Annotated in this window: 49 protein-coding genes and 2 pseudogenes; 26 read left to right on the plus strand and 25 right to left on the minus strand. The window is 63.0% G+C overall.

All coding sequences use genetic code 11. The annotated features are described in order from the left end of the window. Positions 1-383 precede the first annotated feature (383 nt). A complete protein-coding gene (locus GHK62_RS12345; protein ID WP_153439477.1) occupies positions 384-1,154 on the plus strand; it encodes a Stf0 family sulfotransferase in 771 nt (256 codons plus the stop codon). A 171-nt stretch (positions 1,155-1,325) separates the two neighbouring features. Beyond that, positions 1,326-2,303 carry a glycosyltransferase family 2 protein gene (locus GHK62_RS12350; RefSeq protein ID WP_184108565.1) on the plus strand — a complete coding sequence of 326 codons (978 nt, stop codon included), beginning with the start codon at positions 1,326-1,328 and terminating at the stop codon, positions 2,301-2,303. Between the two features lie 528 nt (positions 2,304-2,831). Here GHK62_RS12350 and GHK62_RS35205 read toward each other — a convergent pair. Continuing rightward, the gene (locus tag GHK62_RS35205) at positions 2,832-3,371 is read right to left on the minus strand and encodes a putative metallopeptidase (RefSeq protein WP_380784561.1); all 540 of its coding nucleotides are present in this window, start codon (positions 3,369-3,371) and stop codon (positions 2,832-2,834) included. A gap of 25 nt (positions 3,372-3,396) precedes the next feature. Between GHK62_RS35205 and GHK62_RS12355 the strand changes: the two genes are divergently transcribed. Next, a complete protein-coding gene (locus GHK62_RS12355) occupies positions 3,397-3,702 on the plus strand; it encodes a hypothetical protein (RefSeq protein WP_153439479.1) in 306 nt (101 codons plus the stop codon). Between the two features lie 1,062 nt (positions 3,703-4,764). Here GHK62_RS12355 and GHK62_RS12360 read toward each other — a convergent pair. Beyond that, complete coding sequence (locus GHK62_RS12360; protein ID WP_167528223.1) at positions 4,765-5,577, minus strand: polysaccharide pyruvyl transferase family protein; 813 nt, start codon at positions 5,575-5,577, stop codon at positions 4,765-4,767. A 626-nt stretch (positions 5,578-6,203) separates the two neighbouring features. Between GHK62_RS12360 and GHK62_RS12365 the strand changes: the two genes are divergently transcribed. From GHK62_RS12365 to GHK62_RS12375, 3 genes are all read left to right on the plus strand, one after another. Further along, on the plus strand, positions 6,204-7,235 hold the full coding sequence (locus GHK62_RS12365) for a Tim44 domain-containing protein (protein WP_153439541.1): 1,032 nt from the start codon (positions 6,204-6,206) through the stop codon (positions 7,233-7,235). Positions 7,236-7,736: 501 nt separating this feature from the next. Continuing rightward, positions 7,737-8,402, plus strand: a complete 666-nt coding sequence (locus GHK62_RS12370; protein ID WP_153439542.1) for a pentapeptide repeat-containing protein — start codon at positions 7,737-7,739, stop codon at positions 8,400-8,402. Between the two features lie 445 nt (positions 8,403-8,847). Then, positions 8,848-9,639 (plus strand): DUF1194 domain-containing protein, encoded by a 792-nt coding sequence (locus tag GHK62_RS12375; protein WP_234886867.1) that lies wholly within the window; start codon positions 8,848-8,850, stop codon positions 9,637-9,639. A 98-nt stretch (positions 9,640-9,737) separates the two neighbouring features. On the opposite strand, the gene GHK62_RS12380 is transcribed toward GHK62_RS12375, so the two are convergent. The 3 genes from GHK62_RS12380 to GHK62_RS12390 all read right to left on the minus strand — a co-directional run bounded on the left by GHK62_RS12380 (position 9,738) and on the right by GHK62_RS12390 (position 11,557). After that, complete coding sequence (locus tag GHK62_RS12380; RefSeq protein ID WP_153439482.1) at positions 9,738-9,971, minus strand: hypothetical protein; 234 nt, start codon at positions 9,969-9,971, stop codon at positions 9,738-9,740. Positions 9,972-10,126: 155 nt separating this feature from the next. Continuing rightward, a complete protein-coding gene (locus GHK62_RS12385) occupies positions 10,127-10,618 on the minus strand; it encodes a hypothetical protein (RefSeq protein ID WP_153439484.1) in 492 nt (163 codons plus the stop codon). A 204-nt stretch (positions 10,619-10,822) separates the two neighbouring features. Then, positions 10,823-11,557, minus strand: a complete 735-nt coding sequence (locus GHK62_RS12390) for a glycosyltransferase family 2 protein (RefSeq protein ID WP_234886868.1) — start codon at positions 11,555-11,557, stop codon at positions 10,823-10,825. Between the two features lie 127 nt (positions 11,558-11,684). Here GHK62_RS12390 and GHK62_RS12395 point away from each other — a divergent pair, with 127 nt between their 5' ends. The 4 genes from GHK62_RS12395 (at position 11,685) to GHK62_RS12410 (ending at position 14,941) form a co-directional block, all read left to right on the plus strand. Next, entirely contained in the window at positions 11,685-12,542 is an 858-nt protein-coding gene (locus GHK62_RS12395; RefSeq protein ID WP_153439486.1) for a glycosyltransferase family 2 protein, read from the plus strand. Positions 12,543-12,712: 170 nt separating this feature from the next. Further along, entirely contained in the window at positions 12,713-13,345 is a 633-nt protein-coding gene (locus GHK62_RS12400; RefSeq protein ID WP_153439490.1) for a TerC family protein, read from the plus strand. A 477-nt stretch (positions 13,346-13,822) separates the two neighbouring features. Beyond that, positions 13,823-14,473, plus strand: coding sequence for a glutathione S-transferase family protein (locus tag GHK62_RS12405; protein WP_153439492.1), 651 nt, complete (start codon positions 13,823-13,825; stop codon positions 14,471-14,473). 321 nt (positions 14,474-14,794) lie between these two features. Continuing rightward, complete coding sequence (locus tag GHK62_RS12410; protein ID WP_153439494.1) at positions 14,795-14,941, plus strand: hypothetical protein; 147 nt, start codon at positions 14,795-14,797, stop codon at positions 14,939-14,941. A gap of 138 nt (positions 14,942-15,079) precedes the next feature. On the opposite strand, the gene GHK62_RS12415 is transcribed toward GHK62_RS12410, so the two are convergent. The 3 genes from GHK62_RS12415 to GHK62_RS12430 are packed head-to-tail and all read right to left on the minus strand — an operon-like array spanning position 15,080 to position 17,829. After that, entirely contained in the window at positions 15,080-15,787 is a 708-nt protein-coding gene (locus GHK62_RS12415; RefSeq protein WP_153439496.1) for an SOS response-associated peptidase, read from the minus strand. A 49-nt stretch (positions 15,788-15,836) separates the two neighbouring features. Then, complete coding sequence (locus GHK62_RS34230; protein ID WP_234886869.1) at positions 15,837-16,934, minus strand: FMN-binding negative transcriptional regulator; 1,098 nt, start codon at positions 16,932-16,934, stop codon at positions 15,837-15,839. Positions 16,935-16,965: 31 nt separating this feature from the next. After that, positions 16,966-17,829 (minus strand): DMT family transporter, encoded by an 864-nt coding sequence (locus GHK62_RS12430; protein WP_153439498.1) that lies wholly within the window; start codon positions 17,827-17,829, stop codon positions 16,966-16,968. Positions 17,830-17,964: 135 nt separating this feature from the next. On the opposite strand from GHK62_RS12430, the gene GHK62_RS12435 reads away from it, so the two are divergent. Next, positions 17,965-19,395 carry an aminotransferase-like domain-containing protein gene (locus GHK62_RS12435; protein WP_153439500.1) on the plus strand — a complete coding sequence of 477 codons (1,431 nt, stop codon included), beginning with the start codon at positions 17,965-17,967 and terminating at the stop codon, positions 19,393-19,395. Between the two features lie 382 nt (positions 19,396-19,777). Here GHK62_RS12435 and GHK62_RS12440 read toward each other — a convergent pair whose 3' ends face one another. Continuing rightward, a complete protein-coding gene (locus tag GHK62_RS12440) occupies positions 19,778-21,229 on the minus strand; it encodes an MFS transporter (RefSeq protein WP_153439502.1) in 1,452 nt (483 codons plus the stop codon). 132 nt (positions 21,230-21,361) lie between these two features. Between GHK62_RS12440 and GHK62_RS12445 the strand changes: the two genes are divergently transcribed. From GHK62_RS12445 to GHK62_RS12475, 7 genes are all read left to right on the plus strand, one after another. Further along, positions 21,362-22,264 carry a LysR family transcriptional regulator gene (locus GHK62_RS12445; RefSeq protein WP_153439504.1) on the plus strand — a complete coding sequence of 301 codons (903 nt, stop codon included), beginning with the start codon at positions 21,362-21,364 and terminating at the stop codon, positions 22,262-22,264. A 272-nt stretch (positions 22,265-22,536) separates the two neighbouring features. Further along, positions 22,537-22,977 carry an RrF2 family transcriptional regulator gene (locus GHK62_RS12450; RefSeq protein WP_153439506.1) on the plus strand — a complete coding sequence of 147 codons (441 nt, stop codon included), beginning with the start codon at positions 22,537-22,539 and terminating at the stop codon, positions 22,975-22,977. 105 nt (positions 22,978-23,082) lie between these two features. Next, positions 23,083-23,964: an NAD(P)/FAD-dependent oxidoreductase gene (locus GHK62_RS12455; RefSeq protein WP_153439508.1), complete on the plus strand. Its 882-nt coding sequence runs from the start codon at positions 23,083-23,085 to the stop codon at positions 23,962-23,964. A gap of 310 nt (positions 23,965-24,274) precedes the next feature. Beyond that, entirely contained in the window at positions 24,275-24,823 is a 549-nt protein-coding gene (locus GHK62_RS12460; protein WP_153439510.1) for a Spy/CpxP family protein refolding chaperone, read from the plus strand. A gap of 143 nt (positions 24,824-24,966) precedes the next feature. Continuing rightward, positions 24,967-25,665: a response regulator gene (locus tag GHK62_RS12465; protein ID WP_153439512.1), complete on the plus strand. Its 699-nt coding sequence runs from the start codon at positions 24,967-24,969 to the stop codon at positions 25,663-25,665. 126 nt (positions 25,666-25,791) lie between these two features. Further along, positions 25,792-27,039: a sensor histidine kinase gene (locus GHK62_RS12470; protein WP_153439514.1), complete on the plus strand. Its 1,248-nt coding sequence runs from the start codon at positions 25,792-25,794 to the stop codon at positions 27,037-27,039. Positions 27,040-27,427: 388 nt separating this feature from the next. Next, on the plus strand, positions 27,428-28,105 hold the full coding sequence (locus GHK62_RS12475) for a glutathione S-transferase family protein (RefSeq protein WP_153439516.1): 678 nt from the start codon (positions 27,428-27,430) through the stop codon (positions 28,103-28,105). 1 nt (position 28,106) lies between these two features. Here GHK62_RS12475 and GHK62_RS12480 read toward each other — a convergent pair. From GHK62_RS12480 to GHK62_RS12505, 6 genes and pseudogenes are all read right to left on the minus strand, one after another. Beyond that, positions 28,107-28,896, minus strand: a pseudogene (locus GHK62_RS12480) (phosphotransferase). Positions 28,897-28,946: 50 nt separating this feature from the next. After that, positions 28,947-29,153, minus strand: coding sequence for a hypothetical protein (locus GHK62_RS12485; protein WP_153439518.1), 207 nt, complete (start codon positions 29,151-29,153; stop codon positions 28,947-28,949). A gap of 133 nt (positions 29,154-29,286) precedes the next feature. Further along, on the minus strand, positions 29,287-30,822 hold the full coding sequence (locus GHK62_RS12490; RefSeq protein WP_153439520.1) for a winged helix-turn-helix domain-containing protein: 1,536 nt from the start codon (positions 30,820-30,822) through the stop codon (positions 29,287-29,289). Between the two features lie 49 nt (positions 30,823-30,871). Then, on the minus strand, positions 30,872-31,684 hold the full coding sequence (locus GHK62_RS12495; RefSeq protein ID WP_167528225.1) for a class I SAM-dependent methyltransferase: 813 nt from the start codon (positions 31,682-31,684) through the stop codon (positions 30,872-30,874). Between the two features lie 225 nt (positions 31,685-31,909). Then, a complete protein-coding gene (locus GHK62_RS12500) occupies positions 31,910-32,323 on the minus strand; it encodes a cupin domain-containing protein (RefSeq protein ID WP_153439524.1) in 414 nt (137 codons plus the stop codon). A 98-nt stretch (positions 32,324-32,421) separates the two neighbouring features. Continuing rightward, entirely contained in the window at positions 32,422-33,174 is a 753-nt protein-coding gene (locus GHK62_RS12505; protein ID WP_153439525.1) for an SDR family oxidoreductase, read from the minus strand. A gap of 171 nt (positions 33,175-33,345) precedes the next feature. On the opposite strand from GHK62_RS12505, the gene GHK62_RS12510 reads away from it, so the two are divergent. Continuing rightward, a complete protein-coding gene (locus GHK62_RS12510; RefSeq protein WP_184108559.1) occupies positions 33,346-34,944 on the plus strand; it encodes a winged helix-turn-helix domain-containing tetratricopeptide repeat protein in 1,599 nt (532 codons plus the stop codon). 411 nt (positions 34,945-35,355) lie between these two features. Beyond that, positions 35,356-35,742 (plus strand): YkvA family protein, encoded by a 387-nt coding sequence (locus GHK62_RS12515; RefSeq protein ID WP_153439527.1) that lies wholly within the window; start codon positions 35,356-35,358, stop codon positions 35,740-35,742. Between the two features lie 58 nt (positions 35,743-35,800). Here the strand turns inward: GHK62_RS12515 and GHK62_RS12520 are convergent, their stop codons facing one another. From GHK62_RS12520 to GHK62_RS12555, 8 genes are all read right to left on the minus strand, one after another. Next, positions 35,801-37,030 (minus strand): bifunctional alpha/beta hydrolase/OsmC family protein, encoded by a 1,230-nt coding sequence (locus GHK62_RS12520; protein WP_153439528.1) that lies wholly within the window; start codon positions 37,028-37,030, stop codon positions 35,801-35,803. Between the two features lie 248 nt (positions 37,031-37,278). Further along, positions 37,279-37,785 carry a peptide-methionine (S)-S-oxide reductase MsrA gene (gene msrA / locus GHK62_RS12525; RefSeq protein WP_153439529.1) on the minus strand — a complete coding sequence of 169 codons (507 nt, stop codon included), beginning with the start codon at positions 37,783-37,785 and terminating at the stop codon, positions 37,279-37,281. Continuing rightward, a complete protein-coding gene (msrB, locus tag GHK62_RS12530; protein ID WP_153439530.1) occupies positions 37,786-38,229 on the minus strand; it encodes a peptide-methionine (R)-S-oxide reductase MsrB in 444 nt (147 codons plus the stop codon). A gap of 45 nt (positions 38,230-38,274) precedes the next feature. Next, entirely contained in the window at positions 38,275-39,738 is a 1,464-nt protein-coding gene (locus tag GHK62_RS12535) for an amidase family protein (RefSeq protein WP_153439531.1), read from the minus strand. 100 nt (positions 39,739-39,838) lie between these two features. Beyond that, positions 39,839-40,303 carry a DUF6130 family protein gene (locus tag GHK62_RS12540; protein WP_151613259.1) on the minus strand — a complete coding sequence of 155 codons (465 nt, stop codon included), beginning with the start codon at positions 40,301-40,303 and terminating at the stop codon, positions 39,839-39,841. Between the two features lie 287 nt (positions 40,304-40,590). Then, positions 40,591-41,502 carry an NAD-dependent epimerase/dehydratase family protein gene (locus tag GHK62_RS12545; RefSeq protein WP_153439532.1) on the minus strand — a complete coding sequence of 304 codons (912 nt, stop codon included), beginning with the start codon at positions 41,500-41,502 and terminating at the stop codon, positions 40,591-40,593. Positions 41,503-41,590: 88 nt separating this feature from the next. Beyond that, positions 41,591-42,046 (minus strand): carboxymuconolactone decarboxylase family protein, encoded by a 456-nt coding sequence (locus GHK62_RS12550; protein WP_153439533.1) that lies wholly within the window; start codon positions 42,044-42,046, stop codon positions 41,591-41,593. Between the two features lie 38 nt (positions 42,047-42,084). Further along, positions 42,085-42,501: a cupin domain-containing protein gene (locus GHK62_RS12555; RefSeq protein ID WP_153439534.1), complete on the minus strand. Its 417-nt coding sequence runs from the start codon at positions 42,499-42,501 to the stop codon at positions 42,085-42,087. A 120-nt stretch (positions 42,502-42,621) separates the two neighbouring features. On the opposite strand from GHK62_RS12555, the gene pdxR reads away from it, so the two are divergent. From pdxR to GHK62_RS12575, 4 genes are all read left to right on the plus strand, one after another. Beyond that, on the plus strand, positions 42,622-44,028 hold the full coding sequence (pdxR, locus tag GHK62_RS12560; protein ID WP_153439535.1) for a MocR-like pyridoxine biosynthesis transcription factor PdxR: 1,407 nt from the start codon (positions 42,622-42,624) through the stop codon (positions 44,026-44,028). A 292-nt stretch (positions 44,029-44,320) separates the two neighbouring features. Further along, positions 44,321-44,758 (plus strand): VOC family protein, encoded by a 438-nt coding sequence (locus GHK62_RS12565; protein WP_153439536.1) that lies wholly within the window; start codon positions 44,321-44,323, stop codon positions 44,756-44,758. Positions 44,759-44,892: 134 nt separating this feature from the next. Next, complete coding sequence (locus GHK62_RS12570; RefSeq protein ID WP_153439537.1) at positions 44,893-45,846, plus strand: DMT family transporter; 954 nt, start codon at positions 44,893-44,895, stop codon at positions 45,844-45,846. Between the two features lie 157 nt (positions 45,847-46,003). Then, the gene (locus tag GHK62_RS12575; RefSeq protein ID WP_153439538.1) at positions 46,004-46,321 is read left to right on the plus strand and encodes a low affinity iron permease family protein; all 318 of its coding nucleotides are present in this window, start codon (positions 46,004-46,006) and stop codon (positions 46,319-46,321) included. Between the two features lie 223 nt (positions 46,322-46,544). Here GHK62_RS12575 and GHK62_RS12580 read toward each other — a convergent pair whose 3' ends face one another. Both GHK62_RS12580 and GHK62_RS12585 read right to left on the minus strand, forming a co-directional pair. Beyond that, positions 46,545-47,126: a dienelactone hydrolase family protein gene (locus GHK62_RS12580; protein ID WP_153439539.1), complete on the minus strand. Its 582-nt coding sequence runs from the start codon at positions 47,124-47,126 to the stop codon at positions 46,545-46,547. A gap of 180 nt (positions 47,127-47,306) precedes the next feature. Beyond that, the gene (locus GHK62_RS12585; RefSeq protein WP_184108561.1) at positions 47,307-48,377 is read right to left on the minus strand and encodes a D-alanine--D-alanine ligase family protein; all 1,071 of its coding nucleotides are present in this window, start codon (positions 48,375-48,377) and stop codon (positions 47,307-47,309) included. Positions 48,378-48,655: 278 nt separating this feature from the next. Here GHK62_RS12585 and GHK62_RS12590 point away from each other — a divergent pair, with 278 nt between their 5' ends. Then, the gene (locus GHK62_RS12590; RefSeq protein ID WP_153437046.1) at positions 48,656-49,543 is read left to right on the plus strand and encodes a tyrosine-type recombinase/integrase; all 888 of its coding nucleotides are present in this window, start codon (positions 48,656-48,658) and stop codon (positions 49,541-49,543) included. Between the two features lie 13 nt (positions 49,544-49,556). Next, positions 49,557-50,743, plus strand: a pseudogene (locus GHK62_RS12595) (IS91 family transposase). The last annotated feature ends 339 nt before the right edge of the window (positions 50,744-51,082 follow it).

The following is a 51,082-nucleotide window of genomic DNA, read 5'->3' on the forward strand; positions in this document are numbered from 1 at the left end:
AAGAGTTACAGCGTCCTTTGTGCGTCCTAAAGGACGCACGGCGCTGTAGCTATCGCCACAAACGCGAAAGCGCGCTTGTTTGGGCCAAGCGCGCTCGAGGCGAACGATCTACCGAAGGGGTGCCGGCACCCTCGATCGAACGGCCAAATATAGCACCGAAACGTGAGACGAACAACGCGTCGGGCCGCCTGAAGGGATGCGCGGGCCTCTGAAGCGCGGTGCTTATTTTGAGTTACATAGCCCGCGCGCTGTTGCATATTTGCGTCGATGACGAATTACGCACCCGTTTTCTCAGGAAGATCGGGCCTGGGCGGCAGAAAATTGTCCATATTGGCGACTAGCCGCGCGTTTCAGATTTAGTGAAACGTAATATAGGCAACCTGATGCGCGGATACCTGATCCTCTCCGAAGCAAGAAGCGGCTCCAGTTGGCTGAGTACTCTCCTCGGCAATTCCGGCGAAATGGGATTGCCGGCCGAGTGGCTCGCTCCAAAGGCCCATCAGTTGGACGCGAAGACCCTGCCTTTCGAGGCGTTCTTCGCGGAAATCATCAGGAAATGCTCCACCGCAAACGGGGCGTTCGGCATGAAGATCTTTCCGAACCAGCTGTTCGTGACCCAGGAGCGCTACGGCCGGGACTTCATCCGCCATTGCCTCGCCGAGCATGAGACAGCGCTGGTCTTCCTGAGGCGCAGGGATACGCTGAGACAGGCGATTTCCTTTGCGCGGGCGCGTCAGACGCGCGCCTTTGCCGCCCACCACGGAGCAAAGGCGGAGCCGCGCTATGACTTCGAACAGATCGCCCGCTGCTTCTTCTATATCCGGGAAAGCTACAACTTCTGGCAGACCTACCTGGACCTCTTGGCTGTGCCCTTTACCGAATTTGCCTACGAGGATCTTGCCGGCGACCCGCACCCTTTCATCGCGCATGTCGCGGAACATCTTGGGGTTGGCATCCCGGCAAGGATCGAAACCAGGATGGCCGTTCAGCGTGATGGCATGACGGAGGAATGGATCGCGCGCTTCAACGACGATTGCCGGTCGGGAGACCTGCTCAGGGCCTACGACCGTCGCGAACACATTCCGGGCAAGATGCGCAACTTCGCGAAACTGGCGACCGGCAAGCTCGAACCGCGCTATCCTTTCGCGTTTTAGCTGCTGGTGCGCGGTGAGGAAGTCACCGGCTGCCGAGTTGAATTCCGGTGATGATCCCGATAAACGCAGCTATCGTAGCGGCACCTGGAGCGGATCTTGAAGGACCTTCACTACCCCTTTCGTCTTTTCGACCATGAAAACGGGCGGGGTCAACGAAGCCTTCTCGACCGGATCGTGACGAGGTACGAAACCTTCAAGCTGGCGGCGCGCGAGCGCAAGCGGGAGCGCACCATCGACATGACATGTCTGAACGAGGGCGGTGCGCGGCCGCTCGGTCGAGACGACATTCCGGTCGTCTTCAACACCCACAACGATCAGAAGCTCATGCCGTCTTTTCTCGCGCACTACAGAAGGCTCGGCGTCTCGCGCTTCATCTGCGTCGACGACGTTTCCTCGGACGGCACGCGCGAATATCTCAGCTCGCAGCCGGATGTGGATGTCTGGACGTCTCCGCTGCGCTACCGGGACGCCCGGCGCGGGCGCGAATGGCGCCAGACGCTGTTCGAGCGCTACGGCAAGGACCGTTGGTATCTCAACGTCGACTCGGACGAATTCCTGATCTACGACGATTGCGAACGCCAGCCGCTTCGCAATCTCATCCGGGCGCTCGAAGCGCGCGGCGAAAAGCGCCTCGCGGCCCCCATGCTCGACATGTACCCGATCGGCCCGCTTGGTTCGGCAACGCTCGACGGAACGGATGCGCGGATGCCCTGGGAGATCGCCGATCACTTCGACGGCGCAGGGTACGAGATCACCTACACCAAGCGTGCGATCAGCATTACCGGCGGACCTCGCAAGCGGAAGTTCGCGCATGTGCTGGAACTCATGAAATATCCGCTGATCTTCTGGGACAGGGACTGCAACCTGGGTGTCAGCATTCACCAGCCGCTTCCGTGCGAGCGGAATTTTCCGGCGATCTCCGGCGTGCTGCTGCACTTCAAGTTCTTCTCCGACTACAAGGAGAAGATCGAGCACGCGGTGACGGACGGACAATATTTCGCCGGCGCCGCCGCCTATCGTAAGATGCTGGACGATTTGCAGCGCTCCGGCGAATTCGACTTCCAGAGCCCGGACTCCGTGCGGTTTTCCGGCTCGAAGCAGTTACGTGAACTGGGCTTCATTGCGCCTGTCGCGTTCACGCCGGACTGAAACAGGTGTGCAACGCTGCGCGAAGAGCAGCCGAACCCGGGCGCATCTCCATCTGCGCCGACGATAAAGTTTGAGCCTTCTCGCGCCGCAGACGCGGCGCGGCAGGATTCCTGTGACAGGCACAGGAATGAGGTGCGCATACGTCAGCGCCGGCGGCCCGAACCGCCGCGAGCGCTTTTGCCCTGCCGTGTGGTTGCGATCGTATCGCCATACCGACATCGAACTCGGCCTTGACTGCCTTCGATGACCGCCGGACTGTCGAAACAAGCGAGCGCCTGCGCGACGTAGGTTTTGACCTCATCTGAATATTTCGGATTGGCCATCTCTCTATAAAGGCTCCATCAAGGTATGCTCTTTGCGGTCGCGTGCAACGATGATGGAGGCACAAGTGGACGACCGTGAAATAGAGCGCCGTGCAAAGAAGCTCTGGGAGCTAGAGAACCCAGGGCGGCCGTGGCAGCCTATCGCGCACCGGATTGAGACGGGGCAAGACCTCTCCACGGGAGCAAACGAAGAGGACCGAGAGCGTTACCGGCAGCGCGTTCGCGATGGTGAATGATCGGGACTAGGCGACCCCAAGTTGGCAGGTGCCGCACGCATGTGCGATCTGCGCTTTGGCGATCTCTGGTGGCCGGTTTGCAGCGTCGACGATTGCACGGACGCCTGCGGCATCTGCCCCGTAGCAACAACGACGCCCACGAACTCTTCGACATCCTGACCGCGGATGACGAACACCGGGCGGCCTGTCGATCGGCTGAACTTGGGAGCGCCGGATGCATCCGTCTCTTGTGCAGCGTGGTAGAGCTCGTGCTCGACCAGCGCCATGAACTCGGCGTTTACGCAGAGAACGCTTTTTACGATTCGAACCTGCTTAGGGGGCGCAGCCCACTTGCACGCTTTTAACGCTGCCGGCCACACCCGTAAGGGCCGATCCAGGCGCTGGTTGCAGGCCGGGAATGAGCCACGCGGCTTACTGTCTCCAATGAAGATCGTCTCTGATATGATCTGATAACCTTTAGCGCGCCTTGCCTTTGCCCAGCGGCTGGGCGAACTTCCCATCTCGGGCATTCTTCAGGACTGGCATTCGATACCTATGAGCAAAACCGTTTTAGACAATTTGACCGGCATGTACTTCACCCTCGACGCTCCCGATGGAACCTATGGGACAGGCCAGGTAATTCGCCTTGCTGCCGAGGGCGTCTATTTCGTCCGCTTCGACGGCAACGAGGTGACCTTACCGCTGGAGCTCGTGACCGTTGGCGAGATGCTGGAAACGACTGAGGAGGAGTACAAGCTCTGGCGGTTCTTCGACACGATCGAAGAAAGGGATAAGTGGATCGAGTGGCTAGATGCGCCGTCTAAGCCACGGGTCGTGTCGCTTGTGAAACCAACTAAGTAACACCTTCGAACCTGTGACCTCCAGCTTATGAGTCTGGACAGCTACCGGGCTGCTCTACGCCGACGAAAGGTGCCTTGCCCAAGGGCTGCTCAAATCCACCCATGGCGACGCCGACCGTCGGCACAAAACGTCGGTCATTCAGTGGCATCTGCCCAGAGCGAGGCGGGCTCGTGAAACTGAAGGCGACCACCCTACCGCATAGACGGCGGTCATCGGGTGGTCACCTGCGCTCTCGCGTCTTACTTAGCTCGGTCAACGCGAAATACGCGAGAGATGCGACAAAGCCAATTGCTCCCGCAAAAAGCGCAACGACACCACCGAACCACGCTGCGATCACTATTGCGAATCCGTAGACCGCGGTGGTGGTGGTGATAATTTTGAATGCGAGTTTCGAGTCACCAGTTGGCAGCATGCCAACAACTTAGCAACCATTGCGCTCGTTGCTAGCTCCCGGCTGAGCCACGCAGCGTACGAACCTGAGGATGCGTCGGCTTTCCGGCAGGCGATCGTCGGCGGCCGCCATGCGGTGATAGCCGCGGGCGGCGCGGATTCCGTACAAACGTGATCTCTTTATGCTTTTCCCCACTTCGTAATGCGATGGCCTGCAAGTGCCCTGGATTGGTGGTGTTGGCAGTATTTCCCGGCAGCCTTGGCAGCACAGAAAAGGTAAGGGCCGCCGTTGTTGAGGGGCCACTTGCATTCGCCAGGGAGCAAATCCTCTAGATGCTTGGCATATGGCAAACGCTTCACATCGTAATCGGAGACCGGGATTGGTTCTCCCTCGTGCGGCGTGTACAGCTTGCGCGTTTCGACCTTCCTCGGAGCCGGTAGGGGCCTTTTGGGCCTGGTACTCCTAGATCGTTGTTTCTCCGGGAAAAACGCGCGATTTCGAAATGCGATCCCAACGATCACGTTTCGGCTGACACCCAAACGCGAACCGTGAGCGTGAACACTCCCGGCGATTTCTTGTCTCCGCTATGACAACACGCTCCGTCATCCCTGCGGCAGCCGCAACCGCAAGCGCGGGGTCATCCTTCGCGGCTCTGACTCAACCGCATGGCATCAACGGAACGGAAAGGACCGCAACAGGCGATCAATCGTCTCCGCGGATGGAACGGCGGGCGCGTTGCCGGCCACCGTGCCAGCCGCCAGCAGGCTATCGAAATCGACCGGACCGGGGAGGGGCGCGCCGCGGAAGCTGAAGTAATCGGCAAACTTGAATCCGTCGCCCTTTATCTTGCCGTGGGGCTCCATCCAGATCGAGGGCACGCCATAGGCGTCGGCGACGATGAGGCCGTGGAGACTGCTGGATATCACCAGTTCACTGGCGGAAATCGCCTCGCAAATTTTCCGCGGGTCTCCGAGAAGATTGAGAACCCTCCAGTGCCTGGGCAGGGAGGTTCCGTAGCGCTCCAGAAAGGTCTGGTAGGTGACGAAGTGCGGGATGACCACAACTTCCGACGTGGCGACAACCTTCTTGGGCCAGATCAGCGGCAGCAGGATCGCCGGATCCCCGAGCGCAATGTCGCGGTCGGGCGCGACTCTTGCCTTCGACAATTCGCCGCGAACCGCGTCAAAGACGAGGCGCTGTGGCCAGAGCGCCGGCGTTCCGCTGTTCATGAAGCCGGAACCCCAAACGTGCAGTGTCCGCCAGGGGCGCTTGCGCCAGAACACGTATTTCTTGCGGCTGTAGCGATAGTAGGCGTCGATGATGCTGCCGACACCGATGAGTTCCGCCCGGGCGGGTTCGACATAGGTCGGCTCGACGGAAAACACGTCCTGGAGGATATCAGCCATCAGATTGTCGCCGAAGTTTTCGGTGGTCTTGCCGAAGCTCTCGCCGACGGTGGCGGAGAAGACTTTCACTTTGCGCACGCGCGGACTCCTGTGAAGCCTGCTCATCAGGCCTGCTGGGAAGCATCATTGACGATCGCTTGCGAACGCCGCATCCATCGCGTCATTCGCAGCATCGTGGTCATCTACCGGACCTGAGGCGTCGCGCGTGTTTTCAGGTACGCAAGGTCGCCGCAGCACTGCGCACTGCTGTATGATTTTGTCCTTAAATTGGCCTACTGCATGTTTGCTTAGATCGTACTCGATTTAAGGGTAAAAACATGCAGCACTTCACAGTGCCACAGCGTCCTTTGCGCGTCTTACAGGACGCGCGGCGCTGTAGAGATCACGCAGTGATTCATTTGAAAGTCCTAATCAAGTCGTGAAATACCCGAATCCTGATCCGAGAGGAAGGCGGCGGTCGACGGCTTGTGTCAGGGCGCACGATACTGCCGAAAGCTCACAACGGCGGCAAGGCAGGGAAATCGGCCCGCAGCCCTTAAACTTGGTCCGGGCAATCGCTATATGGCTTACTGCGGCCCGTGCGTCTGAAGACGCACAAAGGTCGCTGCAGCACTTTAAACTGGTGCATGGCTCTCTTTCAAACCGGATTGAAGAACCATGCACGGGCCGGGATCCGGCCGGAGGAAACAACGGGAATGGATGGCATGCAGCGTTTTGGACGAGTTCTGGCGATGGTCGCGGTTGGCCTAACAGTCATGCTGACGGTGGTCGACGTGGCCGAGGCACGGCGCGCCGGCGGCGGTTTCGGCTCGCGCGGCAGCCGCACCTTTTCCACCGCGCCGATCACGCGCACGGCGCCGACCAATGCCGCGCCGATCGAGCGGTCGATGACGCCGCGGCCGAATTCGGCGACCAATCCCGCGACCAACCCCGCGGCGCAGAACGGAATGGCCGGCCGGCGGCCTGGCTTCTTCAACGGCTTCGGCGGCTCGATGCTCGGCGGTCTGATGATGGGCGGCCTGATCGGCATGCTGCTCGGCCACGGCCTTGGCGGTGGCGTCGGCTTCCTCGGCCTCCTGCTGCAGGTGGGCCTGATCATCGGCGCGATCATGCTGGCGATGCGGTTCTTCCGCGGTAGCCAGCAGCCAGCCTATTCGGGTGCGGGCGCTTCGGCCCGTTCGTCGGCTGCCGCCTCGTCAGGAGGGCCGTCCTTCCGCATTCCAAACATCGGCGAGGGAATGGGCAGGGGGGCGACCTACGGGCAGGCTGCGACTGCGCCTTCCGTTTCCGCGACTTCTTCCGCCGCAGCCGCAGGCGAAACCGACGAAATCGGCGTCACCCAGCGCGACCTCGACCGCTTCGAGGCAATGCTGAAGGAGGTGCAGGCGGCTTACGGTGCCGAGGACTATGCGGCCCTGCGGCGGCTGACCACGCCGGAAGCTATGTCCTATCTCGCGGAGGAACTCAGCGAGAACGCGACGAGCGGGCTCAAGAACGAGGTTCGCGACGTCAATCTCGTGCAGGGCGATGTCGCCGAGGCCTGGCGCGAGAACGGCATGGACTATGCGACCGTCGCGATGCGCTACGAGAGCATCGATGTGATGCGCGACCGCTCGACCGGCCGCGTCGTCAGCGGCGACGCCGACAAGCTCACCGAGGCGGTCGAGCTCTGGACCTTCCTGCGCAAACCCGGCGCGGAATGGCAGGTCTCCGCCATCCAGGGCGTTCAGGCGTGAGGCCCGGCTTCTATTTGGAGTGATGCCCGATCTACGTCGCAGCCTCTCCGAGCGCCCCAGGATCTGCCCCCCTCTGCCCTGCCGGGCTGCCCGGCAGGGCAGAGGGGGTATTTCGCCATTGCTACCTGATCGGTAGCCGCGTGGCGCCATCATTCCCGATTTCGTGACCGCATATTCGCTTAAGCACGGCGCGGTTTGAGCGTAGAATTACGTGGGCGCTCGACGTGGCCTAACCGCTCAAGGTGTGCGCGCGGGCGCGCACGGTCTTGACGAAGACGATCATTGCGTGTCTGTTCTGACGGGCAATGATCGGTGTAACGCCTTGAATTGCTGGAAAATTCTTTTCGTTGCGGGCGTTGGAGCAAGGGGATGGACATCGCTGGTAAGAGGCTGAAAGGTTCGGCCGATCTGGTTTCGCGGACAGAAGGGGGACCGGACCATCCGACAGCCGCGGGGCGCACATCGTCGCTCTTGCTCGGTGTGGCGGCGCTCGTTCTCGCAATGGCGGCCTCACCGTTTACCGGCTATGCCCAAGGGGCAGCGGACTGCAAGAGTTCCGCCGGTCCGGAAACAAATTGGCAGGACTGCAACAAGCGGCTGCTCATGCTCGGCGGCAGCGACCTGGAGGGGAGCAATCTCACCAATACCGATTTCACGCTGACCGATCTCAGGGGGGTCACGCTTCGCTCCGCCAATCTCGAAAAGGCGACGCTGATGCGCGCCTCGCTCGCCGGCGCCATCGCGGACAAGGCGAATTTCAGCCGGGTAGAGGCCTATCGCGGCAATTTTTCCGACATTTCCGCCGAGGGCGCTTCCTTCGTGGGCTCCGAACTGCAGCGCACGGATTTCAGCCGCGCGCGCCTGACAGGCGCCGATTTCGAGAAGGCCGAACTGGGGCGCGCAAACTTCAATAAAGCGGTGCTGACGGGCGTCCGCTTTTCGATGGCCAATCTCTCGCGCGCCAATCTAAGCGGCGCGGTCTTCGAGGGTCCGATCGAGTTCGACCGCGCGTTCCTGTTCCTGACGAGGATAGAAGGCCTCGACCTTTCGGCCGCGACCGGGCTCGAACAGGAGCAGGTCGACCTTGCCTGCGGCGACGCGGCGACGAAGCTGCCCGCCGGCCTTGTCGTCCCGTCCAAATGGCCGTGTCCGACCGACGACGACTGACGCACGGTTCGCCTGCGTTGGACGCGGTAGATGGGAATTATCCGCTGCGCGGAACGCTGCGCCGGTGGAGGCTGTCGGTTTGGACGGTTGTCCGGCCGCTGTTTGGCGCCGGGCTTTCCTCTTGTTCCGTCATCCCCGGGCTTGGCCCCGGGGTCAAGCCCGGGGATGACGGCGCGGTAGGCGGATTACGGAGAGTGACGGCGCGATGCCGTGAATCGCGATAGTGGAGCGGATCTGCCGGGATCCCTACGTGCTTCCTGAGATTTAAGCGTAAGATTCCGCCGTAAACCAACGTGGATTTCCATCGCGCGCCTATCGCGCCGCGCGCCTGCAGCGCGGCGCGTCGTCTCAAGACGCGCAAGGGATGCTGTCGCACTTTGAATTGCTGCATGTTTTTGTCGTTGAATAGGCTACGATCTAAGGAAACAGGCAGTAGGTAACCGCCATGATGAAACGCCGATGGCCGCTTGCTGTTGCTCTCTGCCTTCTCGGCAGGCCCGGGCTTGCGGAACCCGTTGCCGTCGATCTCGAACTCGTCATTGCGGTTGACGTCTCCTATTCGATGGAACCGGAGGAGTTGGGCGTGCAGCGGGCCGGCTATGTGGAGGCCTTCCGCAGTCCGGAGGTCATCACGGCGTTGCGTGGTGGACCACTTGGAAAGATTGCCGTGACCTATGTCGAATGGGGCGGCAAGGCGGTTCAGGTGATGCCGTGGACGCTGCTCTACGACGCCCGGACTGCGCGGGAATTCGCCGAGGCCTTGGAGCGCCAACCGATGCGACGCATCGGCTTCACCTCGATCTCGAACACGCTTGCGGTCGGTCGCACGCTTTTCCAGACAAGCCCGTTTCGCTCGAGCCGTCGCGTCATCGATATATCGGGCGACGGCCCCAACAATGCTGGGGCGCCGGCGCCGCTCGCGCGCAACAACACCGTTGCCCAGGGGATCACCATCGATGGCCTTCCCATCATGCTGCGGAGCGCGCCGGACACGGCGTCGATCCCGGATCTCGACGTCTATTACCGTGAGTGCGTCATCGGCGGCCCAGGTTCCTTTCTCCTGAAGGTGAAACACATCGACGAGTTTGCGGCAGCGATCCTCGCGAAGCTCGTCATCGAGATTTCCGGGTTGGAAGTGAGCCAGCAGGCAGAAACGAGGGTGAGCCCCATCCAGTATGGGCAACCCTACAATTGTTTCATCGGTGAAGAACTGCAGGAGCGCGCGATCGGCCGGTAGATTGCTCCAATGTTCACCTGAAGAAATGGAGCCAACCCTTTGAAGTTTCCTGTTCGGGCTGAAAGCCGCTTCACACTTTCCTCAAGCCGTGGCCCGCTTTATCCTCGCCTTGCCAGTTCGCCCCTGCGCTCCACGCAAGGCGACCAGCCGCGCGTGAAACCCATACCCATCGCGATCTGGGCCAGTGCCAACTGCTCGCGAAGATGCTTGCAGTCGGCGAGCAGGGTGCGGATCGTCGCCTCGGCGTCGCCGTCGTGCCAGGCGAGCGCGGCTGCGACCTCGTCCAGCCACTCGTCGAATTCCTCGATATCGGAATGCTCCGCGGCGGACATGAATTCTCCTTCTCCGTGGATGGTCGGAGTTCTCGCTTCGTTGGATTTCAGATTGGCGGTCGCATCGCCGATGGATGTTCTTATTATGTTCTAATTTGGGCAGGAGTCAATCGCGTTTTGCAACGGAAAACCTCCCACATTTTTCCTGGAGTTGCTCAGTTTAGCCGCTCGCCGAAGAACGCTTGCGGAAACAATGAGAACATCGGCTTCTTGCTGAGTTCGATCGCGGACCGGTTTTTCGAGCTGAGCCATCGCCGTACGGACTGTTGCGGCGGCTCGCCGGAGGCAACGGTGATCGACCGGCCCATGAGGTCGAGGCGGCGGCCGCGATAGCCGAGATCGGCCGGGTGCCGGCCGAAACGGGATGGGCCGAAGTCCACGCACCAGCGCTTCCGATGCGGAAAAGGCTTGGCAAGACCCGCCGCGAAAAAGGCCCAGACGTCGATGTCCTTGAGGCCGTTCACGCCGTCGAGATAATGCAGCGCACTGCCTTGGGCCAGCGCAATGAGGAGCAGGCGATCACGGTAAAGACAGGCGACCGGTGCGCGATCGAAGATGGCAGCGAGCGTGCGAAGCGCGACGGCGGCGATTTCTTCGAGGTCCGCGGGCGTGAGTCGTTCATAGGATCTTTCGCTGACCTTCTCCATCGTGAGTGCCCGCTCTCGTCGTACCACATTCAGGTGTCGCTGGACGACGATAGCCGCAAGGCCGGTGTTCTGCAAAATTGGTGGGGAGCGAGGCAGAGGCCGGATGCGAATCGCAGCCCCCCGGAAGCAGTTCGACCGGTCTCGCGAATTCTTTCCGGTGCGGACGCGCGGCACCAGGCGCCGCGGTTCCGCAAACGGAGTGCGCTACTCCGCTTCCCAGACCGAATTGGCGTCGCGGATGACTTTCTTGATCTTCTTTTCCTTTTGCCAGTCGCGGCCGATGTCTTTAATGACCGGGCGTTTCTCGGGCGAGAAGATATAGCTCTTCCTGTTGCGGACGTATTCTTCCAGCGCCGGGTTCACGCCGTAATAGAATTGTTTTTCGGGATCTCTCGCAGGATCCATGAGGCTCGCGCAGTCCCGCACGAATTGACCTCTGAGAAGCGACGGCGAGGTGGTGAAGATCGGGAAGGCGGTGAACTTCGGGATCTTGATGCCGAACAGCCGCACATATTCATTGCGCTTATGAAAATGGCCCTTCTTCGCGATGTCCCATTTCTGCTCGGCGGTGTGGAGCGACACTTGCGCGATGGCGGGATCCTCAAAGGCGGCGAAGACGTCCGGACCGATATCGGTGAGGGCGATCCAATCGTCCTCCAGGTGCAGCACGAAGTCTGCCCCGGTCGCCGACCAGAGCCGCCGGACGGCGCCGACGAAGCTCGGAATTTCCGGCTCGAAGACGATCGCCGCCGGAAACCGGCTGCGGATCAGCGCGAGGCAGGCGGCGTGGGCCGCCTCATCTCCGAAGATCGGATCGAGGTTCATGTAGACATTTTCGATCTCGAAGTGATCGAGCATCCGCGTCGACAGGCTTTCGAGCGTCGCGGCGAGCAGATCGGGGCGCCGGGCGGCGACGATGCAAACGTCAATTTTCGGCATAAATGCAGCCTTGCGTTGAGGCGGGCGGAGGCGTACACGGCTTCGCCGGCGGCGTGCGGTTGAGCAGGGGGCTGATCAAGCGCCGCTTATATAATCAGGTCAGCAAGGGCCTGCAACGGGGGAAAACATGGCTCGCGTAAGTATCGCAGTTCCTATCTACAACGGTGCCGAGACGATTTCCGAAAGCCTGAATTGCATTCGAAGCCAGAGCTTCGAAGATTTCGAAGTTGTCATCTGCGACAACGCCTCCACCGACGGCACCAGCGAGATCTGCGCCGAATTTGCGCGACAGGACAAGCGCTTTCGCCACGTTCGCAGCAATATCAACGTGCCGGTAATGGAAAATTTCAGGAAGGCGCTTAATCTCGGCGAAGCCGAATATTTCATGTGGCGAGCCGATGACGACCTGACGGACGAGAACCATCTCGAGGCGACGGTAAACGCGCTCGACCGGGAGAGCGACGCCCGGCTGGCAGTGACCCCGGTCCACCGGGTCAACACGTCGACGGGGCGGGAGGCCGATTATCCACTGCCGGTGAGTGAGGGCGCCGATCGCCTGTCACGGGCGAAGGCGACCTTGCTCGGTTGTCACCCGAGCTGGTTCTACGGCCTCTGGCGGCGCCAGGCCGTCGTCGAGGATATGGCGGTGCTCGGAGACTACCCCTATGCCTGGGCGGCGGATCACCTCACCACGATGCGGGCCATGATCAACGCAAAGGTGGCGTTCGCGCCTGAGGCGACTTTCACGCAAAGGATCATGCGTGAGGGAAACTATCATCTGCTGCCGGCGGAGCGTCTGGCGGCGCGGCGGAAATACGTCGAGATCGCGCGCCGCCTCATCGCCGAAACGGACTATACGGCCACGGAGAAGACCATCTTGAGAAAGGCGCTCGAGCAGCACGCGAACAAGCGCGTGGCGCCGTGGTTCCGGATGTACAAGCGGGCGCTCCGGCAGCGGATCAAGGCAATCTTCAGCGCGGCGTGATGTTTCGGCGGGGCGACGGCGTCGCACATGTCGGATAGCGGCGACGGTTGTCGCGGCGTGTCGATGGCGCACGCCAGTTTTTTTGATTGAGACCGGCATCGCCACTTGATCGATCGATGATTTATCCGTAGCGATGCCCTGCCGCTTTGCTCAGTGGGGATCAACACATCATGGAAATTTTTACGTCTGCCGGCTTGCTGGCGCTTCTGCAGGTTATTGTCATCGACCTGGTGCTTGCTGGGGATAACGCCGTCGTCATCGGCCTTGCCGCCGCCGGGCTTCCGATCGAGCAGCGCAAGAAGGCGATCCTTGTCGGCATTCTCGCCGCGACCGTTCTTCGCATCGCGCTTGCCAGCGTGACCGTCCAGCTGCTCGAGATCATCGGCCTTGTGCTCGCGGGTGGCATCCTGCTGCTCTGGGTCTGCTGGAAGATGTGGCGCGAACTGCGTGAAGCCCAAGGCAATGACGGAGCGGGCGAGGGAAACGGAGAGACGCAGAAGAAGACTTTCATGCAGGCGGCGATCCAGATCGTCGTCGCCGACGTATCCATGTCGCTCGACAACGTGCTTGCGGTTGCGGGCGCCGCCCGCGAGCACCCGACGGTGCTGGTGTTCGGCCTCATACTGTCGATCGCAATGATGGGCGTTGCCGCGGGCCTCATAGCCAAGCTGCTCAACCGCTACCACTGGATCGCCTATATCGGTCTGGCGATCATCCTCTATGTCGCGCTCGACATGATCTATCGCGGATCCCTCGAGGTCTGGCCGCACGTCGTGCCGGTCGTCGCGGCGATCGCGGGCTGATCTCGTTTCCGCTGACCTTCGCTTCCGGTGCTGGGCCGTTTCGCAGCCCAGCACTTCCGAAGAATAGTGCCGTAGGCCACGGCCTCCGGCGGGTGACGTCCGACGATGCGTCCAGCTATTCCTGCGCCCGCCTATCTCTAAACGGCGCCGTTGTGCGATCGACTGACCGCAGGGGCTTGTAGTCGCCCGCTCGTCCGATGACCGGTTCGGACCATGAAATTCCTCAGCCAAGAAAACGGGATCGGTGTCGGGAGACGCGCCGGTCGTTCGTCCTCTGCTTGCATGATTCCTCAATCGGGATTCGATTTGAGGATAAGATCATACGGTGTTCAAACTGCCACAGCGACCTTTGCGCGTCTCAAATCACGCGCGACGCTGTCGAGGAGAAACGCACAACGGGAGAGAGACCATGAGGACGATTATCGCCATTTCTCAAGTCATGCTGGACGGCGTCAAGCAATCACCCGGAGACTTCCAATGATCCCGACCATTACCGCCTTTGAACGGTCGCCCGATCGTGGCAAGGGGCTGGCGCGTGATATGCGTGTTCGCTGGGCGCTCGAAGAGGTGGGCCAGCCTTACGACGTTCGTCTTCTTTCGTTCAAGGCAATGAAGGAACCCGCGCATCTTGCGCTTCAACCTTTCGGGCAGATTCCGACCTACGAAGAAGGCGATCTCGCCCTGTTCGAGTCGGGGTCGATCGTGCTCCATATCGCGGAGCGCCATGCGGGCCTGCTGCCAGAGAATGCGAACGCCCGGGCGCGCGCGATCACATGGATGTTTGCCGCGCTCAACACGGTGGAGCCGCCGATCTTCGACCGCGCTCTCTGCACGATCCTCGAGCGCGACAAGCCTTGGTACGAGCAGCGCCTGCGGTACTTCGAGGACAGCATCCGCAACCGGCTGGGCAAGCTTTCCGATCGCCTTGGCGATGCCGAGTGGCTCGACGGCGGGTTCAGCGCCGGTGACCTGCTGATGGTGACGGTGCTGCTTAGGTTGAAGGGGTCGAGCATACTCGACGAGTATCCGAATCTCTCCGCCTATGTCGCCCGCGGCGAAGCGCGACCCGCATACAAGCGTGCTTTCGATGCTCAGTTGGCGGTTTTCACCGCCGCATCGACCGGCTGATAAAGGTGGAATCTTCCTGAGACGTGCGGCGCTGATATGAAAGGTCCCAGGGCGGTGCAAAGGGGGCGGGGCGCATCGCTCTGGGACCTCTCACGCCTACGGCGGCGGGGGGCTAGCCGTTGATTCCGCAGGCGTTTCTGTCCCGCACTATGCATCCGGAGAAATGCTCGGCAATGGGCATCAGACCTTTGTCACGCCGCATCGGACTTAGGTCTGATACATCGCGGTGGATGAATGCCCTAACCTTCTTGCAATGGAGTGAGGACTTCCGACCCAACCACTGCGCATCTTATTGCACCAAACCGTTCCGGGATGTCGGCAATGAAGAGATTCGCGTTTCTGGCAGCGCTCGCCGCGCCGGCCGTTGCTCTTGCCCTCGCCATAGCTGTTGTCAGTTGGCTGGAGCCGACGGCGGGCGTATCAAATGAGATCACGGCATCAACCGATCGGCAGATGCGCGTGCCGTGATCTCGACGACAAATCTTCTCGCGAGGCAGCCGCCGGGAGATACCGGAGACAGCCGGGGCCGTCGCGTCCCGATGGATTGGCGTCAGCCCGTTCATACCCGCGTGGAAAAGCTGCCGCTCGACATGCTCACAGACCTCTTCAAAGCTCGACCGGATCCAGGATATCCGCGGTGTCGTTTTTCGGCGACCCGACTTTCCTGTCGATCGCCCACATCACCATCAGCTCGGCCGGGAATGGTCTCATCAGGTCGTAAGGGTCCGGTTCGGGCGACAGCCAGCGTTCGTAATCCTCTGGGTGCAGGATCACCGGCATCCGGTCGTGGATCGCTGCCATCATGTCGTTTGGCGGGCAGGTGATCACGCAGAAGGTGCGGATATCCTCGTCCGTCTCGGGATTGCGCCAGGTCTCCCAGATACCGGCAAGCGCGAAGGGCTCGCCGGAACTCATGGCAATTGCGTAGGGCTGCTTGTCCTTGCCGGTGCTGTAGATGTCCTTCCATTCGAAAAAACCGTCGATCGGAATGAGGCAGCGGCGGTCCGCATAGGCACGCTTGAACATGCCGTTGGTTGCGATGCCTTCGCACCGCGCGTTGATCGGCGGACGGCCGGGTCTCTGTTGCTTCATCCAGCCGGCAACGAGGCCCCAGCGCGCGCTCACGAAGGTTGGCCCGAACACGTCCGGCTCGCGGATCACGTCGCGTATGATGATCGGGTAGTAGAGCGTTGGCGCGCCGTTATAACGGGGAAACTGGTTCGCCAGCGCTTCGGCGCCGCGCTCGCGCTGCGCAAAGGAAAAGGCGCGAAACAGCCCCTCCAGCGTGCTCTTGATATAGACGCGTCCACACATCCTCGATCCTCCGCTCGCCCGCCAAAGGGTAGTGCGGTAGTCCGGGCCGTCAACCGTCGCTTCTTCCGCGCGAGGTGCGCGACGGCGGACGCCGTCGTGCAGTTTGCTTTGTCGCCGTGGAAGCTGGGACGAGGGGGCGCTGGTTAATGATCCGCTCCCGTACGCCCGGTTCGCCGAGGTCCCAGTAGATTCCCGCCATCAGCGCCAGCCCCCCGCGGGCGATCAAGAGCGGAAGATGTTCGTTCGGTGCGTGCTGGGAGCATCCCGGATAGGAATGCGGGACCCATACGGTCGGGAGTTCAAGGATATCGGAGAAAATGTCGTTCGGCAGGATGGCGGGCTTCTTTCCGGTGGTGCGAACAATCGAGTCCCCCGTCCACCTGACCCATGGATGCCGGGGATCCAGCCGTGTCGCGCGAAAAACCGCGTCGCTCGACTGGGTGATCCGCACATGGGAAAAGCCATGGCGGTCGAAGTGCCGTCGGAATGCGTGCCCCAGCGCAGGCTTGCTCCCTATTCGCTGCCTCTCGGGATCAACCCCGCCACGATCCGGTCGGAAGTCCGCCCGCTGTCTGCCAGCCCTTTGGCGACGCCGGCCCTGTCCGCCGCGGGGCGGTTCTGGCTCATCTTTCTTTTGCCCTCGATCCGGGTGATCGGCATTCTGAGCCCGATGATGCCCTTGAGTTGTGTGTGGACGAATGCTTCGGGCGCATCCGTCACCGCCCCATCGCTCCGGTCGCTCCTGTTCGTGGAGATTGGTGAGCCGCGTGACCACCCCGAGCAGGCGCTCGCTGTCGTCGTAGAACTCTACCGGTCCATAGGCGTGCACCGCCGCATAGTTCCATGTCGGGACGACCCTGCCGTGCTCGCGTTTCGATGCGTACCAGGAGGGGGTGATGTAGGCATCCGGCCCCATGAAGATCGCCATGGCGTCGCCGATCGGCGGGGTCCTCCATTGCGGATTGGCTTTGGCGAGATGGCCGTGGAGCGTCCCATGCTCGCCTTCGTCCGGATCGAGGAACAACGGCAAAGGCGTCGCCATCAGGCCATCGGCGGTGGCCGTCACGAAGTGGCAAAGCCGTGCCTCGCGCATCATCGCGTGGAGTGTGGCGCGATCGCCCTCTCTGAAGGCTGGTGGTGTGTACATCGAGCGTTGCTCCCTGTGTCCTCAGGCATGGTCATTTCGCGAACTTCCGTGCACCGGCGACGCAGAGGATGACCCCGACCGTCACTGCGAGCATCAGCAGGCTTACCTCTTCATGGAGCAATGTGGCGGCCAAGGCCAGTCCGAAAAACGGCTGCAGCAGCTGCAATTGCCCCACGGCCGCGATGCCGCCCTGGGCCAGTCCCCGGTACCAGAAGATAAAGCCGATCAGCATGCTGAACAGGGAAACATAGGCGAGACCGAGCCAGCCTGGCATGCCCACCTCCGCGAATGACGACGGCATCAGGGCGAGCGCGATCGCGAGCATGACGGGCAGCGACAGGACGAGCGCCCAGGAGATCACCTGCCAGCCGCCAAGGATGCGCGACAGTTTCGCGCCCTCGGCATAGCCGAGTCCGCAAGCGACGATGGCCGCCAGCATCAGGGCGTCGCCGACGGGCGAGGCCGTGAGGTCCTGCATAAGGGCAAAGCCGACGACGAGCAGGCTTCCCGCGACGGAAAACATCCAGAAAGCGGGACGAGGGCGCTCGCCGCCCCGAAGCACGCCGAAAGCCGCGGTTGCAAGCGGCAGCATGCCGACGAAGACGATCGAGTGCGCCGAGGTAACGTGCTGGAGCGCAAGCGCTGTCAGCAGCGGGAAGCCTACCACGACGCCGAGTGAGACGATTGCAAGGGAGAAGAGCTGGTCGGTGGTCGGCCGCTTCTCCCTGAAGGCAAGGAGCAGGCACAGGGCAAGCAGGCCAGCAATGCCGGCCCGGGCAACGGTCAGGAACACCGGATCGAAATCGAGCACGGCGGCACGTGTCGCGGGCAGCGAGCCGCTGAAGATCAGCACGCCGAGAAAGCCGTTGATCCATCCGCTGGTCGTCTTGTCCATAGCTTGGTCCTTTTTCTCGCCGGTACTCGGCCGAAGACTTTTTCGCGCGCTTATTTGAACGCGCAACGCTCTGGTGCCGCCAGAGACAATACAGTACAGTTGCACAAAACTGTTATGCATCATGGAGCAGTACAGATGGGCGTTGCAGCGACGACTGAGGGTGGTGGCACACGTGTGGCGGCAGTGATGAGCGCCATCCGGCAGCGCATCGCCAACCGCAGCCTGACGCCGGGGAGCAAGCTGCCATCGGTCCGCGCCTTTGCGGCGACCATGCAGGTCTCGACTTCGACCGTCGTGGACGCCTACGAACGGTTGGTCGCCGAAGGGGTGATTGCGTCGAGACCGGGCTCCGGCTTCTACGTTTCCGGGCAGGTCGTGCCTCTGGCATTGGCCGAGGTCGGACCCCGGCTTGACCGCGCCGTCGATCCGCTATGGGTTTCCCGGCAGTCTCTCGAAAGCAGCGATACGACGCTCAAGCCCGGCTGCGGCTGGCTCCCGCCGTCCTGGATGCCAGGGGCGGCATTGCGCAAAGGGCTGCGCGGCCTCTCGCGGGCGGAGGACGCGGCTCTTACCGATTATGGTACACCGCTTGGTTTTCCGCCGCTCCGTCAGTTGCTTGCGCGGCGCATGATGGAGCGCGGCATCGAAGCCTCGCCCGACTGCATCATGCTGGCGGAGTCGGGAACTCAGGCGATCGACCTTCTCTGCCGCTTCTTCCTCGAAACGGGCGACACGGTTCTTGTCGACGATCCGTGCTATTTCAATTTTCATGCGCTGCTGCGCGCTCACCGCGCCAAGATCGTCAGCGTGCCCTACACTCCGATGGGCCCGGACATCGAGGCTTTCGCCAGGGTGGTCACGGAGCACCGGCCGCGCCTCTACATCACCAATTCCGCCATCCACAATCCGACCGGTGCGGTGCTCTCTCCCGTTGTCGCCCATCGGGTGCTGAAGCTGGCGGACCAATTCGACCTCACCATCGTCGAGGACGACATCTTTGCCGATTTCGAGCTTACCCCCGCGCCAAGACTGGCAGCTTTCGATGGTCTCAGCCGCGTCATCCACATCGGCAGCTTTTCGAAAACCCTGTCGGCCTCGGCGCGCTGCGGCTTCATCGCCGCACGCCGGGAATGGATCGAGGGGTTGGTGGACCTCCGGATCGCCACCTCCTTCGGCGGCGGACGCCTTTCGGCCGAGCTCATCTATAACGTCTTGAGGGACGGCGGCTATCGCAAGCACATGGAGACGCTCCGCGCGCGACTGGCCCGCGCAATGGCCGAAACCGGTTCCAGGCTGAAACAGCTCGGCATCGAGCCTTGGCTGGAGCCGCAGTCGGGCATGTTTCTCTGGTGCCGCTTGCCCGCGGGCCTCGACGCCGCCGACATTGCCCGGGAGGCGCTGGCAGACGACGTGGTGCTGGCGCCAGGCAATGCCTTCAGCCTTTCACAGTCGGCTCAAGAGTTCATGCGGTTTAACGTTTCGCAGTGTCTGGACGATCGGGTGTTTGAGACGCTCGGGAAAGCGATCGACAGGCGGAGATCGCCGGGCGTTTCGGTGCGGGGATGAGCACACGCTCGTGAAGTCAGTTGTGTGGGTGGGGTGCGGCCACCTACCCACCGCATTAGGTCAGTTGGACCACCGGCCGTCCCACCCACCTCATTCCTGCGCTTGTCACAGGAATGAGCAGCGCCGCGTCTGCGGCGCGGGAGACCCCTCGATATCGGCGGCGCGAATGATCGCGGGTTACCGCGCAGAACGCCGGACCCACATCTCGTCCGTCTCGACTACTGGAGGCCTCGTCAGCCACGGCGCGGACGCGCCGTGGCTGGATTCCTGTGACGAGCACAGGAATGAGGTGGAGGGTGGGGATGCGCTACTGCCCAACTGACTTGATGAGAGCCCGTTGCGCTTCGCGCCACCAAGGAGCGGAAGAGCGCCCGACCCGACCTCATGTTACGTCACCAGCGACCGAAGCGCGACCTATGAAAGCGCGGCTGGTGACCGCGATGACGAGTGCGGCGACGATCAGGACTGCGGCGACGGCGAAGGTGATGCGCATGCCGGCGGCGACGGCCTCGGGGGCTGCCGTGGTGATCTCGCTGGTGCCGGACGCGAGCGCGAAGACCGCCCCCATGAAGGATGCGCCGGTGACGAGGCCGAGATTGCGCGAGAGATTGAGCATGCCGGAAACGATGCCCCGCTCGCCGGCCCCCACATCCTTTATCACGGCGGTGTTGTTGGCCGCCTGGAACAGGGCGTAACCGGCCGTGACCATGACGATCGGGGCGACATAGCCGGCGACACCGAACCCTGCCGGGAGCAGCGAGAGGAGGAAGGCGCCGGTAGCGATCGCTGTGAGCCCCGCGACGGTCATCGGCTGCGCACCGAGCCGGTCAACGAGGCGGCCGGCGGGGACGCCTGCGAGCGCCGCGACGAGGGGGCCGGCGGACATGACGAGGCCGACGATGGCGGCGTCCAGCCCGAGCCCGTGGGAGAGATAGAACGGCCCCACCACCAGTGTCGCCATCATCACCGTCGAGACGAGTGCGCTCATCGTGAGGCCGGCGGAAAGCACCGGATCGCGGAACATCGCGAGGCGGAGCAGGGGCGAGGCGGTTCTCGCCTCGGCAAACAGGAAGAGGCCACCGGCGAAGATCGCTGCCAGCAACAGGCTCATGTTGAGCGGACCGAAACTGCCCCGGCCGATCGTCATGGCGAGCGCGTAAGCGGCGAGCGTCAGCGCCAGCAGCAATGTGCCGATCGTGTCGAAGCCCGCCCGATCCTTGGGGCGCTCGCGGTCAGCGGGCAGGGTGCGGAACGCGAGGGAGAATGCCGCGACGCCGAGCGGCACGCCGGCTAGGAAAATCGCCCGCCAGCCGAGGCCGGCGATCAGCAGGCCGCCGAGCGAGGGACCGAGAGCAGTACCGATCGCCGATGTCGCCCCAAGGAGCCCCATGGCGCTGCCGGTCCGTGCCTTCGGCACCGTCTCGCCGACGAGCGCCATCGCAAGCGCCATCATGATCGCCGCGCCGAGACCCTGCGCCGCCCGCGCCGCGATCAGCATCGAGAGCGTCGGCGCGACGCCGCAGAGAACCGAAGCAACGGTGAAGAGGGCGATGCCGGAGACGAGTAGACGGCGCCGGCCGACCATGTCGCCGAGCCGCCCGACGCTGACGATGAGGGTGGTGATGGCGAGAAGATAGGCAAGCACCACCCATTGCACCTGCTGGAAGGAGGCGTCGAAGGCCTCAGTCAGCGCCGGCAGGCCGACATTGGCGATGCTGGTGCCGAGCGAAGAGAGCAGCATGGAGAGGGAAAGGGCGGCGAGCGCCCAGCGAAAGGAGGGCGCGCGTTCGCCCTCTTCGGCGATCCCCTCTATTGGTCGCGTCGTGGTCGTCATCGGGGTGAGCTCCTTTTCCGGCTTTGTACGGGCTTGCGGAAAGGTAGCTCTTTGCCGGACATGGCGGAACACGCATCATTTGCACTTCGTTCGTGCGTTTGACGCCGTGTCACGTTCGGCTATAGTCGCGCCATGTCGAAGCCCGACCTCAACCTGCTTGCCACCCTCGACGTGCTGCTTTCGGAAGGCAGCGTTGCCCGCGCGGCCAAGCGGCTGCGGCTCAGCCCGTCGGCGATGAGCCGGGCGCTGGCGCGGCTGCGCGAGGCGACGGGCGATCCGCTGCTCGTGCGGGCCGGGCGCGGCCTGGTGCCGACACCGCGCGCACTCGAACTCAGCGCGCGCGTCGGCCGGCTGGTCGAGGAGGCCGAAGCGGTCCTGAGGCCTCAGGAAAGGCTCGATCTCAAACGGCTCGTGCGGACCTTCGTTCTCAGGACGAGCGATGGCTTCGTGGAGAATTTCGGACCGGACCTCATTTCCCGCGTCGGCGAGGAAGCACCCGGCGTGCGGCTCTGCTTCGTGCCGAAGCCGGACCGCGGCAGCGGGCCGCTGCGCGAGGCCGCCATCGACCTCGAAACCGGCGTCGTCGGCGAGGCGACCAGTCCGGAGGTGCGCACGCAGGCGCTCTTCCGGGACAGGTTCGTCGGTGTCGTGCGCATGGGGCACCCGCTTTGTGAGGGCGAGGTAACGGCCGACCGTTACGCCGCCGGCTGGCACGTCCTCGTTTCACGGCGCGGGCTCGACAAGGGGCCGCTCGATGAGGCGCTGGAGGCGCTCGGGCTCGAACGCGAGATCGTTACGATCGTCGGCGGCTTTGCCGCGGCCCTGGCGCTCGCCCGCGCCTCCGACCTGATCGCCAGCGTTCCCGAGCGACACACCGGGGCGCTGAGGGCCGGAATGCACAGCTTTCCGCTCCCGGTCGTCCCGCGGGAAATTACGGTGTCGATGCTTTGGCACCCGCGCTTCGACGCCGACCCGGGCCACCGCTGGCTGCGCGGATGCGTGCGCGAGGTTTGTGGCAGGCCGCGCGCGGATTGATCGGCGGGTGGTGGTGACGCCTGTCCCCCATCAGGTTAGTTAAGCCAGTTGTTGCCGCGGCCAGCAACCACCGTCATTCCTGTGCTCGTCACCGGAATCCAGCCACGGCGCGTCGGCGGTGCGAGAGACTCCACCTGATCGAAAAAACGAGTGGCTTCGGGTATTTCCTCCGCGACGTCTCAAATGCTGAAGGCACTTCAACCACGGCGCGGTCGTCTGCGACCGCGAGGAACCACTTGCCATCCGCAATGTTTCGTAATAATTGAAGTTGCATGAAACGTGATAGTCGACTCTCCTCAGTTCTCCATGCGCTCCTCCACATGGCCGAGCACAACGGCTCCATGACTTCGGAAGCGCTTGCGCAGTGCATGAACACCAATCCGGTCGTCGTGCGCCGGACGATGGGGCTCCTGCGAGAGGCAGGACTCGTGGCCTCCGCGCGCGGGCATGCCGGGGGGTGGACCATCACCGCCGATCTCAGCACCGTCACGCTGCGTCAGTTGCACGAAGTGCTGGGGGAACCTGCGATCTTCGCCATCGGCAACCGGAACGAAACGCCGGATTGTCTCGTCGAGCAATCGGTGAATGCCGCGCTCGACGCCGCCTTCGCAGACGCCGAGGCGCTTCTGCTGGAACGGTTTGCCCATGTCACCCTGGCCGACCTTGCCGCCGACTTTGCCCGTCGGCATGCGGAGCGGCGCACCAACGCATGATCCCTTAAATCGAAATCCGATCCAAGGAATCATGCGGCAATTCAAAGCGTTACAGCGAAATTTTCGCGTCCGATCGGACGCGCGGCACTGCGAGAGGAACAAGTGATGCAGAATGATGTGATCGTCGTCGGGGGCAGCTACGCCGGAATGGCCGCCGCCCTCCAGCTTATCCGTGCCCGTCGCACCGTCCTGGTGATCGACGCAGGGCTCAGGCGTAACCGCTTTGCCAGCCATTCCCACGGATTTCTCGGCCAGGATGGCATGGACCCCGCCGAAATTGCCGCAAGCGCGCGGGCGCAGCTGATGGCCTATCCAACGCTGACATGGGTCGACGGCCGCGCGGAAGCCGCCGGAGGGGTCAAGGACGCCTTTGCCGTCACGACTGCGGATGGTGCCCAGCATGAGGGGCGGCGGCTGCTTTTTGCCGTCGGCGTGACCGATCAGCTGCCTGAGATCGAGGGCATGGCGGAACGCTGGGGGAGGAGCATTTTCCATTGCCCCTATTGCCACGGTTACGAACTGGAACGGGGGCGGATCGGGGTAATCGCCACGGGGCCGATGTCGGTGCACCAAGCCCAGCTCATTCCCGAATGGGGCGAGGTGACCTTTTTCACCAATGGCGCGCTGGCGCTCGACGATGCTGCCCGCGCCGACCTGAAGTCGCGCGCCGTGACGATAGAGGAAACGCCGGTGAGAAGGATCGAGGGCCATGCCGATGTCCTTCTTGCTGACGGGCGGACCCTCTCATTTGCCGGGCTTTTTACCGCTTCGCGCAACGCCCCTGCGACGCCGATCGCCGGGACGCTCGGCTGCGAGATCGACGAGACGCCATTCGGCACACAGATCCGCACCGACGCCACGAAGGAAACGACGGTTCCCGGCGCTTTCGCCTGCGGCGACGTAGCGCGCACACCCCATTCGGTCTCGCTCGCCGTGGCCGACGGGGCATGGGCGGGCGCGCAGTTGCATCGGTCTCTGGTCTTCTGACGCATATGGCCGTGCGCCCCCATTCCTTCGCACGGAGGACGAAGGATCACGGCTCAGATCGGCGGATCGGGGCAGCGCTCCGCGGCATTGGTAGGGGCGCTAATGCATGTCGCCCAAAAGTGTGCATCGGTTTTGGGACAACGACATGCATAAAGGCAATGACCTAAAGCGCGCGACGCGCTTCAGGTCCCGCCGCGACGGCGCCGCTGCGGCTTTACATTTCTTCACATTCTCCGAGAACGCTCGAAACGTTGCACTGTTAGCTTTCCCTCCATTGCAGCCGTTGCTGCGGAGTGACAGGAGACCAACTATGGAAAACGAGGACAAGAACCTGGCGAGCCCGGCCGCCAGCCAACCCACTTCGACGGGATGGAGCCGGCGCGCCGCGATCGGCGGTCTCGCGGCCGTCGCGGTTGTCGGCGGGATCGGTTTTGCAGCCGCGCGCAGCGACGATTTCGACTTCGGCATGGGCCGTTTCGGCATGGGCGGCCACATGATGCACGCGCATATGGGAGGTGGCTTCATGGAACACCGGATCGGCTCCGTGCTCGACGAGCTCGACGCGACACCCGAGCAGGAAGACAAGCTTTGGGACATCATCGACAAAGCGCGCTCCGAGATCAGGCCGACATTCCGGGACTTCCGCGAGACGCGTGAGGAGGTTATCGAACTCCTCGGCGCTTCGACCATCGACCGCGCGGCCGCCGAGAAGCTGCGCAGTGAGCGCATCGCGGCCATCGACGAGGCCTCGCGCAAGATGACGACCGCGCTCCTCGACGCCGCGGAAGTGCTGACGCCGCAGCAGCGCGCCAAGCTCGTCGAGCATTTGAAGGAGCGCAGGGCCCACGGCCGGTGGTAAGGCTTACTTGGCTGGGCTACCGCATGTTTCCTTAAATTTTATGCGGTTTAGGGATAAGAACATGCAGCAACTCAAAGTATTACAGCGAGCTTTGCGGGTCTGATGATGCGCGGCGCTGCAGGCGAGTGAACGGAGCGCAAGAAATGGCGGAACGGGTCTTGATCGTTGACGACGACACGCGCCTCTCCGCCATGCTTGCCGACTACCTCTCCGGGAACGGCTACACCGTCCACACCGCGGCGACGGCCACGGCGGGCCTTGCCGACCTCGGCCGTCATGGGCCGGACGCCGTGATTCTCGACATCATGCTTCCCGACTTCGACGGCTTCGAGACCTGCCGGCGCATGCGCGCCGTCTCAGACGTGCCGATCCTGATGCTCACGGCCAAGGGCGAAGAGACAGACCGCATCGTCGGGCTGGAACTCGGGGCCGACGACTATCTGCCGAAGCCCTTCAATCCGCGCGAACTGCTGGCGCGGCTGAAGGCGATCCTGCGCCGCCGCAACGGCAGCGCGGCGGTTGCGCGGACCTTTCGCTTCGGGCGGCTGGAGATCGATCCGGGATCCCGCGCGGTCAGGGTCGACGGCCGCGAATGTGTGCTGACCAGCCACCAGTTCGACCTGCTTGTGGCGCTTGCCGAAAATGCCGGCCGCACGCTTTCGCGCGAGCAGTTGATGGACACGGTCAAGGGGGAGGAGTTGGAAGCCTTCGACCGCTCCATAGACGTGCATATCTCGCGCATCCGGGCGGCCATCGAGAGCGACCCGAAGCATCCGAAGCGCATTATCACCGTGCGCGGCACCGGCTATGTTTTCGCCCGCCTCCAGGACGACGAGAGATAAGCATGTCGCCCAAAAGTGCGCAGCGGTTTTGGGATAACGACATGCGCAAACCCAAAGATGCATGTCGCCCAAAAGTGCGGAGTGGTTTTGGGATAACGACATGCATCTAAACAGAGACCTAGAGCGATGCGCAGCCGGCTGTTCCTGAAAATCTACCTGACACTGCTGGCGAGCCTTGCCGCGGTCGCTGTCGCCAGCGCGGCCTTCGTATGGCTGGGGCAGGGCGAGGAGGAGTTGAGTTGGGAGAGCCAGCGCGCGCGGTTTGTCACCGCGCTCATTCCGCCCGATATGGATCGGTCGTCGGTCGAGGCGACGTTGGAGCGGTTTTCACGGGCCTTCGACGCCGACATAGCGGTCTACGACCCGCGCGGCAAGCTGATCGCGAGCGCCGGTCGCCCGCTCCCGCCCTACATTATCGAGCGGCCCTGGCACCACGGCAGAGGCAACTTTCACACCATGGTGACCGAGTTGCCCGACGGTCGCGCAGTCGCCGCGCGCATGGAGCGGCCCTTCCGCCCGGCCGGCCGCAATCCGCTCGCCTATCTGGCGTTGATCGCCGGCGTCATCGGGCTCGCCGCCTATCCCGTGGTGCGTCACCTCACCCGTCGGCTGGAGCGGCTGCGCGGGGGCGTGGATGCCTGGGGCAGGGGTGAATTCGTAGCGCGCGTGCCGGAGGACGGCAGCGACGAGGTCGCGGCGGTGGCGAAGAGCTTCAACAAGGCCGCCGATCATGTCGAGCGGTTGATCACGTCACACCGCGCTCTGCTCGCCAATGCCAGCCACGAATTGCGCTCGCCGCTGGCGCGCCTGCGCATGGCGATCGACCTTTACGAGCAGGCGCCGGACGAGAGTCGCAAGGAGGAGATCGTCCGCAACCTCGCCGAGCTGGACACGCTGGTCGAGGAGATCCTGCTCGCGAGCAGGCTCGACCATGTGGAACAACTCGATGCGCCCGAGTCCGTCGACCTGCTGGCCTTGGTCTCGGAAGAGGGGGCGCGCAACGGCGTCGAGGTCTCCGGCACGCCGGCGACTGTCACAGGCGATGCGCGCCTCATTGGCCGGCTCGTGCGCAATCTCATGCAGAACGCGCTGCGCCACGGCGGTCCACCTGTCACAGCCACTGTCGCGCGGGAAAGCAGTATGGTGGAACTCAGGGTCCGCGACCACGGCCCGGGCATACCGGACAGCGAGAGCGCCCGCGTTTTCGAGCCGTTCTACCGGCCCTCGGGGCGCAGCGAGGCCACAGGTGGCTGGGGCTTGGGGCTGGCGCTGGTGCGCCAGATCACCGAGCGCCATGGCGGTGCGGTGCGTTATGAAGCTCCGTCTGGCGGCGGCGCCTGCTTCGTGGTGACGCTTCCGGTGCATACTGCGTGATTTCCGCAAATCGGAGTCGATTTGAGGACAAAATCATGCATGGTGGCAGCAGGTTGTGCGGCAAAAGCCGCTAAGGCCCTCCCGCTACAGGTTACGCGGAAGTAGTGACGAATGGATGTAATGCTCTCGAAAGCGGCCGTTCAATCCAATCGTGTGGTTACCGTGACAGCCGAAATCGAGTGGCTCCACCTTGGTCAAAGAATGCACGGCGTTGCAGGCAGCCTTCCTCCACGCTTGGGAAGCGAGCGAAGGACTCGTGACGTTTAGGTTACGTCTGCATGTCCTTAAACCGTAGCGATTTAGGGATAAAACGTGCTGTCATTCAAAGTGTCACAGCCGCTTTTTGCGCGCCCGACAAGACGCGCGGCGCTGTTGGGGGGAGAGGCCGATGTACATTCTCTATGGGGGTGACTTCACCCGCGCACCGCTCGTCCAATGGGTGCTCGAGGAAGGTAAAATCGAGTACGAACTCAGAAAAATAGACATTTTGAATGGCGAGCACCGTACAGCGGAATTCCTTGCTATAAACCCGGCCGGCCTTGTGCCCGTGCTGATTACGCCTGACGGCGACGCGCTCTATGAGGTGGCCGCACTGATGTTATATCTGGCTGACCGGCACCAGCTTACGGATCTCGCTCCTTCGCCGACAGATCCGGACCGGGGACCTTTTCTCTCGGCGGTTTTCCATGTCGCGGGGGACATACAATCCGAGATGAAGCGCTTTCATTTTCCGCACCGGTTCTCGCTGAGATTGGCGGATAGCGCCGGGGTTCAGGATCTCGCAAAAACGCTCATCCTCAGCCGCCTGGACATCATGAATATGAGGCTGGAAAAAAGGGGACCATATGTCCTTGGAAGCCGCTTCTCCCTTGCAGATTTCTACCTGTGCTTCTGGGTCGCGTACCTCGATCGCGAAGGCGTGTGCCTGCAGTTTCCGTCGATTGCCCGACTGTACGACCTGGTTCGATCTCGTCCGAGCGCGATCCCCTATCTCGAAGAGACCGAGCGGATGGCAGCAGCCTACGCAGAGATGATGAAAAAGAAGCCCGGCGGCGTTATAGCCTGACTCACCGCAACGCTTTCTCCAAGGCATCACGGTTGCGGATCAGCCAGGCGACGCTGCGGGTCTGCCAGGCGATGCCCCAGACGCGCGGGGCGATTTCAGTTCCGGGCGTGATCTGCTGCTCGATCACCTCGTTTGCCGCGCTTTGAGCCGCGAATTCGATGATCCGGTAGCCAAGCCGATGCCGCGCTTCGGCTGGCAGGCCGTAACCGTCCAAGAAGAGGCGCACCTGGCGCAGGCGGCGCCCGGCATCAGGCAAGCCGTTCATCTCGGCGACGTCGTCATCGTAAAGTTGCGCGTTGTTCCAGGCTGCCATGGCGATTTCGGTCAGCCGGTCTACGGGGCCTGCCGCCTCCCAGTCGATCAGCGCGACCGGCTTGCCGGCCCTCGAAACGACGTTCCAGGGTGCCGCATCGCAGTGCCCGATGATATCAGGCCTGCCGACCCCGCGGCCAAACCAGGGGCGCCAGAGCGCATCCGCCGGAGGGCGAAAGGATGCAGTCGCGTCGTGCAGGCAACGCATGAGGCTGCCCAAGGCATGAATGGCCTCGTCCGACCAGGGCGCCGGATTGATGACCTCGCCTTCGATGTAGGTGAGGACTTCACGGCCTCGCTCGTCGAAGCCGTCTCCGACGACGCGGGGCGCGCCCGCGAAGCCGATCCTCAAGATGGCGCAGCAGAGATTGGACCGAACGCGCCCAGGGACCGGTCTCCCGGATGACCACGCCACCTCGTCGGCTGACAGCGGTTCTCTCGCCGCCGGCAAGCGGCGTGAAATCGGCTTCTTTCGTCATGGGCGAATGATAGCAGCCGTGCGGTTGAGGAGAAGGGCGCGCTGTGCCTGCTAAGCGCTGCGCCTTCCAAGATTTGAGAAAGCCGCCGTAAAAATTTGAAATTGCGCCGTGATCCTGTTTCTCCAGGAAACACGTAGTGATTCCGCCGCCGGCGTATTCACCGGACCTCCGACGTCCGTGGTTTCATCGGCTGGCTCGGGCGGCGGGGTATAGATGTTGCCCTGATCGAGGGAAAGGATCGTCAAGATTGAGATCATCTTCGCTCTCCTCATGCGCCGGTCGGCCTTATGGAGAGCAGTCTCCGCTGATAGGGGCTTACGGTCCTGTAGTCACCGCCGAAAAGTTCCAAAAAGTTGCAAAGGGCTGCGGTCAAGTCTCGACGTCTGCGCGTCAGCCTTCTTCGAGGCCAGCCTTCGCGAGCCCTTCGAAGACCGGGGCAATTCTCAAGTCCCTGCCGGGCTGGCCGGCGCGGATGCGGGCGATGGTTATACCGGGAGCGATCTTCCTCAGCTCAGCGAGGTAGCGATGTGCTTCTTCCATGCGGCCGAGATGGGCGTTGGCCGCGACAAGTGCCCAGAGCGTCGGGTCGAAATTCGGGTTGCTGGCGTGCGCACGGGCGGCCCAGGCGAGCGCTTCAGGGTACTTGCGGCGCATCATCTCGACGTAGGCGATGCCGCAGAGCGAGAAATGCGCGCCGCGATCTCCCGGGCTCAGCCGGTTCGCCCGATGGAAGTGGGAAAGCGCCTGATCGAGGCTGCCGCAGTGAAGGTGACCGATGCCCGCCCGAACCACGACCATCAGATTGTCGGGGTTGGCCTCCGCCGCCAATTGCAGCACGGCCAAGCCCCAGTCGTAGTCCTTGGCGGTCTGGAGCAGGGCAACGCCGCAATGCGCCATCACCATGGCGTCGCCCGCCGCCTGTTCAAGGCCGCGGCGCGCGAAGGCTGCGCATTCCGCTACGTCGTCGGGGCCGAGCGGCGGCCAGCCCATGGTGTGGCGGTGTTCGAGCGCCCAGGCCGCATGAGCAAGCAGGTGCGCATTGTCGGGCTCCTGCTCGAGACCCTTCTTGAGCAGCGCATAGGCCTCGGCATTGTCCTTCTCCGTTTCGGTGGAGATCTTTGCCAACGCCTGCAGATAGATGTCGTAGGCGGCGATGCTTCCCGGACGCTCGCGCCGCGACCGCTCGATTTCGGCGGTCTGGATGTGCGGCTCGACAAGCGTCGCGACGTTTTCGGTGATCCGGTCCTGGAATTCGAAGACGTCGTCGAGCTCGCCGTTCAAGGTCTCAGCCCAAAGATGTGCGCCGCTGCCGCCGTCGACAAGCTGCGCCGCAATCCTCAGCCGGCTGCCCGAGCGCCTTATACTGCCTTCGAGCACGTAGCCGACGCCGAGGTCCTTCGCCACCTGCCGCACGTCAGTGAAACTGCCCTTGTAGGCATAGGAGGAATTGCGGGCGATCACCGCGAAGCTCCGGAAGCGGCTCAGCGCCGTGATGATGTCGTCTACGACGCCATCGGCGAAATAGTCCTGGCCGGGGTCGCCGCCGAGATTGGCGAAAGGCAGGACGGCGAGGGCAGGGCGCGTCGGCAGTGCGGCCTCCGCATCTCCAGACCGTGCGCCCGGCTGCACGAGGCGATAGCCGACGCGCGGCACCGTCGCGATCCATTCCTGCCCGTCAGGCGCTGGGCCGAGCGCCTTGCGGAGTGCCGCGATCTGCACCGTGAGATTGCTTTCCTCGACGACCATCCCGGGCCAGCCGCGCTCCATCAGTTCCGTCTTGGAGACAATGCCGCCGGCGGCGTCGAGCAATGCTTCGAGAAGAGCCAAGCCCCGCTGGCCAAGAGCGACGGATTCGCCATGCCGCAGCAGGAGGCCGCGGGCGGGATCGAGGACAAACTGGCCGAAGGCACGCCGCGACTCCATCATGCGCGAAATATAGCCGATCGGACAACCGGCGGAAACGGGCGCCGTTTCTTCAATCGCGCGTGGCACTGACGACGAGGGCGGGGAGAGGCAGGCGGACGATGCCGTTGTCGGTGAAGGGCTGAAAGCTTTCTCCGAGCGCCTCTTCTATCCGCGCCCGTGCTGCCGGCTCCTGCCTGTCCAGCACCATGGTCGAACGGACGAAGGCATGTCGGAAGAAGTCGGAAAGCTCAGCGACGGGGAAGTCGAGGGTGGCGGGGATGTCGCCGAACGTGACGTCGGTGAAGCCGGCCCCATGGAGCACCCGCATTGCTTCTTCCCGCTCGGCGAAGCGGAACAAGGGCGGGGCGGGCGGCAGGTCGACATCGAGCGTACCGTGGCTGCTGACGACCTCCGGAAGGATGCGGAACAACGGCGAGACGTCCGGGCCGCGCCAGACGGTGAAGGCGTAGCGGCCGCCGGGCTTCAATACCCGCGCGGCCTCGGCAATCGCCCGGTCAGGGTCGGCGAGATGCAGGGTGCCGAAATTGTTGATGACGCGGTCGAACGCGGCGTCCCCGAAGATGAGCGCCTCGGCGTCGCCGACTTGGAAATGGACGTTGCTGGCCTTGGCTTTTGCCGCTGCGACCATCTCCTCGGAAAAGTCGACGCCGGTGACGATCGCGCCGCGTGCGGCGGCCGCCAGGCTTGCCTCCCCAGTGCCGCAACAGACATCAAGCGTCGAATGGCCACGGCTGATCCCGGCAGCATTGAGCAGAGCTGCTATGCCGTAGCGGCAGAACCGGCCCGAATAGCGATCGTAGATCCGGGCGCGCTCGCTCCAGCCGCGATGTTCGAGCGTTTTGAAGGTCGGTTGCGTAACCATGGATCGGCCCCCTCCACCAAAGGGCGATTGTATCATGCTTTGGTGGGGTGGGAGACGCGTGAGATCGTCTCCGCCACGCTTCCGTTACCGATGCGACAAGGCAAGCTCAAGGATAACGGGGAAGACGGGGCACACGCGCCGTCGATCCCTGCAGAGGTTTCCGCGTGCGGAAGCGAAGCAGCCCCGGGGAGCCTTCCGCCAGGGCTGCTGTGTCGAGGAACCCGCTCACTCGGTCGTGGGCGTGGTCAGTTCCTGTTCGTCGGTGTCGACTACGAAGACGGCGAGCAGTCTTGCCGATTCCGTGTCGCTGGCGTTCGCGCTGACGCCGTGAAGGGCGCCGGGCTCTTCGTAGAAGTTTTCGCCGGTATTGTAGACCTTTTCCGGCGAACCGTTGACGCTGCTGCGGATCGCACCATCGAGCACCGTCGCATAAATGAAGGCGGAGTCCGGGTGCATGTGGGCGGGCGACGAGCCGCCCGGCTCGTATTCGACAAGCACGCCCTTCATGCTCTTGCCGGGGACGTTCGGAAGGGGCCGGTCGAATACGATCGTCACCTTGCCGGCAGGCCGGTCGCCGGCCGAAGCTGTGGTGATCGCGAGCGCTGCAAATACAGCGGCTGAGAGAAATCGTGTAAACATTGCAATTCTCCTTCGTGGCTAAAAAACTGTCGTTCGCCGCCCCTGATCCTGGATCGCGGATCGGGGGGCGTTGTTCGAGACGTCTGGTCAGCGGCTGCTTACTGAGCCTGTGATCGGGCAAGCCAGTCCTCGAAGCGGGTCGCGCCGAGGCGCGGGTTCTCGCCGGGAGTGAGCGACTGGTCATCGAGAACGGCGCCGAAGTAGCGTGCGTGGACGTCCGGCACGACCTTGCGCGTGTCCTTCGTTGCCTTGAGAAAGCGCCTAATCACTTCGTCGAGAGGGATCGCCTCCGGACCGGCGACTTCGACGGTCCCGTTGACCGGGGCTGCGAGCGTGACGTCGGCGAGCGCCGCCACTACGTCATCCGACGCGATCGGCTGGAACAGCGCCGGCGACACGCGGATCTCGTCTCCGACGGTGGCCGACTGGGCAATGCCGCCGACAAACTCGAAGAACTGCGTGGCGCGCAGGATGGTGTAGGGAATGCCGGAGCCCTTGATGAGGTTTTCCTGTGCGACCTTCGCCCGGAAATAGCCGTTCTCCGGAAGCCGCTCGGTACCGACTATCGAGAGAGCAACATGGTGGCGCACGCCGGCGGCAGCTTCCGCGGCCAGCAGGTTGCGGCCCGACGTCTGGAAGAACTCGAGCACCGCCTTGTCTTCCCATACCGGAGCGTTCGCCACATCGACGACGATGTCGGCGCCGTCGAGCGCTTCCGCCAGCCCCTCGCGGGTGATGGTGTTGACGCCCGTGTTAGGGGAGGCGGCGAGCGCATCGTGGCCGCGCTCCTTGAGGGTCTTCACAAGCTTCGATCCGATGAGGCCGGTGCCCCCGATGACGACGATCTTCATGGCTTCTCTCCTTTTCTCCCGACCGCAACCATTGCCGTCGATCTGGGTGGAGAGTGCCCCGGCGCTCGAGGGAAGTCCTTGCGGCGAGCTTGAAATGAGCTTGAGGGAAGCTTGGTTATTCGTCCAAGGGTGCTATCAAGGGGGCGGAATCATTCGCCAAGGGATACCGACGTGCCGTTCGTTTTTGGAGACTACGTGCTCGATCCGGAGCGCCGGGAGCTTACGCTGCGTGCGGAAGTCGTGGCCGTCGGGCCGCAGGTCTTCGACCTGTTGCTGCACCTCGTCAGAAATCGCGACCGCGTCGTCAGCAAGGACGACCTGCTACAGGCGGTGTGGGGCGGCCGGATCGTATCGGAATCGACCATCACCAGCCACATCAATGCAGTTCGCAAGGCCATCGGCGACAGCGGCGAGGAGCAGCGCCTCATCCGCACCGTCGCCCGCAAGGGCTTCCGCTTCGTCGGCGAGATCAGCATCGACGAGATTGGGGAGCTAGGGCAGCGCGACGGGCGGGGCGTCTTAGAACAGGGCTCCGGCGTGCAGAAGGAGCCGCCCGCGCCGACACTCGTCCTTCCGGATAAACCCTCCATCACCGTCCTGCCGTTCGTCAATCTCAGCGGCGATCCGGAGCAGGAATATTTCGCCGACGGCGTGGTGGAGGACATCATCGCGGCTCTTTCGCGGATGCGCTGGCTGTTCGTCATCGCGCGCAATTCGAGCTTCACCTACAAGGGGCGGGCGGTCGACGTGAAGGAAGTCGGCCGCGAGCTTGGCGTGCGCTACGTGCTCGAGGGCAGCCTGCGCAAGTCCGGCAACAAGGTGCGCATCACCGGTCAGCTCATCGACACGACCACCGGCGCGCACCTATGGGCGGAGCGCTTCGAAGGCACGCTCGACGACATCTTCGAGCTGCAGGACCAGATAGCCGAAAGCGTCGTCGGCGCGATCGCGCCGCAGCTCGAACGGGCGGAGATCGAGCGCGCCAAGCGCAAGCCGACGGACAGCCTCGACGCCTACGACTATTACCTGCGCGGCACGGCGAAGGTGCACAACGGGACCCGTGAGGCAATCGAGGTGGCGCTATCCTTGTTCTACATGGCGACTGAGCTCGACCCGGAATTTGCGTCGGCCTATGGCATGGCGGCCTGGTGCCATTTCTGGCGCAAGGTCAATGGCTGGATGTCCGATCGCGCCGGCGAGATCGCGGAGGGTGCGCGGCTGGCGCGCCTTGCGGTTGAGCTCGGCCGGGACGATGCGGCGGCGCTGACGCGGGGAGGACATGCGCTCGCCCATCTCACCGGCGACCTCGACGGCGGCATCGCGCTCCTCGACAGGGCGAAGTTTCTCAATCCGAATCTCGCCCCGGCCTGGTTCCTCGGCGGCACGCTGCGGGCTCTCCGTGGTGAAACAGACGCCGCTATCGAGCACCTGGCGCATGCCGTACGGCTCAGTCCGCTGGATCCGGAAATGTTCCGGATGCAGGTCGGGATGGCCCTGGCGAATTTCTTCGCGGGGCGCTTCGATTCCGCCTCGGCCTGGGCGGAGAAGGCGCTGGGGAACCTGCCGAGCTTGCTCCCCGCGGCCGTCGTGGTGGCGGCAAGCCACGCGCTTTCCGGGCGCCCGGAGGAGGCACGGCAGGCGATGCAGCGGCTGCGCGCGCTCGACCCGTCCCTCAGCGTCTCCAACCTCGGGGACTGGATGCCGATCCATCGCCCGGAGGATCTTGCGCGGCTCGCCGAGGGCCTGAGATTAGCCGGCGTGCCCGAGTGACGGCGGCACATCGCATGAGCGTGAATTGCGCTCAGGCGAGCCACGCGCGTGGCCGCGGCGACGTGATCGCGTTCTCTGATGCCGCTCAGGAAAATACCGGCATCCGCAATTACGCGGGTTTTTCTCGCAGCCTCGATCGACACGGCCTCCGGCGTATACGTCGCCTTCAATCGCTCCGACACCCGCGGGCTGCTAATCGAAGGTGTTTCGCTTGCGGCGCTCACGTCTCCCGACGTGATGTTCGGGCATCGTCAGCTGATTGCGAAAAACGCAGGTGCGACGTTCGCGGGATCCTGTATCTACAGCGCCGCGCGTCCTGTCAGACGCGCGGAAGACACCATCGCACTTTGGATTGCTTGCAGTTTTTAACCTTGAATCGGCTAGGATTTAAGGAAATAGGCGGGAGCGAACATGCAGTGGCTGGACCGGGCAAAGAAATGGGCGAAGGGCATCAAGCGGGATGTCGTCGTTCTGTGGTTGGCGGCGCGTGACCGGCGCGTTCCCTGGTATGCGAAGCTCGCCGCCGGCGCGGTCGCGGCCTATGCCCTGTCGCCGATCGACCTGATCCCCGACTTCGTTCCGGTCCTCGGATATCTCGATGACCTCGTCATCGTCCCAATCGGCATCGTCGCCGCGCTCAAGCTGATTCCAACCGATGTTCTCACGGACTTGCGCATCGAAGCAACGAAGCGCACCGAGCGTCCCGTCAGTCGAGGCGGGCTGGTTGCGATCATCGCGATATGGCTGCTGCTCGCGGCCCTCATCGTCTGGATGGTGATCGGCGCGGCCGTTCGCTGAGGCAAGGCTGTACCTATCGTCCCTCGCCTGCAGCGTCGCTGCGTCCTTTCAAGCGCGCCTATGATTTCACGACGGTTTTTATCTTCGCCTCGGCCTCGAGCGTCCGATGAACCGGGCATTTGCCGGCAATTTCGACGATCTTGCCGCGAAGCTCTTCCGAGACTTCGCCGTCGATGGAAATGACGCGCTCGAAATGGTCGATCCTGGCGCTGCCGCTGCGCTCCGACTCGGTGCATTCCTCGCAGTCCTTCGCGTGGATCTTGGCATGCGAGACGTCGACGCCGATGCGGCCGAGCGCAAACCCCTTGTGCTCGGCATAGAGGCGCAGCGTCATCGACGTGCAGGCGCCAAGCGCGATCGACAGAAAATCATAGGGCGAAGGGCCGGAATCGAGCCCACCCACGGTTTCGGGTTCGTCGGCGAAAAGCCTATGGCCGCCGGCCTGGACCGCGTTCTGAAACTTGCCTTCGCCCGTTTCCATCACGCGGACATGTTCGATCGGTTGCGTGCCCTGTGGCGTGTCGGCGACGAGATAGCGCGTCAGCCATCCCGAGATGATCCGACCGGCGAAGGCGGCGTCTTCAGGGTCGGTGAGCAGGTGATCGGCCTTGTCCAGCGAAACGAAACTCTTGGGATGCTTCGCCGCGAGGAAGATTTCGGTGGCGTTCTCGATCCCAACCGTCTGGTCCAGCGGTGCGTGAAGGATGAGGAGCGGCTTTTTCAGGCTCGAAACAGCGGCCTTGATGCGTTGCTCACGCGCGTCCTCGACAAATTGCTTTCTTATGAGGAACGTGCGCCCGGCGAGATTGACGTCGGCCGAGCCGCTCTTCTCGATCTCCTCGAGGCTTGCACCGAAGTTCTTCAATACGTGGCCGACATCGGCCGGCGCCCCGATGGTGGCGACGGCGCGCACTTCAGGAATGTCTCTGGCGACGGCGAGAACAGCTGCGCCCCCGAGCGAGTGGCCGATGAGCAACGACGGTGCCGCATAGTGTTGACGGAGATAGTCGGCGGCCGAAAGCAGGTCTGCGACATTGGAGGAGAAATTCGTCGAGGCGAATTCGCCCCCGCTCGATCCGAGACCCGTAAAATCGAAGCGAAGGACACCGACGCCTTCGCGCGCAAGCTCGGCCGCGACGCGGCGTGCTGCCACGAAATCCTTGGAGCAGGTGAAGCAATGGGCAAAGATTGCGTAGGCGCGCAATGGCCCGTTGGGCAGATCGAGGCGGGCGGCAAGGATTGCGCCAGAATGACCGGGAAATTGGAGCCGTTGCGTATTGAAGGCCATGATGCGCTCCTTTGCTCTAAAGGAAATGCTCATTCTACATCTGCAGCGGCGACCGGGTACTTACACCTTTGCGCGTCTTTTCAGGCCCTACAGGCCACGAAAGCCTGCTGCTGGCTTGTCGGTTGCTGTGCGGCAAGGCTTCTTCTCCCTTCTTCATGCTGCGTGCAACGTGCCCGGCGTATCCGCCGGGCGCTTCAGAGTTCGCTCGAACGCAACAGTAGTCTCCGCGGCCGGAGACCGGCGGGCGGTTATTCGGCCGCCGACCGCCGGGGCAATACCCAGTTGGGGCGCGGGAAGTGGCAGGTATAGCCGTTGGGGAAGCGCTCCAGGTAGTCCTGGTGCTCCGGCTCCGCCTCCCAGAAGTCACCCACAGGCTCGACTTCGGTCACCACCTTGCCCGGCCACAGGCCCGAGGCTTCGACGTCTGCGATGGTGTCCTCGGCTATCCGCTTCTGCTCTTCATCGACGTAGTAGATCGCCGACCGGTAGGAGAGGCCGATGTCGTTGCCCTGTCGGTTCTTCGTGGTTGGATCGTGGATCTGGAAGAAAAACTCCAGGATCCGCCTGTAGCTGATCTTCTCGGGATCGAAGACGATCTCGATGCCCTCGGCGTGGCTGCCATGATTGCGGTAAGTCGCGTTCGGCACGTCGCCGCCGGTGTAGCCCACGCGGGTCGCGACGACGCCGGGGAGCTTGCGGATCAAGTCCTGCATCCCCCAGAAGCACCCACCGGCCAAAACAGCTCTCTCGGTCATTCAGATATCCTCTACCTGGTTGATATACTCGCCGTAGCCCTCGGCCTCCATTTCCTCACGCGGAATGAAGCGCAGCGAGGCGGAATTGATGCAGTAACGCAATCCGCCCCGATCCTTCGGGCCGTCGGGAAACACATGGCCGAGGTGGCTATCGCCATGCTTCGAGCGCACCTCGGTACGGATCATACCATAGGAGTCGTCCCTGAGTTCCTTGACGTTTGCCGGCGCGATCGGCTTGGTGAAGCTCGGCCAGCCGCAGCCGGAATCGAACTTGTCGGCCGAGGCGAACAGCGGCTCGCCGGAAACGATGTCGACATAGATGCCTGGCCTCTTGTTGTCATTATATTCGCCTGTGAAGGGGCGCTCGGTGCCGTTCTGCTGGGTCACCCGAAACTGCTCGGGTGTCAGCTTGCTGACCGCTTCGTCGGTCTTCTTATAGGTCATTGCCTGTCTCCGTTGTTTAGATCTTGATCGAGCAGCGCCGATCGTTCAGCTAGGTGATGGCAGCGTCCCGACGGCCGCTTCCACACGACGTGCGAGTTCGAGGAGGCTGCTGTCACGCCCGTGCGCACCGTCAATCTCGAGCCCTAGCGGAAGCCCGTTTTTAGACAGGCCCGTAGGAATGCTGATACCTGGCAAGCCGGCCAAGCTCGCGGCGATGGTGTTCTTTGCCAGAACCAAATCGCTGACCTCCTGATCTGCGATTGAGAACTTCGACTGCTGCTCGATCAATGGTGCCGTGCAGGGTGTCGTTGGAAAGAGAAGTGCGACAGCCCCGCTGCGGGCAAAGGCTTCGCTGAATCGACGTTGGATTTCCGGACGATCGAGTGTCAGTGCTGCCTCATATGTCTCGCGAGAAATATATCCAGGTCCGTTCGGTAAAACGACGTGCCCCCAAGCTTCTCTTAGGCCAGGTTTCAAGCCGTTATAGATTGCGTCGAACGAAGTAGGAATTCCGTTGTAATGAAGAAATCCCGAGATCGCATCCATCGTCTCATGGAAAAAGATGTTCCACGTTGCCCTTTCGGTGATCGAGGAGAAGTCTTCTCCGAGGTCTATTGCGACAATCTCGGCACCAGCCTTGCGTAGCCGCCGAACTGTGTCTTTGAAATGCGCCTCGATGTCGGGCTCGACCAGATCAAGATGCTGCCGAGGCGCATAGGCTAACCTGACACCCTTCAGGTCAGATCGATCGGAGCGTGCGGTCCGTTCAGCCTTCGTGACGATTTGATCAATCAGGGCGCAGTCTTCGACATTGCGCGCAAGCACGCCTGTTGTGTCGAGGGTATGAGAGATCGGCGCGACCCCGTTGCCTGGCCACCGTCCCGTCGTCGGCTTGAAGCCAACCACGCCACACAGCGACGCAGGCACCCGGATCGAACCTACCGTATCGCCCCCGAGGGCCGCGGGTACGATGCGAGCCGCGACGGACGCGCCCGCCCCACTCGAGGAGCCCCCGGAGACATGATTGCGGCTATGAGGGTTTTTCACCTGACCATAGGTGCTGTTGTTGCCGGTCAAGCCATAGGACATCTCGACAAGGTTATTTTTGCCAAAGACAACGCCGCCAGCATTCTTGATCGCGGCAACGACCTCCGCGTCCTTCTCCGGCACGAAACCTTCGAGATTCCGCACACCAAGCGTCGTTCGCAATCCTTTAGTCAGATAGCTGTCCTTGACCGCTAACGGAACGCCGAGAAGGGGAGCAGTGGAACCAGCGGCGCGTGCCTTGTCCGCATTTCTGGCCGCCGCCAGCGCAGCTGCTTCATCTATCGTGATGAACGCATTCAGATCGGAGTGCGTCCGGGCGCGCTGGAGGAGAGCGGCCGTGTATGACTCCGAGGAGATGTCGCCATTACGAATGGCGGCTGCCGCTGCGACGATGCCAAGCCCGGTGAGCCCTTCCGCTTCCGGCTCCGAGGCTGTTTTAATGAATGCTTCGTTCTCGTGCATGATAACCTCACTTTAGCCCAGGACGACCAACATGCCATCGGCCGTCACGTTCAGGGCCGCGCAGTTGTCAACTGCGCGGCAGCGCATCGGAGAGCGATCCTCAGTGCGTGTGAGGAGCCGCCGTGTCAGGGACGGTGAACGTGTGCGTCACCTCCTGCCCGGGGATCACGTTGTGATTGGCGTCGACCAACCGGATATTCACCTTGTGCGGGCCGGGTGGGAAATTGGCTATATCGACGGTGTTGTTGTCACTCGCGTCCGCCCACCACCACGGCAGGTCATCGACGATAACGTGGAGATGTCCGATGCGTGGAGACACGTCGACGGCGCCCGCCCCAAACACCGGCACGATGCGTAGGTTCTCCACCCGGTACTGGGCCCAGTAGACACCCTGGGCAATCCCTTCAGGAAGCGGGGGGTCTACGATCAGCTTAGGCGCGGGCTCGTTCTCGACGGCAACATAGGGCGAGGGGCCGCGGATCTCCCGCGCGCTCTGGGCGAAGGCGCCGGTTGCGAGCACAGTAGCGGCAGTGGCGGCGGCAAGCGTCTTGATGAGCAGGATCATTTCAGTCGTTCCTTTGGTTTAGAGACCCGTTTCCTTCTGCCGGATATAAACATGAGCCCGGCAGGCGAAGGACCGAATAGTCACGTCTCGGGAAGCTCTCTTTTACGTTGTGAGCGAACGATCCCATGTCACGCCTCGGTCTCACGGCTCGCGGGTCGGTCCGAACCGTTGGGCGAAAACTGACGCATGCTCGTATCTTGAATGTGTTCGGATGCTCGCAAACTGTATCGCTATGTAGGAGCAAGGGCGATCCAACACCACCAACGCCTTCCAGGAATGGCAAAGTCTCAGGCACCCTTCCACAGTAGCGGCCGCGGCGCGAAGCCGAGTTTTGCTTTTGCCCGGCCGTTGGAGGCTCCGGTCAGGCGGGTGTGATAGTAGACCGCTTCCTCGCCCGCCGCTGTCAGCGCGTCTTCCACGCTCACGCGCTTGGGCTCCGGCGCATCGACCGAGCGGGCGAAGGCCGGCAACCATTCGGAAACGGGGAGGGGATCGTCGTCGACGACATTGTAGACGCCCGGCTCGGCGTAAAGCGATGCGACCGTCGCGGCGATCGCGTCGTCGATGTGCACGAACGACCAGACGGCGTTTCCTTCACCGATAATCGCCGATTGACCATTGCGCGCCTGATCCGCGATCGCTCCCGCCGGCCTGTACCAGGTGCCAGGACCATAGAAGAAGCCGTAGCGCAGCACGACGCCGTCGAGCGACCGCGAGGCAAGCACCCGGTCCTCGTAGGCGCCGATGGTGCGCGTGCTTTCGCCGATCTGGCCGGGCGCGTCGTATCTGAGCCTTGCGGTCTCGTCGGCGAGCTCTCCCGCCGGGGCCTCCAGGTAGAAGCCGCGAGACTGCAGGATGTAGCGGCCGACGCCGAGCTTTTCGGCCGCGGCGAGCAGATTGGCGCCGCCCTCGCGGTGAAGACGGGTATCGTCGGGCATCGCCTTGATGATGTCGGCCGGGTTGGCCGGAAGCCGGGTGAGCTGGTCGATCACCACGTCCGGCGCCGCCGCCTCGATCGCGCGATGGACCGCCTCTGAATCGAAGGCATCGGCGAACGACATCTCCACTCCGAGCTCACGCAGACGATCCGACCCCGCTCCGGGGCGCGTCATGCCGGTTACCTGATGGCCGAGGCTCGTGAGCGCCCGCACCAGCGGCAGGCCAACGGCACCGGTGGCACCTGCGATGAATATCTTCATAGCCAAACTCCCTGATCTGGGGCACTTCATGGTTTCAGTGAATACCGCGAAATGGCCCTAAATCATTGAAAGGACAGGCTTCTCCCGTTTAGTTCTCGAGTGTAGCCTGTGGCGTATTGCGGAAACTGATCGCCATGCGGTTGTAAGTGTTCATCAGGCCGATCGCGATCGTGAGATCAACGAGTTCGCGCTCGTCGAACACGGCACGCACGGCCTCGTAGGCTTCGTTCGGCACGTTGGTTTCGGCAACGCGCGTGACCGTTTCCGCCCAGGCGAGGGCGGCCCGCTCACGCTCGTCGAAGAGATTGCCGGCTTCGCGCCACGCCTGCACCAGCGCGATCTTCTCGATCTTCTGCCCTTTTTTGATGAGGTCGCGGGTGTGCATGTCGAGGCAGTAGGCGCAGTTGTTGATCTGCGAGATACGAAGATAGACCAGATCGACCAGCGCCGGGGGGAGGCTGCTCTGCATGACGTAGCCGTAGACTCCGCCAAGCGCTTTGACGCCGGCCGGTGCGATCTGGTTGTAGTCGAGACGCTTGCTCATATGTCTTGTCCTCAAAGGTGTTTCGTTTGAACGCTGGTTCACTCGTGCGGGGTGGTGATGTTCTTTTCGCCGCTGTCGTGGACGATGACGGCGAGCAGCTTTGCGGGCTTGATCTCGCTCGCATTGCGGCTGACGAGATGGGCGGAGCCCGGTGGTTCGTACCAGCCCTCGCCAGCGCGGTAGGTTTGGGTTGGTCCGTCGTTTACCTTCGACTCGATTTCTCCGGAGACGACGTAGGCGAAGATGAAAGCAGACTTTGCATGGTCGTGCGGAAGCGAGGCCCCGCCCGGCGCATAGTCGACGATGAGCGCGCTCAGCGTCTTGCCCGGGATGTTGGGCATCGCCTTTTCGAAGTGGGGCGTAACGGTTTCGCCAAGATCATGCGCTGCGGCCGGCATCGCGGTGGCTATGGCGAGGGCGGCGCCGACAGCGCCAATCAAAGGTCGTATGGTCATGACGACGGTTCTCCTTTGCGTGTGGCCAGGATGACGTTTTTTCCTTGCCGCCTAGAAATGACGGTCTTCTGGTTCTAAAAAAAGCACCAAGAACCGGCAAAAATCGTGTACCAAGAGTGCATGGACGAGCCGCTGAAACTGGAACTCGACCGGTCTGCGAAGACGCCGCTGGCCGAGCAGATCCGCAAAGGCATCAGCACCGCGATTGAAAGCGGGGTGCTCGCCCCGGGCGCGCGTCTGCCGTCCTGGCTCGATCTTGCGGCCCAGCTTGGTGTTGCGCGCGGCACGGTGCGCACGGCCTACGAGAAGCTCTCCGCTGCCCAACTGATCGTCGCATCCCGCGCGGCGGGAACTCGTGTCGCGGATCGTCCCGCCGGCATTACCCGGGTCGAGCAGCCGCCCGATCCCGGCTCGTTCATGGAGCTGTATCTGGAGATGATTGCGGGCCCGGCGATCTTCCAGATGGGCGTGCCTGCACAGGAAACCTTTCCCGCGACGCTCTTCGCCAGGATCCGCGCGCAGGCCGTGCGGGCGGAGTCGAGCGCGCCGGCGATGTACCCCGACCCGCGCGGCGAACTCGAACTGCGGCGGGAAATCGCCGCCTATCTCGCCGTCGCACGCCGCATCGAGTGCTCGCCCTCGGAGGTCATCATAACCGGCGGCTACGCCAACGGGCTCGGGCTGGCGCTCCGCGTCCTCGGTCTCGAGGGGAGGAAGGTGTGGATGGAGGATCCCGGTTTCCCGTTCACCCGGCACGGGCTGGAGCTCGCCAGATTGTCGCTCGCGCCGATCCCGGTCGATGCCGACGGCATCGATGTCGACCACGGCATCCGCCATGCCCCGGATGCGGCGCTGGTGGTCGTGACGCCCGGCCAGCAGGCGCCGCTCGGGCCCACCCTGTCACTCGCGCGGCGGTTGCGCCTTCTCGACTGGGCAGCTCGGAGCCAAGCCTGGGTGATCGAGGACGACTATTTGAGCGAACTGCAGCTCGATGGCCGCGCTGCACCGGCGCTCGCCTCGCTCGATCGCGCCGGGCGCGTCATTCACATTGGTTCCTTCAGCAAGACCATCAGCCCCGCGCTGAGGCTCGGCTTTGTCGTCGCGCCGCCGGTGCTCGCATCCCGCTTTGCGGAGGTCGCGGCCTGTCTCGCGCCGCCTCCGGGACCTTCCGTGCAGCTCGCAACCGCCGAATTCATGCGCGAAGGCCACTACATGCGGCATCTCAGGCGCACGAAGCGCGTCTATGCAGCCCAACGCGACGCCTTGCTGAAAAGTCTTCGGCCGCATGCCGGGAAGATCACTGTTGCCGGCCTCGCCGTGCTGCTGCACTTGCCGGACGGCGCGCCGGACGTTTACATCGTCAGGGAAACGCTGGCTTTCGGAATGGCCCCGGCTCCGCTCTCCGTCTGGTATGCGTCGCCGGATTCCGCAAAAGCCGGCTTGCTGCTGGGCCTCGCGACGGCACCGCAAAGGCAGCTCGCAAGATCCTGCGACCGTCTGCAGGGGATCATCAGCCGCTTTGTGTGACGGCGACGGAGTATTCGGTACGGCAAGGCATCTCCCCGAACACCCGTCAGTTATGTCTCCGGGCTAAACAACAAGCACAGGGATGACGGCGAGAAGCACTCGCCAAACCCATTAGGCTACCGTCGTGCCCTGCTTAAGTGCTCCGCTGGCATGCCGGACTCTTCGTATCAAAGTGTATCGAGATATCTCGGCTTCAGCATTCAATTACATTGCTGCGGCAGTCGCGAAACATCCCATACACGAACAGCGCGCTTTTGTGGGCCATCAGCCGAAAGGGCAGGAAGCCCCGGCGATGACGAACCGCACAAAGGAAGTAACCATGGCCGCCAAATCCGCACATCAATTGTTGGGACACGCCGTTGTAGGAACCAACGATCTGGCAACTGCCGCAAACTTCTATGACAAACTGTTCGCTCTGTTCGGGGTCGGACGCATCCTGGAACAGCCCGGCAGGGCAATCTACTTCGGCACGACGGGCCTCGAGTTCGGTGTTACTAATCCCTACAACGGCAAGGATGCCACGATCGGCAACGGCAACATGGTTGCGCTCAGCGCGCGCTCTCGCGCTCACGTCGATGAGGTGCATGCGCTTGCCCTGAAGCTTGGCGGGACCGATGAGGGCAAGCCGGGGCCGCGCGGCCCGAACGAGGACGGTCCGTATTGCGCGTATTTCCGCGATCTCGACGGCAACAAGCTGCTCGTCTTCCGCGCCGGCCCGGATGAAGCCTAACTCTTTGAAACTACGCAATTCCGGACGGGAAACCGTTACACACTTTTCCTGGAATTGCTCCAAAACCGATTGCTCGAAAGGTCGAACAATCGCCTTCGGTGAACCCGCAACAATCCTTGAACCCAGGTGCTTCAATGACGAGCTCCATGATGATCGGCGTGGCCGCCGCGCTCTTTGCCGCCTTTGCGTGGTCGCTGAACTTTGTCGTCCCCTTCGTCATAGGCGACTATTCGGTCTTCGACTTTGCGCTGTTCCGGTTTGTGATCTCCGGCGTTTTGGGCTTGGGATTTCTGGCGTTCGCCGGAAAGGCCTTGCGCGGGCTAAGGTTTCGCGACCTGTTGACAACAGCCTGGCTTGGTTTCATCGGGTATCTCGGCTACTTCCTGACCGTCGTCGGCGCGGCGATATTTGCGGGTCCCGTGATTGCGCCGGCATTTCTGGCATTCGTGCCGGTCGTGCTGGCGATCGTCGGCAACTTGCGCCGGAGAAGCGCGGCATGGAGCTCCCTGATCCTGCCGCTCACATTGGCTGTCATCGGCTTGTCCCTCGTCAACGTCAGTGTGTTCGATGCTGCCAGCATGGCGACGACACGATCACTCTCGATCGGCATTCCGTTGGCGATTGCCGCCGTATTGCTGTGGACGTGGTTCGGCATTGCCAATGAGAGTGCCCTTGCCAAACGTCCAGGCATGGATGCTGGGATCTGGACCGCGCTTATCATGACCGGCGGCGGGATCGAGATGCTGGCCTTCATGCCTGTCGGTCTTGCCCTGGGCGTATTCGAGATACCGCGGCTTGGTCTCGGCTGGGACGTCGCTGCTCCTCTCTATCTATGGGGAACGGGTATGGCCCTTCTGGCCTCGGTCGGCGCTGCATGGGCGTGGACGATTGCATCGCAACGGCTGCCTGTCGCTCTTTCCGCGCAATTGATCGTGTCAGAAACAGTCTTTGGCACGCTATTCGGCCTGGCCGTGCATGGCCGTTCGCCAACGGTTCTGGAGATTGCCGGAATAGCGGCTCTGACGGCAGGTGTCCTGACCGCCGTCCGGGCCTTCCATGGAGGGGGCAGGCAATCGGCAGTGGCTTAGCGTTTACGCCCGGAACTGTGCCGCCGCCATCGGTGCGGCTCGCTGATGCAGCCGAGGACGTCGCGGATCGACACACTGGCGGGATGGCATCGAGCCGCGTTCGCAAGCGGAGACGATCTTTCGGAACCCAAAGCCGGCCTCGGCCGTTGCATTCCCCATGATAAAAGATCCGATACGACGCTCACTGAGTGCGTTGGCGACGGCCACCGCTCGTCCCCAGGCGTTTCTGATCGTCATAGCCTACGGTGCGCTGTGGCTGATCCTCGAGCCTGAGACCTTCGACATGCACGGCTTGACCACGCTGATCGTCTGGACCATGACGTTGATCATTCAGCGTGCCGAACACGGCGACACCCAGGCGATCCACGCAAAACTGGACGGACTGCTTCATTCCGACCACAGGGCTCCGGATAAGCTCGCGGAGATCGACGACGCGGAACCCGAAGACATCGAAAGTGCCAGGCAAAACAGCTAGTGCATTTCGTTGTTCGGTGTTCGTTGCGGAAGCAAGTCATTAGTGTGATCGCGCCGCTCCATCCGTGATGTTCCCAGCCACGGAGCCGAATGTCACCCAAATGACCTGAATTGCGATCTTGAGTGCTCTGATCATGATATCCACTCGCGGCGGCGGCGCGACAAGGTTTCAGTTGTCTTGGTCCACTACTGCACTTCTAGACAGTGCTGAGCGCTGGTGATCGCTAGATCCGGCTCAGGAACTGGAGCACACGCAAGGTGAGCAGCGCGGCGGCGTCGGCGTCGTATGAGGGGAGGGAGCTGTCGGCGAAGTAGTGCTGGTCGCCGGGGTAGAGGAAAAGGGCGGCGTCCTCCACCTTTTCCGCTATCTCTCTGGCGGCATCGATGTCGCCTTCGCCGACGAAGATCGGGTCGTTGTCCATACCGTGGATCTGGACCGGGACGTCGTCCGGCCAAGGGCCGAAGGCCCAGGCGCCGCTGATCGGCAGGCAGGAGTGGAAGAGCAGCGCGCCGCGGGCTCCGGGTCGGGTTTGCGCAAGCTTCTGCGCCGGCAGCACGCCGAACGAGAACCCGGCATAGACGAGATCGTTGGGCAGGTCGTCGGCGATGCGGACGCCGCGCTCGCGCATTTCGTCGAAGCCGATCGCTTCGATATAGGCGAGGCCTTCGGGGATGCTCCGGAACGTGCGGCCGTCGAACAGGTCCGGCGTGTGGACGGTATGCCCAGCTTGCCGCAGTTCGTCGGCAAACGCGTTGATGCCGGGGGTCAGCCCCTGGGCGTGGTGAAACAGCAGGACCTCGACCATGGGACGCCTCCGGCGGAATGGAAGGGAACAGGCAGCGGGTCGTCATCCGCTTGACCGCGAGGCGTGCGCCCGTTTGCGGAGACGCGCTCCCTCACCACACGGCTACCATACGGGGACGCGGACACTCAAGCGTGGCGTGCGACAACTCCTTCCTACTCAAGCACGCGTTAAATCGGCCCCTTACTCGGAAGCGCGCGCCAGCCCGTGCGCCACCAGCCGGTCGATGAGTTCGGCATAACCGACTCCGCTTGCTGCCATGGCTTTCGGATACATGCTGATATCGGTGAAGCCCGGAATGGTGTTGAGTTCGTTGATTAGGAAGCGCATGTCCGGTGTCAGGAAGAAGTCGACGCGCGCCATGCCGTCGCAGCCGACTGCCCGGAAGGCCATTGCGGCCGTCGCCCGGAGCCGGACTTCGATCTCTTCGGGCAGTTCCGCCGGCACTTTCAGAGCCGCCCCGTCCTCGTCGATATATTTGGCGTCGTAGCTGTAGAAGCCATGGCTTGCGGCCGGCACGATCTCGCCCGGACGGGAAACGAAGAGCCCGCCTTCCGGATCCTCCAGTACGCTCAACTCGATCTCGCGGCCGCGGATGAACTCCTCGGCCAGGAGCTTGCGGTCGTGCCTGAAACCCTCCGCAAGTGCGGCCGCATACTCCTCTTCGGTCGCGACCTTGCTGACGCCGACGGAGGAACCCTGGCGGGCGGGCTTGATGAAAAGCGGAAGCCCGAGCGCGCGCTCGAGTTCGGCAAAGGCCGGCGCGACGCCCAGGTGAATGGTGACGGATCGCGCGGTCGGCAGGCCCGCCTCGTTGAGCAGACGCTTGGCAATGTCCTTGTCGAGCGCGGTGGCGGAACCGAGAATACCGCAGCCCACGAGCGGCACGCGCGCCACCTCTGCAAGCCCCTGCACCGCACCGTCCTCGCCGTGGAGGCCGTGAAGCACCGGGAAGAGCAGGTCGATCTGCGGCAGCGGATAGGGCGCGTCATCGATCGGGATCGCCAGGATACGTCCCTTGCCGCCCGGCACGAGCGAGACTTCCGTGCCGCTCTGAGCCTTCGCGAGCGTGCCATTCTCGAAGCGGCTCAGCAGCCATTGCCCCTCGCGGGTGATGAAGATCGGGACGGCATCGTATTTTTCGGGCTCCAGCGCGCGCATGACATTGGTCGCCGAAAGCACCGAAACATCATGCTCGGCGGAGCGTCCACCGAAGAGTACGGCAATGCGCAGTCTGTTCGAAGAAGTGGCCACGAAAAGCTCCCAGAAAATCGGGTTGAACGGCTTACTGCATAGGCCTCAAATCGCGACCGATTTAAGGAGAAAATTGCGGGGTCGCCCGCAAGTCAGCGCCCGGCCCCGCCATTTTTCCTACAAGCTTAAAGGTCCGGATCGGGTGGAAGGACTAAGCCGCTCGCGCGGCAATGGCGCTTGTGGCTGGCGGTGCGTTTCCTGATCGACGTCGGTTCTTTGTGTCTCGGGTTCCTGGCCTGACGATTGAGACTTCTCAATCTGATGGACAGGAGGGTCCGATGACAGAGGAGAAGACCACCGCGCTGCGTGAGCGGATGATCGAGGACATGCGCATCCGCGGGATGGGCGACAAGGCGCAGCAAGGCCACATCCGGGCGATCAAGGATTTCGCGGCCTTTCTGGGGCGCTCACCCGACACGGCGACGCCGGAGGAGTTGCGGGCCTACCAGCTACACATGACCAATGCCGGGGTGACGCCCTCGACATTCAATGTCCGGATCATCGCGCTCAGGTTCTTTTTCGGGATCACCTGCGGGCGCGAGGAGATGAAGCGGTACATGCAGTTCCAACGCAAACCGCAGAAGCTGCCGGTCGTCTTGAGCGTCGAGGAGGTCGCCGACCTGCTGGCCGCGGCTCCCGGGCCCGGGCTGAAGTATCGGGCGGCGCTCAGCATCAGCTATGGCGCCGGGCTGCGGGCGTCGGAGGTGTGCCACCTCAAGGTCACTGACATCGACAGCGAGCGCATGCTGATCCACGTCGAAGAAGGCAAGGGCGGCAAGGATCGCAAGGCCATGCTATCGCCGGGCTTGCTGGATCTGCTGCGCGATTACTGGCGGGAGGCGCGTCCGCGGGGATGGTTGTTTCCCGGCAAGCCGAAGATCAATCCGATCTCGCCGCGCCAGCTCAACCGGGCCTTCACCGCGGCCAAGCACATGGCGGGCATCGCCAAGCCCGCAACGCTGCATACCCTGCGCCACAGCTTCGCCACGCATCTGCTGGAGGCGAACACCGACGTGCGGGTGATCCAGGTTCTGCTCGGCCATGCCAAGCTGAGCAGCACCGCCCGCTACACCCACGTCGCCACCAAGTTGATCCGCGACACCATCAGCCCGTTCGAGCGCCTGAAGCAGTTGGAGGATCTCACCCTGAGGCGTCGGCTGGAATGAAGCGCGCGCCGGGGTGCCCCGGCAAAAGCTGGAGATCGCTGACATCTTCCGAGCCTATGGGCCTGCGTGGCGGCGAGCCAATGCCGGGCATGTCAGCCTGACCCAGCTCAAGGTCATGGCGGCGATCGAAGCCTGCCGAACCGAGGCGCTCGGCGGGCATGTGGCGGCTTGCACCAAGTGCGGGCATAACCACATCGCCTATAATTCCTGCAAGAACCGGCACTGTCCGAAGTGCCAGGGCCCCGCGGCGCGCGACTGGATGGCCGCCCGCGCCGAAGACCTGCTGTCGGTCGAGTATTTCCACGTGGTCTTCACCCTGCCGGCCGAGATCGCGCAGATCGCTTACTGGAACAAGAAAGCTGTCTACGACCTGCTGTTTCGGGTATCGGCCGAGACGCTGAGCACTATCGCCGCCGATCCCCGGCAGCTTGGCGCGCACATCGGCATGACCAGCGTGCTACACACCTGGGGATCGGCGCTGATCCATCACCCGCATGTGCACATCATCGTGCCCGGCGGCGGGCTGTCGCCGGATGGCACGCGGTGGATCTCATGCCGCCCCGGGTTCTTCCTGCCGGTGCGGGTTCTGTCGCGACTGTTCCGGCGGTTGTTTATCGCAGGGCTGCGGGCACTGCATTGCGCCGGCGATCTGAGGTTCTACGCTGATCTGACAGCTCTCGCAGAGGCTGACGCGTTCGCCGCCTGGCTGTGCGCAAATCAGAATGGGTCGTCTATGCCAAGCCGCCGTTCGGCGGTCCCGAAGCGGTGCTCGCCTATCTCAGCCGCTATACCCACCGGGTGGCGATCTCCAACAGCCGTCTGATCAGCGCCGATGCCGAGACCGTCACCTTCCGCTGGAAGGACTACCGGATCAAGACCGGCGACCGTCAGAAGGTGATGCGGCTGGCCACCGACGAGTTCATCCGCCGCTTCCTGCTCCATGTGCTGCCCGACGGTTTCCACCGCATCCGCCATTACGGCCTGCTCGCCAGTGCGGGCCGCAAGACCAAGGTCGCAAAGATCCGCGCTCTGCTCGGAGCGGAAACGGCCAAACACAATGATCCGCCAAGCGCTGAGACGATCCCGCTCACTCTGAGACAGCCATGCCCCGAGTGCGGTGGCCCGATGCGCATCATCGAGATCTTCCGACGCGGTCAGAAACCCAGAGCCCGGGCGCCACCGAGAAAGCAGGCCGCATGACAAGGTGCCCGTCACATTGGCCAAAGCCGACCCGAAAACACTCTGCATTCCGGGATCGGATCGCTTTGCGCCCAATAACACTGAGCATCGCAAAAGCGTCGAAATCGGCACCAACGAGACCGCCAGATCTGCTTCCGATCATCGCCTCCCACACCCTCGGGTCGGCGCCTTTGCGTCTGTCGGCAGCGCCGAAGTCCACAACAGACGCCCGCGGCCCCGCGCTTTCCCCATAGGTCCCACCCAGCCTCCGCGGCTTCCTCCTTCCAAGGTTTGTCAACGCGGGCCGCCCAACGCCAGCGGCAAACGTCGCGCTGCGGCCCGCATCGAAAAACCTTCAGG

Source organism: Sinorhizobium terangae, assembly GCF_009601505.1.
Taxonomy (GTDB): Bacteria; Pseudomonadota; Alphaproteobacteria; order Rhizobiales; family Rhizobiaceae; genus Sinorhizobium; species Sinorhizobium terangae.

Excerpts from the sequence above, each read along its gene's own strand:
- GHK62_RS12570 (WP_153439537.1), top strand. The coding sequence starts at position 44,893 with ATGACGAGCTCCATGATGATCGGCGTGGCCGCCGCGCTCTTTGCCGCC.
- GHK62_RS12550 (WP_153439533.1), bottom strand. The coding sequence starts at position 42,046 with ATGAGCAAGCGTCTCGACTACAACCAGATCGCACCGGCCGGCGTCAAA.
- pdxR (WP_153439535.1), top strand. The coding sequence starts at position 42,622 with ATGGACGAGCCGCTGAAACTGGAACTCGACCGGTCTGCGAAGACGCCG.
- GHK62_RS12440 (WP_153439502.1), bottom strand. The coding sequence starts at position 21,229 with ATGACGACCACGACGCGACCAATAGAGGGGATCGCCGAAGAGGGCGAA.
- GHK62_RS12435 (WP_153439500.1), top strand. The coding sequence starts at position 17,965 with ATGGGCGTTGCAGCGACGACTGAGGGTGGTGGCACACGTGTGGCGGCA.
- GHK62_RS12590 (WP_153437046.1), top strand. The coding sequence starts at position 48,656 with ATGACAGAGGAGAAGACCACCGCGCTGCGTGAGCGGATGATCGAGGAC.
- GHK62_RS12365 (WP_153439541.1), top strand. The coding sequence starts at position 6,204 with ATGCAGCGTTTTGGACGAGTTCTGGCGATGGTCGCGGTTGGCCTAACA.
- GHK62_RS12400 (WP_153439490.1), top strand. The coding sequence starts at position 12,713 with ATGGAAATTTTTACGTCTGCCGGCTTGCTGGCGCTTCTGCAGGTTATT.
- GHK62_RS35205 (WP_380784561.1), bottom strand. The coding sequence starts at position 3,371 with ATGCCCGAGATGGGAAGTTCGCCCAGCCGCTGGGCAAAGGCAAGGCGC.
- GHK62_RS12410 (WP_153439494.1), top strand. The coding sequence starts at position 14,795 with ATGAAGAGATTCGCGTTTCTGGCAGCGCTCGCCGCGCCGGCCGTTGCT.
- GHK62_RS12520 (WP_153439528.1), bottom strand. The coding sequence starts at position 37,030 with ATGGCCTTCAATACGCAACGGCTCCAATTTCCCGGTCATTCTGGCGCA.
- GHK62_RS12500 (WP_153439524.1), bottom strand. The coding sequence starts at position 32,323 with ATGTTTACACGATTTCTCTCAGCCGCTGTATTTGCAGCGCTCGCGATC.
- GHK62_RS12430 (WP_153439498.1), bottom strand. The coding sequence starts at position 17,829 with ATGGACAAGACGACCAGCGGATGGATCAACGGCTTTCTCGGCGTGCTG.
- GHK62_RS12540 (WP_151613259.1), bottom strand. The coding sequence starts at position 40,303 with ATGATCCTGCTCATCAAGACGCTTGCCGCCGCCACTGCCGCTACTGTG.
- GHK62_RS12380 (WP_153439482.1), bottom strand. The coding sequence starts at position 9,971 with ATGTCCGCCGCGGAGCATTCCGATATCGAGGAATTCGACGAGTGGCTG.
- GHK62_RS12345 (WP_153439477.1), top strand. The coding sequence starts at position 384 with ATGCGCGGATACCTGATCCTCTCCGAAGCAAGAAGCGGCTCCAGTTGG.
- GHK62_RS12455 (WP_153439508.1), top strand. The coding sequence starts at position 23,083 with ATGCAGAATGATGTGATCGTCGTCGGGGGCAGCTACGCCGGAATGGCC.
- GHK62_RS12395 (WP_153439486.1), top strand. The coding sequence starts at position 11,685 with ATGGCTCGCGTAAGTATCGCAGTTCCTATCTACAACGGTGCCGAGACG.
- GHK62_RS12470 (WP_153439514.1), top strand. The coding sequence starts at position 25,792 with ATGCGCAGCCGGCTGTTCCTGAAAATCTACCTGACACTGCTGGCGAGC.
- GHK62_RS12385 (WP_153439484.1), bottom strand. The coding sequence starts at position 10,618 with ATGGAGAAGGTCAGCGAAAGATCCTATGAACGACTCACGCCCGCGGAC.
- msrA (WP_153439529.1), bottom strand. The coding sequence starts at position 37,785 with ATGACCGAGAGAGCTGTTTTGGCCGGTGGGTGCTTCTGGGGGATGCAG.
- GHK62_RS12375 (WP_234886867.1), top strand. The coding sequence starts at position 8,848 with ATGATGAAACGCCGATGGCCGCTTGCTGTTGCTCTCTGCCTTCTCGGC.
- GHK62_RS12545 (WP_153439532.1), bottom strand. The coding sequence starts at position 41,502 with ATGAAGATATTCATCGCAGGTGCCACCGGTGCCGTTGGCCTGCCGCTG.
- GHK62_RS12405 (WP_153439492.1), top strand. The coding sequence starts at position 13,823 with ATGATCCCGACCATTACCGCCTTTGAACGGTCGCCCGATCGTGGCAAG.
- GHK62_RS12465 (WP_153439512.1), top strand. The coding sequence starts at position 24,967 with ATGGCGGAACGGGTCTTGATCGTTGACGACGACACGCGCCTCTCCGCC.
- GHK62_RS12555 (WP_153439534.1), bottom strand. The coding sequence starts at position 42,501 with ATGACCATACGACCTTTGATTGGCGCTGTCGGCGCCGCCCTCGCCATA.
- GHK62_RS12535 (WP_153439531.1), bottom strand. The coding sequence starts at position 39,738 with ATGCACGAGAACGAAGCATTCATTAAAACAGCCTCGGAGCCGGAAGCG.
- GHK62_RS12575 (WP_153439538.1), top strand. The coding sequence starts at position 46,004 with ATGATAAAAGATCCGATACGACGCTCACTGAGTGCGTTGGCGACGGCC.
- GHK62_RS12515 (WP_153439527.1), top strand. The coding sequence starts at position 35,356 with ATGCAGTGGCTGGACCGGGCAAAGAAATGGGCGAAGGGCATCAAGCGG.
- GHK62_RS12475 (WP_153439516.1), top strand. The coding sequence starts at position 27,428 with ATGTACATTCTCTATGGGGGTGACTTCACCCGCGCACCGCTCGTCCAA.
- GHK62_RS34230 (WP_234886869.1), bottom strand. The coding sequence starts at position 16,934 with ATGTACACACCACCAGCCTTCAGAGAGGGCGATCGCGCCACACTCCAC.
- GHK62_RS12415 (WP_153439496.1), bottom strand. The coding sequence starts at position 15,787 with ATGTGTGGACGCGTCTATATCAAGAGCACGCTGGAGGGGCTGTTTCGC.
- GHK62_RS12445 (WP_153439504.1), top strand. The coding sequence starts at position 21,362 with ATGTCGAAGCCCGACCTCAACCTGCTTGCCACCCTCGACGTGCTGCTT.
- GHK62_RS12485 (WP_153439518.1), bottom strand. The coding sequence starts at position 29,153 with ATGATCTCAATCTTGACGATCCTTTCCCTCGATCAGGGCAACATCTAT.
- GHK62_RS12505 (WP_153439525.1), bottom strand. The coding sequence starts at position 33,174 with ATGAAGATCGTCGTCATCGGGGGCACCGGCCTCATCGGATCGAAGCTT.
- GHK62_RS12490 (WP_153439520.1), bottom strand. The coding sequence starts at position 30,822 with ATGATGGAGTCGCGGCGTGCCTTCGGCCAGTTTGTCCTCGATCCCGCC.
- GHK62_RS12450 (WP_153439506.1), top strand. The coding sequence starts at position 22,537 with ATGAAACGTGATAGTCGACTCTCCTCAGTTCTCCATGCGCTCCTCCAC.
- GHK62_RS12565 (WP_153439536.1), top strand. The coding sequence starts at position 44,321 with ATGACGAACCGCACAAAGGAAGTAACCATGGCCGCCAAATCCGCACAT.
- GHK62_RS12370 (WP_153439542.1), top strand. The coding sequence starts at position 7,737 with ATGGCGGCCTCACCGTTTACCGGCTATGCCCAAGGGGCAGCGGACTGC.
- GHK62_RS12355 (WP_153439479.1), top strand. The coding sequence starts at position 3,397 with ATGAGCAAAACCGTTTTAGACAATTTGACCGGCATGTACTTCACCCTC.
- GHK62_RS12580 (WP_153439539.1), bottom strand. The coding sequence starts at position 47,126 with ATGGTCGAGGTCCTGCTGTTTCACCACGCCCAGGGGCTGACCCCCGGC.
- GHK62_RS12495 (WP_167528225.1), bottom strand. The coding sequence starts at position 31,684 with ATGGTTACGCAACCGACCTTCAAAACGCTCGAACATCGCGGCTGGAGC.
- GHK62_RS12460 (WP_153439510.1), top strand. The coding sequence starts at position 24,275 with ATGGAAAACGAGGACAAGAACCTGGCGAGCCCGGCCGCCAGCCAACCC.
- msrB (WP_153439530.1), bottom strand. The coding sequence starts at position 38,229 with ATGACCTATAAGAAGACCGACGAAGCGGTCAGCAAGCTGACACCCGAG.
- GHK62_RS12390 (WP_234886868.1), bottom strand. The coding sequence starts at position 11,557 with ATGCCGAAAATTGACGTTTGCATCGTCGCCGCCCGGCGCCCCGATCTG.